We start from the raw sequence: 44726 nt of genomic DNA on the forward strand, positions 1-44726 counted from the left end.
CTTCTCTTAAATGAAGCGTACGCAGAGCCCTGGCTTTAGCCAGACCACGAAGTGCGCCCTTCAGGCGATCATGCCAAAGAGATGCCCCTTCGCGATCGCATTTATTTTGACTTTTCAGACATCCTCTAAGTTTTTCAATAATCTGACCGCCGCGTACTGAAGAAAAATCAATGTAATACTTGCGATCATCCTCATTGTCCACAGCTAAGGTTTTACTGGGGTTGGTAGCTCGGTAAAACGTTTGTAAATCGGTCATATTACTTTTCTATTGGTAGAGTTTTTTCCCTATTCTGTACCAAGCTGCGGTTGGAACATCGAACCCTTCATCCGAGCTGGCATTCTGCACCCACTCTATTTTATATCATTTTCGGTTGAACACTTATAAATAGTAGGGAACAGGGAATAGGGAATAGGGAACAGGGAATAGGTAAGAGTAGGAAAGAAATCCGATAAATTTTTGGGGTGATGCGAAATAAGTATTGATTTTTATGGTCAGTTTTTAAAAACTTATTACAGTTTTTTGCTGTATTTTTTTGGAATCACAAATTCCTAATTATCGGTTATAATAATTATGAGTTAAAGATAATTTTCTCCTACTCCCTACTCCCTACTCCCTACTCCCTACTCCCTACTCCCTACTCCCTACTCCCTACTCCCTATTCCCTATTCCCTACTCCCTTTCCGATAGTCTTTAAAGTGTTCCATGACCAGAAACGTCCATGACCAATTTGCCAAACAATGTCTTAAAGAACTCCTCGACCCCCTGGGGAAAGTGGAAACAAGCTGGAAAGTGCCTGGGGAAGTTCAAGAAATTGATGTTTACTTTTTGCCATCCCAGCCACTAACCACCAATGGACAAAGCCTAGGATTACTCGGACAACTGGCCACAACCCCTGCTATTTTTGAACCCTTCCGCAACCCAGTCAGTAAATTTGAAGTGCTCACTTGTATCGGTAAACTGATTCAGGTTCATGGTCAAGTTTTCCGTCAGGCTAAGCGAACTAATGCCCAAGTTAGGGTGATAGAACTGCCTCGTTTATGGATTCTCTCCCCAACCGCTTCCGAAGAGTTTTTAGAAAGCTTCAATTTCCAAGCAGATCTAGTTAATTATCCCAGGGGGATGTACTTTCTGGGTAAATCCTTGTATACGGCAATTGTGGCGATTCACCAACTGCCAGTTACCTCAGAAACCTTATGGTTGAGAATTCTTGGTAGAGGTAGAGTGCAACAGCAAGCAATTGAGGAGTTGAAATCCCTACCGAACGGGAGTCAGCACAAAGACAATATCCTAGAATTAGTATATGACATGCTGGCGATATTAGACGCACGTATCAAACAAAATCAAAACCTTGAGGAAGATGACCGGGAGTTAATCATGCAATTATCTCAGATATATCAACAACGACTGGAATTGGCTACCGAGCTTGGCAGACAAGAGGGAATAGTGCAAGGTAAACAAGAAGGACTAGTCGAGGGCAAACAAGAAGGACTAGTCGAGGGCAAACAAGAAGGACTAGTCGAGGGCAAACAAGAAGGACTAGTCCAAGGCAAGCAAAACGAACGTCGTAGTATGGTCACTTACTTATTGCGTAGCCGTTTTGGTGAACTAGACCAGGAACTGCTGGGAATCATTGAGCCATTGATGGCACTCTCTCCAGAAGAATTTATCCCCCTACTCTTACAATTGTCTCGACTAGAATTATTGACTCGATTTGGAGAGCGAAATTAGGTGATTAATCCCCAATGTCGTGCCGGTTGACTAGCTCGATCATCCGCTTATTACTTAACTCGTAATTAAATACTAATTAAATCAATAGTCCTGAGGGTGTTCCATGACCAGAAACGTCCATGACCAAAAGCCCATCCAATGTCTTAAAAAACTCCTCGACCCCCTGGGGAAGGTAGAAACGAACTGGGAAGTGCCTGGGGAAGTTCAAGAAATTGATGTTTACTTTTTGCCATCCCAGGCACTAGCCACCAATGGACAAAGCCTGGGATTACTCGGAAAACTGGTGACAACCCCTGTAATGTTTGAACCGTTCCGCAACCCAGTTACTCAATTTGAAGTCCTCAGTTGTATCGGTAAACTGGCCCAGGTTCATGATCAAGTTTTCCGTGAGGCTAAGCGGGCTAATGCCCAAGTTAGGGTGACAGAACTGCCTCGTTTATGGATTCTTTCCCCAACCGCTTCGGAAGAGTTTTTAGAAAGCTTTAATTTTCAACCAGATCTAGTTAATTATCCCAAGGGGATGTACTTTCTGGGGAAATCCTTGTATACGGCGATTGTGGCGATTCACCAACTACCAGTGACCCCGGAAACCTTATGGTTGAGAATTCTCGGTAGAGGTAGAGTGCAACAGCAAGCAATTGAGGAGTTGAAATCCCTACCGAACGGGAGTCAGCACAAAGACAATATCCTAGAATTAGTATATGACATGCTGGCGATATTAGACGCACGTATCAAACAAAATCAAAACCTTGAGGAAGATGACCGGGAGTTAATCATGCAATTATCTCAGATATATCAACAACGACTGGAATTGGCTACCGAGCTTGGCAGACAAGAGGGAATAGTGCAAGGTAAACAAGAAGGAATAGTGCAAGGCAAACAAGAGGGACTAGTCGAGGGCAAACAAGAAGGACTAGTCCAAGGTAGGCAAAACGAACGCCGTAGTATGGTCACCTACTTATTGCGTAGCCGTTTTGGTGAACTAGACCAGGAACTGCTGGGAATTATTGAGCCATTGATGGCACTCTCTCCAGAAGAATTTACCCCCCTACTCTTACATTTGTCTCGACTAGAATTATTGAATCGATTTGGAGAGCGAACATAGTCGCTAGGGAGTATGTTCACAAATCAAATGGAAATGCTATAGAAGCGCTATAGCTTTAATAACTTGTAGTAATTTAATCGATGACTCCGATTCCATCAGGTTTAATACTGGCATCAACTGATAAATCGGAGGATTGCCAGCTTGGAGATAAATAAACTGATAAATGTATCCGTTAGTCGATAGTCCCCAAACTGAGTCTTGATGGTCTAAACTCTTATAGGCATAGGTCAGTAATTGAGGTAACCCGACGGATACGTCAGCACTACTGTTTTTAGTTTCGATAACTAAGACCCAAAACGATACTTTATCTACTGTCTGTTGAGCTTTGTTAATTGCTAGAATATCTAGTCTGCCAGTAATTTTGGTATCCTGCTCTTGAATATCAATATCAGCAATCTCTTCTTCCAAGGAAATCTTTATTGGAGAGCGATAGAAGCCAGCTAATCGCAGTAAGGGAAAAACAGTTAGGGCTTTTACCAGTCCTTCAGATACTTTACCCGCGATTAAGTAATTATCAAAATCAGTCCGAATTTGTTCCAATTCCCGTTGCTCAAATTCAGTAATAGTGTCTAGGGATAACCGGGAAGTTAATGAACTATTGTATTGCCGTTGAAAGCCAAAGGTATGATGCACATCTTCTAGAGATAGGTGACTAGCTTGTATAATTGTCATAAGTTTATAGGATTATGATAGGTTGATAGGGATCCGTGTAGGAATTCTAAAAATTCTTGATCCCATATTCCCTACTCCCTACTCCCTACTCCCTATTCCCTGTTCCCTGTTCCCTACTCCCTTTCCTATAGTTATATCAGTTATCAATACTAACGGCGTTGCCACCATACCAACCCAGCTGTGGTAAACCCGACTAAGGGCATAAGTAACAGGGCAGTCCAACCCAGTAACTCAGCCTGGATTGCTGTTAGGTTAATCCGTCGATTGTTTTGTTCTTTAGGGCGGATAGATAGGACTTGATCATCTTGCTTGCTTAACCAGCTGATGGTGTTGAGAAAAACATCACCATTTAATTGCTGATCAAACCAACCATTGGTGGCAAAAGTAGAGTTACCATAGACTACTAGACGAGATGAAGAGGTCTTTTTGTTACCATCCTCTTGAGGAGTAGCTTGATCAATCCCTTCCGCTTGGCGGCTTAATGCTACACCTAGGATTAACGGACCAGGGCGATCGCTTTCTGGATTCAATTCCAGTGGCTGCTGTTTAGGATTGCTCTCAGCCCAAGTTCTGTCATTGGTAATTAGCAGAGGAGTTTCCTGGATACCATCTACTGGGGTAATTAAGAGCGATCGCGCCCAGGGATAAAAGGAAAATCCGTCGGCAAATTCCGTGGTAATGGGATGATTCCCGTAGCTGGTGACCATGGGAGTTGCTGCACCAAGCACTAAGGAACGTTCTGGAGCAGACGGGTCAATCACTAACCTACTGTCTAGCTTAATTCCCCAGTCTTTGAGAAAGCTATCCAATTCAGGATTAGTATCAGGGTCGAGCATCAATAGTAAGCTACCACCCTTAGATAGATAGTTACGTAACCCTTTGACTTCTTTTTCTAATAATGGTCGCATCGGACCTGCACTAACCACGATTGATGCATCGGCTGGAACCTCTGAGCGTTCAGCTAGGTTAAGGGGTTGAACCGTAAAATTTTTATCCTCTAGAACACGTACTGCCTCAGATAATCCCCCTTCTACTTCTGCTAAGGATTTTTCTCCGTGACCTTGGAGGAAGTAAACCCTAACCGAAATTTCCCGAGTCAGGGTTTCGATACCACTAGTAAGACTAGCTTCTGACAGAGGTTGGGTATCATTAACAGCTTGCAATAATTGTTGCTTGTCTTTATATTGTAGATAAACTTCTCCGATAGACTGAACACCAAATTTCTGAGCTAGTGCTGGTTTTAGCTGAGGGTCAACAAACTGAAATTCAAAGTTTGACCCATACCGACGAAAGTTCTCTAACAACTCTCGGTCATCTGGATTGGGTTGTGGATTAAAGATCCAAACCTTAAGGGGCTGTCGTAAATTTTGCACCACTTGCTGGGACTGGGGTGACAGAGTATATAACTTATTTTCTGTGAAATCGATCCGTTGGGTATAGCGCACCCCTAAAAAGTTAATCAGCCCCAAAATCACTAACATAGCTAAGGTAGAAATAATAGCATTGGTTCCGACTTGGGTAGAACGGCTTTGCCAGAATTTCGGAGCCAACTGGGCTAAAAATACTAGCCCCACAAGACTAATGACAATACCAGCAATCAGTAACCCTAATGCGTCTGGGGACCATTTTTCAGTCATAATCCTGACAGTGATTCCCGCCATGGTCAGTAGTGGCCCGAGCCAGAAAAGGTAAAGGAGATACTTCTTGGTTTTGCTTGTCTTCATCTCAAACCTCACGGCAGCTGCAACTATCATTACTGATTGTAAGCATTCAGCTTAACCCCCTAGGTATTAGGCATTAGGCTTAGGCGTTAGGCATTAGGGGGTTTGACAGGGTAATCCTGGGTTCCCCTAGCGGCTGTTTGAGAGCATCCCATGGAACTTGACCGGGTAATCCTGGGTTCCCGTAGCGGCTGTTTGAGAGCATCCGATGGAACTTAAGACGGTAGTAATGCGATCGCGTAGCAGCGCTGAGCATCCCGTAGCGGCTGTTTGAGAGCATCCGATGGAACTTAAGACGGTAGTAATGCGATCGCTATAGAGTCGAAAATTAAAATAACTAATTTTCATAAGTCCTAATTATTTAGCTATCAGCTATCAGCTATCAGCTATCAGCACTCAGCACTCAGTCTAGGGAGCCGTGTAGGAATTGTGATAATTTTTGATGCCATATTCCGTACTCCCTACTCCCTGTTCCCTATTCCCTATTTCCTTTGCTATAGTCATTCCACACATCCAGCCACACTATTAGTTGGGTGTATTAGTTGGGTGTATAAATTGGTAAATAAGTTTACACTATTTTTATCCATAAAAAGATTATCCTTCATAGTTTTTTTGTAAACTTTGTATAAAGGCTTTGCTTGAATATAAGGTTTGTATAAAATTTATGGGGACTACAATTGCTCCACAATACTTACCAGCTCTAGCTTTCAGGTCACTATCACCCCAAACTCTAAATAGACTTGGGGTGTCAATTACTTAAAATTCAATCCGTTATTATTTTGTTTAAGTTGGAGTAATATAAAGCGTATACATTTTATAACTGATGCACAAACCTACATTCAATGAGCGAATTTCCTGATTTTTCTAACTATGGCTACCAAGTCAAAAAACGATTAGGTCAGAACTATCACAGTGGTCGAGTAACTTATCAAGCCATCCATCTTCAAACTAAGCAAAAAGTTGTAATTAAGCTATTTCAATTTGCTCAATCTAACAGTAGCTGGCATGGTTACCAATCTATTGAAAGTGAGATTAAGGTACTAAAACAGTTACACCATCCTAGGATTCCTCGGTATCTTGACTCCTTTGCTCCTGAGGGTGGTGTTTGTTTGGTACAGGAGTACAAAAACGCTCAACCTTTGTCTGCATACCCAAGCTTTACACCAGAGCAAATTCAGCAAATTGCAGTTCAAATTCTCGAAATTTTGGATTATATCCAACATTTTTATAATCCGATAATTCACCGAGACATTAAACCAGAAAATGTTTTGTTAGATTACAAAATGCGGGTTTACTTAATTGATTTTGGTTTAGCTAAAATTGCCTATGGTTCAATTTATGGAAGTACTACGATGGCTGGCACAGCTGGATTTATGCCACCAGAAAAATTATATAATCAACCCCTCAATAAAGCATCAGATATTTATAGTTTAGGAGTGACACTTATTTGTTTGGTTACGGGAATTAAAACGGCTGAAATTAGTAATTTAATTGATTTAAGCAATCATCGTCTAAAATTCAGGCATTTAGCTTCAGGTTATAGCAAAGAATTTCTTGACTACCTAGACAAGATGGTAGAACCTGACCCTAAAAAGCGTCTTGCCAATCTAGAACGTATTTTTAAATCGGTTCCATCCCCACAGCCAATTCAAAGAAAAGTACTAGCCGAGTTTAGCAACAATCTCAAAGTAAATAACCTGAATAAACGACTAAGTTATGCTATAGTTACTGTAATCACTTTAGGGTTAGGTCTTACCTATGGATTAAACCAAATTGAGCAACTAGTAGTAAGTAAAATCCAACAGCATTTGATAAATGGAGACTATGAAAAATGTATTAACTTAGCTCAAGACGTTCCGGAGTTTTTGAGCATCAATGAAAAATCGATATGCCTCTTAAATGACTGTTCTGTAGCACAACTAAATAAAGCAACTAAACTAGTAGATAACTCTCGACTTATATATAAAGCAATTACTGAAGCAAAAAAAATACCTGCTGAGAGTAATAGTTACGAAGAAGCACAAACGTTAATTACTCAATGGAAAGAATGGCAAAGTGATCAAAATTTAATTAAAAAAGCTCAACAAGACCTAAAAAAACGTAAATGGCAACAAGCCAAAGCAATGGCAGCACAGGTTAAGGCTGAACGTTTCCAGCACCAAGCAATCCAAATTATTAAAACTGCTGAAACAAAACTAAAATATGCTGAATTAGAAAGACTAGCTGCTGAATTAGAAATACAAGGATAAAAGCTGATCATCAAGGCAAATCACTATGCTAATCAGCGACAGTATAGTCAAGCAATATCCATCGCCAAACGGATTCATAACGCTACGCCATCTTATCAAGAAGCACAACGATTAATTGCTGAATGGCAAAACGAAATACCTCAAGTTTTTATAAATTATTGGTCATCCCCAAAAGTTAATGGCGCTCGCTTCGTTGTCGAGAAACTAGAAAAGTGGAAAAATGGCCAATTAAAAATTTATTTTAAAGCTTATAATTACACTAATAAAGATAGCAGATTTTCCGATTTTATCGCCGTTGATAATTTAGGAAATACTTATAGAGGTTATTCAGGCTCTAGTTGGGATGGAACAGTGATGCCTTCTAGGATACCAACTAAAGGTTCTATCACCTTAAAACAACCACTAGATCCTAATGCCTCAGTGATTACACTTAGTTTTCGTCGTGTTTATACTTATAATCCACTAATTAGACTAATCACTCTCAAAACAAAAGGAATCAGAGTTAAGTAGTAAGACTCTCCTTCTTAACAGCAGGATTAGCGGGAGAATACTCTCCAAAGCGCCAGCGTATAGGGCTAGCATTAGTTGTCTCTAAGACCTGCTCAATATGAAACTCCACTAACCGTTGCGCTCCTGGAACGGTAGTGAATTGTGACTGATCCCAAATCACCTCGGCTGTTCCGGTCAGTTGTAAGGTATTGCCTCGCTCAAAATCGATGAACAGCAGACCAGCACGGGGATTCACTGTCAGGTTACCTAGGGTTTGAAACATATTATTGCCAGCATAATCGGGAAACACTAGCTGATGATCACTGATCACCTGGATAAATCCCGGATATCCACCCCGATGAGAGGCATCTGCGCCAGTTTCTGGATTGAAACTGGCAATGAAAAAGGTATCAGATTGGGTAATCCAGTCTTGCTCGGTTGTGGTCAAAGCCTCAAAGCTGCGAATTTCAGGCTGCGTTGACTCAGGGATATCAGTCTCTAGATGACGCAGCTGGATGTATTTGGGACAGTTGAAAAATACCTCAGTGGTCTGCATCACAATCTGCCCTTTGCCTTCTACTCTACCCAAGCCATTCATCCGCAAGCGTTTACGGGTAGTTAGGTCAATCACCAGAAGTCCCAGTACTCCATTTTTCGCCAAGTTTTCGTACAACGGATCCCCATCGATAGGGATACAGTTAATCTCGACAGTTTGATTATCTAAAACTCGGACAAAACCAGGTTTACCAGTCAGCAGTGATGCCCAAACCAAGCCATTGGTATCCACACTACTAGCGATCGCTAATTGTTGGGTTGTCAGGAGCATCTGAGCAGCAGTTTTGATCACGGGAGTAATCATCGAGCTGAGTTTCTCAGCTTCTTCGGTTACCCCAGCCCGAGTTTGAACAGCAATCTCTCCAGTGTGAAAGCTCATAATCTACTCCTTTGGGGATCGTGACACAGAAAACAGCAGTTTTCTTATACACAGAATTTCTGTATATGTCTGTATCTAAAATATAAAACTGTCCAGATTTGGGCTAAAGAAGACTATCACCGAGCACCGGACAGGATACAACCAGTCAGGGGTGTTAGGTCAATAGTTGCCTATCCCTGAAGTTTCTATAATTTCAGACTACTGGGAAGACAAGAGCAAAATGTCTCAGTTTTTGTCTCAGTTTTTTCTGGTGTTGTTTAACTGACAATGACTAGCCTCAGTTCGATGTCATAAATTGCTGTAAAAAATTGTCAGGTTTTGAGGAAAGCATTCAGCTATCAGCTATCAGCTATCAGTTATCAGATATCAGCATATGCTTACATACTAAGAACGCTCAAATCTCAATGCATCAATAGACTGAGCAGTTAGAAAAATACCGATAAAGATATAACTCAAAAACAGAATTATACTACTAGTATCCAAAACACCCTGAATCAGATTTTTATAATTTTCCAGCAACGATAAATGACCTAAGGCTTCCCCAAGGGGTCCACTAACATTTTTAGCAATCAAATCAATCACCCAAAGTCCTAAAACCAGAGCAAAGGTGAGGATTGCTGACAAAATTGAGCTATCAGTTAGGGAAGAAATGAACATCCCCAGAGAAAGCACCGATGCTGCCAGTAAAATTAATCCGACGTGGGCTAGTAACGGTAGCACAGGTTGAACCGGGGGGTCTGTAGCACTAAATGCGATCGCTTCATAGGCAAGTAAGGGTAGCACCATAAAGCTATAAAATGTTACCACTCCCAAGAGTTTACCTACGGCTACAGCCCAATTCGTTAGTGGAGAAGTGGCCAAAAGCTCCAAAGTCCTGCGTTTGCGTTCCTCAGCATAGAGTCCCATGGACAGAATTGGTAACACAAATAACGACAGTGAACCCATCACTTCCAAGAATTGACGCAAAAATACATAGGCAACATCCACTGGTGGTATCGGTAAACCCAATTGTTCTGCCGTTGCAACTTGGTTAATAATACCCTCTTGATCCAAAAGAATTTCTACAAAAAAGGAGCCAGACAGCCACCAAAATACACCGGCGATAACATAAGCGAATGGTGAAGCAAAATAGCCCTGTAATTCTTTCCTAAAAATTGCTAATATATTCCAAATTATAATCATTATTTATTTTATGAAAAAGGGTGATTTTTGGGGTTTAAGGTTTAAAATTGAAGGTTTAAGGTTTAAGGTTTAAGGTTAGTTAGTTGAAGGTTTAAGGTTAACTCTTAGTTAGTTTGAAGGTTGAATGTTAGTTAGGTAAGGATTAGTTATTCAGGATTAGTTATTTTAAGGTTACTTAGTTAAAGGTTGTCAAAATAACTTTCATCCTTGATGGTTAATCCTTCATCGTTAATCCTTCATCAGATTCCTGAGACTCCTGTAAATCATAATCCTGTAAATCAGGATCGGGTTCAGGCAGTGGTTTTTCGGTCGTAGTCAGTTTCAAAAAGACATCTTCCAGGGTAGCGCGAGTCCGTCGCATTTCGTATATCCCTACACCAGCTCCCACAGTCACAGCTGCAATATCCCGTGCGGGTTCTGCTCCCGGTGCTGATACGATGTGGAATAAAGAGCGTCCGCCAGGTAAATTTTGATCATTAACCAGTTCCACCAGGCAAACTCCTGGTATAACTTGTAATAATTTCTGTAACTCCTGTGCATCACCATCTATTTCTAACTCATAACCTGATCCCCCGGTTAACTCCGCCAGTAACTTGTCTGGACTATCTGTTGCTACAATTTTGCCTTCATTGATAATGGCTACCCGGCTACAGGTCATACTCACTTCTGGTAGAATGTGGGTTGAGAGGATAATAGTATGGTCACCAGCAAGGCTCTTAATTAAGTTACGGACATCAATGATTTGCCGAGGATCAAGACCAACTGTAGGTTCATCTAGAATGATGGCCGGTGGGTCATGTACAATTGCCTGAGCGATACCCACCCGTTGACGGAAGCCCTTAGAAAGCTTGCGGATCAGTAGCTTGGCCTTGCTCGTTATGTTACAGCGCTCCATGGCAGTTTTGACCTTAGTAGTGCGATCGCCTGCAGCAACACCTTTAATACGGGCAACAAAGTGCAAAAATCCTTCAACGGTCATGTCCGGATACAGTGGCGGAAATTCCGGTAAATAACCAATTCGGCGTCGTACTGCCATAGAATTTTCATGAACATCATAATTAGCAATTCGGGCAGTACCATGGGTTGCTGGTAAATAGCCTGCCAAAATTCGCATGGTAGTGGTTTTCCCTGCACCATTCGGTCCAAGGAACCCTAGGATTTCTCCTGGTTCAACCCTGAAAGTAACATTCTCTATCGCTGGGGTGGTGCCATAGATTTTGCTTAGATGCTCTACTTCTATCATATTTTTAAGTATTACGTGTTAAGTATTAGCTGTTAAGTATTAGGTATTAAATCTTAAGTATTAAATCTTAAGTGTTAAATCTTACGTGTTAAATCTTACGTGTTAAGTATTATGTGTTAATTGCCATTTACTGACTAATATGGTTAAATCTACTATTTACGTTAACCCAGTCACTGGTAAGGATAGCGATACTGGTGATAGTGTTCCGTTTAAAACCTTGACTAAGGCACTTTCTATTGCCACTGCTGGAACTACCATTCACTTAGCAGCTGGTACCTATAATGCTGCTAGGGTCTAAGTTTTTCCCCTCGTTATTCCTAAGGGAGTGATGGTTCTTGGCAATGAACCGACCAAGGGTAAGAATATTGTGATTTCCGGCAGTGGGAACTATGTCAGCCCGACGTTTAATCGTCAAAATATTACCATCCGTTTAGATTCCAAGGCTCAATTAAGAGGAGTAACGGTTACTAATCCGGGCAAATTGGGGACAGCGGTCTGGATTGAATCTACCTCACCGATTATTGCCAATAATACCTTTACTCGCTGTGGTCGTGAAGGGATATTTGTTACTGGCACAGCCAAACCCATGATTCTGGATAATGTATTGTACGCTAACGCTTCCAGTGGCATCTTTCTGGTGCGTAATGCCAAAGGGGAAGTGCGAGGCAATGTTTGTCAAAAGACTGGTTATGGGATTGCCATCAGCGACTTGCCCCCAGCAAAATCTGACCAGAGTTCAAGGTCTGGTATCCCTAGTCAAGGGTTTGGGGTTAACAGGTGGTGAGTCTAGGGAACTCGGGTTTTATCGCGATCGCGTTCAGATTCCCAGCTATGCTACCCAAGCGGTAGCGACAGCAACTCAAAGACGAATGGTAGTGAATTATCCCCAACCCAATCAGCTCAATCCCATGAGGCCGATTACCCGTGGTGAGGTGGTAGCATTGATTTACCAGGCATTGGTAGCAACAGGCTCTGCAGATGCGATTGGCCGTAGGCCACGCGGGGCGCGATCGCATCTCCTTATATTGTTAACCCTAACCCTTACATTACCTCCTTCAGCGATATACCTGGACACTGGGCAGAAGATTTTATTCGCCGCCTCGGTAGTCTAAACCTGATTAGTGGCTTTGCCGATGGCAGCTTTCAAGCAGATGCCCCTCTAACTCGGGCTGAGTACGCTGCCCTACTGGTGAAAGTGTTTGACCCCAATCCGATCCGTCCAGCTACCCAATTTATTGATGTCCCCCTGAATTTCTGGGCATTACCAGCTATCAACCAATCCTATCGTGGTGGCTTTCTCTCGGGATACCCCGACCAAACCTTCCATCCTCAGCAGACCTTGCGGCGTGTTGATTTGATTGCCTCTCTAGTCAATGGGCTGTCTTTAGCCAAAACTGTAGACAAGTCAGTGAAAGAGTCTTCTGACATTTCCAAAATTTACGAAGATTGGAAGGATATTCCTGCTTATGCTACCGAAGCAGTTGCGTACGCTACCATCGCCAAAATTGTCGTTAACCACCCCAACCCGACCCTGTTGCATCCCAAGCGGGAAGCAAAGCGAGCTGATGCGATTGGCCGTAGGCCACGCGGGGCGCGTTCGCATTTATCTATCAGGCCTTGGTGAAAACAGGACGTGTCACTGAGTTCAACTCACCGTATAGTGTTGTCATGAGTCCTGAGTCCTGATTTCAGTGACCAACCAACTCACTACCAAAACTAGTTGCAGGTTGTAGGTTACAGGTTGCAGGTTGCAGGTTGCAGGTTACAGGTTACAGGTTGCAGGTTGCAGGTTACAGGTTGCAGGTTGCAGGTTGCAGGTTGTAGGTTGCAGGTTGCAGGATATAGGTTATATTACCAAGCGACGTTGCCAGAAGCCGCTGTGGCTCCATAATTTGCCACATGTGCGACCTTTCCACCTGGAATCGTACCACCTTCCCACCTTGAACCCTTTTACCCATGACCAATGACTCAGATTTAGCCATTGCCTATGCCCTTGCCTTGCTCAGTCACTATGGGTTTGAGCTCAGGGGTTACACTGTAGAAGAATTAGTCAATCTATGGCTTGAGAACTATCCTGCCAATTGGGTGCGTCTAGCGGTGATTGAGGCACTTTATCAAGGGCGTTACAAAGCGATATCTGTAGAGCAAATTTTGGCAGTCTGGTTACGACGAGGACAGCCTATATATCGCTTTAATCATGAGTTTGAGCGGATGGTTTGTCGTAAATTTCCCCAAAATTTAACCGCTCCGGTCGATAGTAGATCCACAACCGAGAGCTTAGAACTAAGTTTACAGTGGGTAGACAATGTTGCTGAAACCTCTCTAGGTACTAGTTCCGATGAAATTACACCAGAGCAAGGGATGCTTGAGTCAAAGACACTCCAAGCACCACCAACAGGCCAACAGGAAACTTCCCCCCCAGCCAATACCATATCATCCAAAATACCTGAAAAATCAGTCAAGCCCAGAGAAAGCTTCCCAAAGCCTCTGAGCAAAGCCCGTGCTAGTCCTAGCTACAATGTAGATTGGTCAAGTTATGAGCTTAACAAAAAGCCAATTCACCAATTTCATCCACCACCAGACTCTTCAGATGTCTACCTTAAGCTGAAGGCAGTTGTCCAGCACCAAGACTCTGGTACAGTCACAGCTACCGTAGTCGATAAGCAGGTCAGTGATTCAGCTTCGAGTGCCTTGGAAGATCAGGAGGTCGAAAGTAGCTCAGAGGTAGAGAGTCCTTACCAGGCCACTGTTAACCTGGATCAAAGTTAACCATCCCACGATTAATCCCCGTGGGATGATTGGCCGTAGGCCACGCTACGCGAACGGATCTAATCATACCAAATCCTCCCTGATCCCCCTATGGCATACCCCATTGTGATTCAATTATTTTTTATAAACTTTCATCAAACTATCAAGTAATATTCATTAAAATTTCATATATTAGGTAGATATCTAGCAATTAATTTATATAATTAATTCCAATATAAAGTCCTTTATTCACAAAAAAAAAATTATATATTATTATCTAGCTATTAATTTATATAATTAATTCCGATATAAAGTTCTTTATTCACAGTAAATCTAGGTAAATTGGATGCATGAAAAAAGTTTTTGTTTTCCCCTATTTTCTGGTTTAATAGCCGGACTAATTTTTGGAATACAGCTGACTTTATTTGTACAAATAATTTTTGAAAACTACTCTGCCCGAGCCTGTGCCAAAATTCCCGATGGCAAATTTGCTGTTTTTGTACCAACAAGTTATTTATTGAATAAAATAAATCTTAAACGAGTCGTTATATCTAACAAATGGGCTTACAATTACAATTGTAAGCTATTTAAATCCAAGCATGATTATATTAAAAATTCTAAGGTCATTAAGTCGGATTCATTTATAAAAGATAACTATGCCCCAACCGGTTATATACAGGTGCCATCAGAGAGATATATGCTCAGGAAAGTGTGGCGAGGTACCCTGATTGGCTATTTTTCTGAATATGAGGCAAATTTAGTCAGGAACAAAGTCCTGGAAAGTGCTTACAGTAAAGAACCAAAACCTATCGATAAGCCTTTTGTAGTCAATAACATAAATACTAATAATTGAGACTGTAAGCATTCAGCGGTCAGCGGTCAGCGGTCAGCGGTCAGCGGTCAGCCGTCAGCGGTCAGCCGTCAGCCCTGAGACATTCGCGTAGCCTGGCCAACGGCCAAGGCTAACGCTACTGTTCGCGCAGCGTGCGCGTAGCGCAATCGGTGCTTATTTTATTCAAAAGTATCTCAAGTAGCCTGGCCACAGGCCCAAAGCTGATAGCACCTCAAGTAGCGCATTAGCTGATACGCGACACGCTGATACGCGACACGCTGATAGCTGACTCAATGCTTAACTTTCACGTAACACCAAGACGAATTTCTGTGGCCAGAGAAGCCATGGTTAATTGCCCCCCCTGCTGGAGAACGTTAGTGCGTAACCGAAAGTTAGGGCTAGCAAACCAAAAACGTTCTTCAGCATATAGAGTTTTCCCCTCTGTAATCATTGTTAAAACATCATCCTGGCCGATACTGTAACGACATTTTAAGGAAGTTCCTTCAACATCACCATTAGTTCGCAATAGTTTGCCAATGTCAGGATTTTCTGGGTTGGGAACAGGTACAACAACAGTGGAACCAGTTTGCTTTTTCTGCTCTCCTACTACTGTACCGTCCCAAATCACTTTTACACCAAATATAGCCATACCAGGCTCGATTTGGTATTGTTTACAGAGTTTGATCACCTCTGGGGCATCACCAGATAGCATTTCCATAATGATGTTGGACTTACCATTTTTTATGGGTTGAGAGGTAATATGATTACTAGTACGTTGAGAAAACCATCTGCCAGCACTCTGCTCAAAAAACTCTTTAATATCCATTGGCTAAGATTGTAAAAATTTGTGGTAGATCGTGGTGGATCAGTGATGTTGGTAATTTCAATCAAGTGGTTCACTATTGATTCTATCGTGCTATGGTTAGCCGAATTACCAGGATGCTACGCTAGCTTGAGGCTTCAGACAAACGCAATAGAGCCATTTGAGCGGCTTCAGATACTTGAGGATGGCTGTCTTTTGCCAAATAGTTTAATGCCGAGATACTTTTGTCCTGACCAAGTTGACCGAGGGCTTCTGCTAAACGTTGACGCACTATCCAATCCTCTGACTGGGCAAAGCGTAGAATATCGTCTATAGCTTCTGTAGCTTTAATTTCCCCTAAAGCAGCAATAGCAGCTTGTTGGACTAGTACTTCCTGACTATCTAAGGCCTTGGTCAGCACATCACGAGCACGGGGATCTTGGAGATTACCTAGGGACACAGCAGCACTAAAACGTACCAACCATTCAGTATCTTCGTAGAACGCCCTAACTAGAGGTTCAAAGGCTTTGGGGTCACCTAGATATCCCAAAGCCCCAGCAGCAGCAGCACGAATTCCGTAATCTGGGTCAGTTGCCATGAATTTGACCAAAATTGGGTAGCATTCTTCCGTAGGCTTCACTCCCAGGGCGAATATAGCCATAGAGCGAACTGGTAAATTGGGATCATCAAGTACCTTTTTAATTAGGGGCACGGCATCACTGGCTTGAACAGCCCGTAGTGATGCCAGAGCCATCAAGCGATCGCGCATGTTAGGGCTTTCCAGCTGAGCAGAAAGTTGTTCTAAATTAGGGGGCATCATAGTTTATTGGGGTTTGGTTGACAATTAACCTCAGGGGAGTATGAGCAACGGTTGTGATCCGTTGAGAATCTACCCAGCTGTCTGGTAAAGTAATCGCTCTGTAAGCATTCAGCTATCAGCGTGTCGCGTATCAGCGTGTCGCGTATCAGCGTGTCGCGTATCAGCCTTGGCCTTTGGCCACGCTACTTGAGGTGCTATCAGCGTGTCGCGTATCAGCTTATTGGTTAGGTCACAGCGTCGAAGCCTGTGCCACGCTACCTCAGGTGCTTTTGAATCAAATAAGCTGACTGCTGACTGCTGACTGCTGACTGCTGACTGCTTAAATCGCTCTGACCTGCTTGCTAGATCAATCTTTATACACAATTGTCGCTCTGAGTCATGGTTTTGGGAATGCTATGGCTGTATCTATGGAAATTTTTTAGTCAACTAGCTATGGCAAATCAATTCAACTTTCTGCATCTGAGTACAGGTAAGAATAGAAAACAGGCTGATGTGAGAAATACAACCACCCAAGTCACTACAGCCACAGTTGCTGATGGTAACTGTTGAATTGAGAGCTGATCGTTCGATTTCGAGACATCAATGATGAGATTAGAGCAGTTCCAGATTCTACGTGAGCTTACAGTCGATGAGGCAGCCTTTGAGCAGCTTCAAGAAATTTTATTAGCTCAGGAAACCAAATACCAAAAGGCACAAGAGCAAATTCACTTTAAGGCTTCTTTGTTAGATCACTTGCCTAGTGGGATTATTGCCATAGATATGGATGGAAAAATTATCCATTGGAATAGTTATGCCTGTAAGCTATATCAATGGCAAGCCCAAGATGTTATTGGGTCGCAGCTATCCGAGATCATGTTTCCCCCTAGAAGTGATGCTCCCATCAAAGAAATTTTTGCCCAATTGTCCCAGTTAGAGGTTTGGCAGGGTGAGTTGCTCATTCAACGCCAAGACGGTAGCCGATTGGCTAGCGATTTTACCATTAGTGTCCTGCAAGATCAGGTAGGGAAACAGATTGGTTTTGTAGCAACTGTCGTTGATGCTAAAGAGGGCAAACAGGCAGAGATTAACCGTAGGTCACGCTACGCGATTGGCCATAGGCCACGCTACGCGAACGCACTGTCTAACCAGGTGGCTCAAGATAAGCTGAGGCAGGCAATGGGTGATTCCCTTCGGGAAAACTTTGCAGCCCGCATTCGTAAGTCTTTAGATGTGGAGACAATTCTAAATACCACAGTTAATGAAGTTCGTCGATTGTTACAAGCAGATCGGGTAGCGGTTTATCGCTTCGAGTCGGATTGGAGAGGTAGATTTACAGTAGAGTCTGTAGAATCACCCTGGCAGCCGATTACAGGTAGGGAAATGTATAATCCCCACTTCTGGGAAACCCATGCTAATCAGTACCGGTATGGTCCAATCCAAGCCATTGAAGATATCTATTCTGATTCTGGGGGCTTGTCCTCCTATGAAGTTAATTGCCTAGCTCAGCTTCAAGTCGTTGCTAACTTGGTAGTTCCGATTATCTGTCACCCTCAACTAGACCAAAACCAACCTAAAGACTCACCTCTGTGGGGACTATTGGTTGCCCATCAGTGTAGTAGACCACGACAGTGGCAGCTTTGGGAAAGAAATTTGTGGAAATCAGTAGCAGACCATGTAGGAATTGCGATTCAGCAGGCTCAAATTTATCAGGAAAACCAACTCAAAGCTCAACGGGAAGCAACGCTCAATAAGTTTACTCAAAAGATTCGTAGCTCTCTTGATTTAGAGCAGATTTTTACCACAGCCACTCAAGAAATCAGTCAGCTGTTGGACGTTGACCTAGTAGAAATTCAAGAATATCTGCCACAGCGGCAGGTTTGGTTAACCGTATCTCAATCCAGTAAACAAGCTAACTTGAGTAGCCCTTTGGGTGCTGAAACTCCCGATGTGGACAATGAGATTAGTCGCAAGATCAAAAATCTGGAAGTGGTGCGTATTAACAATAGCTGCAACTTAAACCTTCAGGACAGTTGCCATCAGTTACTTGTACCACTAAGGTTTCAAAACCGCCTCTGGGGAAAATTGTGCCTGATCAATATTCATAGTGACTACCAATGGTCTGATGGCGCAGTGACTTTGGTGCAGTCGATGGCTGAGCAACTTGCGATCGCAATTCAGCAAGGCCAGCTTTATCAGCGGCTGGCTAACCTCAACACCGACTTAGAACGGCAAGTACTCGAGCGCACCCAACAACTACGAGAGAGAATCAAGGAACTACAGAGACTAAACATCCTCAAAGATGATTTCTTAAGTACCGTTTCTCATGAACTGCGCACACCTCTATCCAATATGAAAATGGCAATACAGATGCTCAAAATTGCTCCAGAGAGTCAACGACGACAGCGCTATACAGAGATTTTAGAATCTGAGTGTTACAGAGAAATTGAACTAATCAACGATTTACTCGACTTGCAGCGTTTAGAAACCGCCTCTTATCAGGTTTCGCGAACAGTAGTAGACTTGAAAATCTGGTTACGCCGAATCATTGATTCCTTTTGCTCCCGTATCCAGGCACAACAGCAAATTCTGAAGTTGACTCTGTCAGATAATTTGCCATCGGTTTTGATTGACAAGACCAGCTTCGGGCGAATTGTGACAGAACTGTTCAACAATGCTTGTAAATATACTCCAGGCAACAGGCAGATTATTCTTGAGTTTTTTTACCAAAACAATCGGGATCTGATCCCATCAGATACCGTACCCAAGGTAATATTTAAGATCAGCAATCAAGCCGAGATTGCTGATACGGAATTACCCCACATCTTCGATAAGTTCTATCGCATTCCTAATGCTGATCCTTGGAAGCGAGGTGGTACAGGATTAGGTCTGGCTTTGGTGAAGCAGCTAGTCAAGCAGCTCGACGGCATCATTCAGGTAGAAAGCTCTCAGAGATGGACTACATTTACCGTGCAAATTCCGGCTCCTCAAGGCTCCGAACTCAATGAACACGAAAACAGTTTGACGATCAAGTTTTAATCTACCTTCTATGCTTAAGGGACTGCTTTGTCTTTTGCCTAAGGGTAGCGGTTAACTGATAGTTGAGTTGTGCTACCCTAATCACTTGTGACTTTCCCGGTTTTAATGGAAAACTATTATATTAGTCTTCATGTTCTTCAAACTGATCGACTAATTCCGCTGAAGGGGGTCCAAAAGCGGTGTAAATGGATATACCAGTGATACCGATTACAAAAACAAGGATAACAATGCTAAGGACTATTGCGGGTTCCATGGCTCAAATCAAATATAAGTGTGTCTGTTGATGCAGTGGCTTGTGGGGGAAACCCCATTGAGGCTACTGCATCGTTATATGAGTCTGTTTTCTTTTTGACATTCTGCTCTCTAAAATCTCGACAAACCTATACATTTAGTTCTCTCTAGATCGAGAGCATGGCAGGGGATACCCCGACCTGTGCTTGGACGATCACGCCAAAGGCGAGCTAAACGGGATCTATTGTCAGAAGTAGATTCAGAGTCAATTGTAGCTTTTTTTGATGTTGTGTTAACAAATTTTAATTTTATTGCTTTTTTTTAAGAATACCACAGAATATTAATACTGTTAAGATACATTTCCAAAACTATAACTACTAGACAAACTTAGACAGTAGTTGACAAAATTTATTTTTTGTCAACTACTGTCTAAGTTTGTCAACTACTAATCTTCAAAAAGATTAGTTGTTGTGAACGGCAGGCTTGAAAAATATCAGGTACTGTGTTAACAGTGTGTTAATTTTCTTGGGAAAAGGTGAGTTGGCGCCTCATCACGGGGTATGTAGCCCAAAATCCGGAAAATTTTCACGACCTTTACCTCACCAGGTACTTAGGCAAAAACCACGCTTTGATAGTCCTGGCAGTTAATCATGTCTATTGGATGTGCCACTGCCGCAAACTCTCTCAAACAATTTCCGAGTCTGGATTGATTGAATTCAAGCGACTTGTGCAACATTTAACCTGTACAAACCTACTCACAAGCAGATAGGACGATGGTATAGCATTAGTTTTAACTAATGGTTGTTGCCGACAAAGCAATGCCAAAAGCATTGCGCTAATTTTATTAATGGAGGCTCTGCTGCCTACTCTCAAACCGCACTGTAACTTCACTCAGTCCATTATTTTACGTCGCTTAACTTACGACCAGCTGTCTTCGCTTTTAGTTCTTCGTTGGGCGGCAGTGTTCCGAAGTTAAACAAGTTACTAACTTATTTCATTATAAAACAGTGGATAATGTTTCACAAGGTTTAGATAGCTATAAGGCTAATAGTTGCACCTCGAGTATAAATGTCTTTGGTTTAGTGCCTCCTTAGTGTAAGCTGAAATCAAAACATCCGCTCGTCGTGATAGCCCCTTATTTCTAAGGAGGGGTTCAAACGCGAAGTGAACGCACCCCGCGTCTCCTATGGAGAACGGGTTTTGACCCGACGTGTCTATAATCTTAAGAAGGTATGGGAGCTTTGACACTCCCGCACCGGTAGGATTCTGTTTAAATTTCTAAGTAGATCCTATCTGACTTGAAGCGAAGTGGCACGGTTTCAAGCTGCAACTTCGGCACCTTGTAGAATCCCCCGTGCGAGCAATCCCTCGCACGGGGGAGATGTCAATAACATAAATCTCAATTAACATAAATCTCAATTTACCCATGGCACAAAAAACTCGGCTAGGAGATATTCTCAAACCCCTTAACTCGGAATATGGCAAAGTTGCCCCAGGTTGGGGCACTACCCCTGTAATGGGAGTCTTTATGGGGCTATTTTTCGTCTTTTTGCTGATTATTTTGCAGATTTACAACAAATCAATCATCATTCAAGGTTTCAATGTTGATTGGACAAGCCTAGGGCAGTAGTCTACTCCATGGCTTAACTGCTAATCATTAACATTTCAAATATTTCAGCTCCCTCCCGGCTTGTCCGGGTTTTTTAATGCTGTTGACAGCAATGGATAGGCTAGGAAGTCCCTGGGATGACTACCTAACTTAGTTAAACTGGCTGAGTTAAACTGGCTGAGTTAAACTGGCTGAGTTAAACTGGCTGAGTTAAACTGGCTGAGTTCAACGGAACAGCGGTCAATTTGGGTCAAATGTGGAATACTAAGAACAGCAAACTAGTAACAGCAAACCAGTAAAAGCAAACCAGCACTTGACAAATCCCAGGAGGTTATATAATAATGAACGTTTTTGGTATGGGTTTACCGGAAATGGTGTTGATTATGGTCATTGCCCTATTAGTATTTGGCCCTAAGAAGTTGCCAGAAATTGGTCGTAGTTTGGGTAAAGCCATTAGAGGCTTTCAAGATGCTTCCAAGGAGTTTGAAAATCAGTTTAAGCTAGAGGCACAACAAATAGAGCAAGGGCTGAACACCCCTACCCCAAGTGAATCTGAGAAAACTGCCACCAAAGAAGTTGCTACAGCAGAAGTTGCTACAGCAGAATCAAACAATCATGCTACGACGTCTTCTCAACAAAGCTAATCCCAGGGAAGTCGAGCCACTTCAGCAAGAGGCTAGACCAAAGCAGGCATGATCACTAGTACTGCTGCGCGGAATTAAAAATTATGGTATTAACAATTCTTGCATGCTTATTACATAAGCGTTTTGCTATTTTTGAATCGTATCTTTATTTCCGCCGTGCTGTGCTAGACGACTCTTGAACTCTAGTCCGGTAGCTCAGTAGTCGATTGCCTTGGCAACCATTGACCCTCCACGAGCAAGGGGTTTGAGTAGTCGTGGAGTGTCAACAATGAGTTAGCTACTGGATTTACCATTTTTCTCATTCTTCTTACTAGAAGGTGCCTCAAACTTGTAGCCAACACCTCGAACTGTCTGAATTAAGGAAGGGTCACTGGAATTAACCTCAATTTTACGGCGAATTTGACCGATATGGACATCAACTACTCGCTGATCTCCCACATAATCGTACTCCCAGACTTCCTGGATTAACTCAGAACGGCGCAAGACTCGACCTGGATGACAGGCCAGAAAATGGAGTAGATCAAATTCCAGAGCAGTTAGAGGGATAAGTATTTCGTTGATAGTTACCTCCCTGCGCCCTGGATCGATCACTAAATGGTCGAAGACGAGGCGTTCTGCTTCAGTAGCAGTAACAGCCCGCTTCCGTTTCAAAATTGCTCTAACTCGATTTTCCAGCTCTTGTAAATCAAAGGGCTTGGTGATGTAGTCATCAGCACCTTGTTGAAATCCTTGATTTTTGTCAGCAGCATCCGACCGACTGGTGAGCAAGAGGACAAAGACATCAGTGCGGGTCTGCATTTGCTGACACAGGTTGTAGCCAAGGGCGTCAGGCAAATTCACATCTAGAATGACTAAATCTGGATTAAATTGCTCAAATGTGGCAAGAGCCGTCTTGCCATCTTGAGCAGCCTGCATTTGAAAATTCTTTTGACTTAAGAAGCGTAGAATTAAATTTCGGATTGCCGGATCGTCATCTACGACAAGAATCTTGGCGGCGGTCATAACTTTCCACGGAAAACGGGATCACAAATTTAAGACGCAGAGTGTTTTGACACCAACGGTGCTGTTGGGCATTGTAGACAATTATCCTCAGATTATTAGGCAATGCCAATAGTTGGTAAATCGCATAGGCAGATCAGTTATTTTCAAAATTCCCCCACAGTAGGACTTCCCGAACCAAGGGAAAAAGTCTTTTTTTCTGGTTCTAAAGAGCAAAAAACCCATAGCCTTGATGGGTCTATATGGATTTACTAACGGTTCTAACATCATTCAGGAATTCTCCGGTGATTTGGTCACAAAACAGCAGATGCACCGGCATTGTGTTGACTTCACTTCGGGACTGCTGCTTGAAGATCAAGCTACACTAGCACCCAGGGGCATTGGCACCACCCTCAACCAAAACGACTCTGTGACCAGTGGTTAGCCAGAGCAAGGTTGAGAGTTTCTCGTGCCTAACCTTAACATATACATAACTAGTTTAAAGTTGCTGTCATACTAGTGAAAAGAAGGGATGTGAAAACAAGGGATGTCTCGGAGGTCTTGAATGAGTGATAACAATCCCTATGATCAGCTTGGGGTTACGGAAGAAGCGTCCTTTGATGAAATTCAGGATGCCAAAGGTCGCCTGATGCAAAAGCATCGTGGTAACCAAAAGCTTTTAGATACCGTAGAGGCGGCCTACGATGCCATTATTATGGATCGACTTAGGATGCGCCAGGAAGGAAAGATTAAAGTTCCTGATCGCATTCGTTTCCCAGAGAAGGTTTCTCAAGCTCCACCGAGTTTTCCCCAAACACCAGTTAATAACTCTCCTGAGTGGCTGAAACGGTTGTGGGATACTCCGACAAGAGAAGACATCATCTGGCCGAGTGCAGTGTTCTTAATCTTAAGCAGTGCTACTGTCCTTTACACCTCATCGGCAAACTCGATTTTGCCGTTGGTGATGGCTATAGGCTTCGGATTCACGATCTATTTCCTAAATCGGAAAGAACAACAATTTGGTCGTGCGGTGTTGCTAACCCTGGCAGGTCTGTTTTTAGGTGTGGGATTGGGTAGTTTGCTGGGGAATTCTCTGGGAAGCCAATTCACCAACCTAGACTTGACAACAGAAAAACTGGCTACATTGGTGACATTTGTATTGCTATGGCTGATTAGTTGTTTCTTACGTTGAAAATAGGCATGGGGGATTGGGGATCAGGACGTGCCTCCAAAAGCACGTTCCTTGTCTAGCTAGGGTGCTTTTCCCCTTGATGTGATATCTGCCAAACTTCTCTACCCTTGCTTGGGTTTGCCTGGTGGAAACCACGCCAGTCGCTCATGGGGAGCGACTGCATCATGGCCATAAAAAGCAATTTTTATGAAAATTGCTTTTTTAAATAACCACAAACCTTGTAAGCCAAGACTTTAGCGCGATTATTTTATAAAAATTTTTCATAGCCACAGGCTAGAGAGCCAATTTTTTTAACTATGTTAAGAAACTTAAAGTTGCTCAAACCCTTTTTGTGGCGTTTCGTCAGTCTTTGAATGAATAGGAGTAGAGTGGGCATCCTGCCCGCCCCAAAAGATCAAGAACAGGCAAGATGCCTATTCCACAGGTGCGACCCAAGGGCGATTTACTCGCCCTTGGAGGCGCGCACCTACTCTTAAAATCATTCCATTATTAAGCAACGCCCTTTTTGTTCCCTAATCCGAAGTTCCCTTGTCTGCACAGCTAGTTAGTGATATAATTACCTAAATTTCGAGACAATCTAACCAGGATAGCCATAGCTTTTTTGACATAAAAAATGACTTGAACTTTAACAGTTCATTTCATCCTACCCTGACCGAGGGTCAGGCGTAGGGCTCCCAAAGAGCGGGATTATCTAAAATGGCATAATCATACGGCTTGTAGCAGTGCTTTGTCTAGAACTAAATCTACCGCTTCAGTGAGATTATTGACGATAAAATCTGGTTCGTAGAGATTGAGCTGGGTGCGATCGCGTATTCCAGATAAAACTCCAATTGCTTTAATACCGTGGGTTTTGGCAGCCACTATATCCGCTTCTGTATCGCCAATCATCCAGACATCAGACTGAGCTGGGAGTTTTTTGAGGGCTTTTGCCATTAGCAAAGGTTTATCCTTAGTGTCACCGGTCTTAACATAGTCGTTGCTCAGGCAATACCGTCGGTTAGGGGGAAAAAATTTATCCAGGTCTAAGCGACTGAACGCTTCATCAAGCTCTCGCACCCGACGCATGGTCATGACGGCTAAATCTACACCTGCTTCTTGTAATTTTTCCAGGGCATCTATAGCTCCGGGAACCGGTTGATCATGGACTAAGTAGGGCAGAGTGTGTACAGTTTGACGGCGCAGCTGAGCAAATGCTTCAGCTTGGCTGGGATCGAGACCTGAACGAATACCAATAATTATCTCCGGAACACGCCCCCTCTTACACTGCCAAAACTCCGCCTTGGACATGGGCAGGATTGGCTGGTTAGGGCGTTGGATTTCTTTGAGACAAAACTGGTAAACCCGATAGTAACGCTCCGAGACATTCATGATCGGACCGTCAAAGTCTGTAAATACTCTAATCATTATCTAACAAAATGTAATATTTATTTACATTATTATCTCATCCGGTGAGTATTTATCACTAAAATTACGAATTTGTAACATTTCCAATGTCTTAGAACTTACCCATTACTCCTGACAATGGTAGGTTTTTGAGATTTGGGTCGGGAAATGGGGAAATGGGGAGATGGGGAGATGGGGAAATGGGGAAATGGGGAGATGGTGAGAATTCTCTGTCTGTTGCACCTTATGCCGTCACGAATCGGGGAAACGGGGCATCTTGCTGTGGAACGGGCATTTTGCTGTGGAACGGGCATCTTGCTGTGGAACGGGCATCTTGCTGTGGAACGGGCATCTTGCCCGTTATCAATATTTTCATCCCAGGCAGGATGCCCACCCCACTCATTCATATTGATCCAAAGATTCAGCAATGCCAGATTTTTTACCGATTCCCCACTCCCGATTCCCGATTCCCGATTCCCTGACAATTGCCGCGAATTCTACTGTTCAATCACGAGTGCATTCAACCCGTCTAACCTTAAAGCAACTTGATAAGCTTTACCAACTTTCTTCAGTTTAAACGCTCCCAAGGATTGCAAAAATTTGGGGAATGTACCTTTTAAATTTAAGTCTCTCATCAACTGAGTAATGGGTCGAGAGTATTGTTTTTTAAATTCAGTAGCTATATGAGCGATCGGAACATAAGGTTCTTTATAGTTTGTCTTCAAATCCTTGAGGAGTTTAACTAGTATCTCTTCCAAATCTGATTTAGATTCAATTTTAGATAAAGGCTTAACAGTAGGTTTTAACTGAATAGTCTTCAAAGAAGAGGTCTTTTTAATGAAAGAAATTGGCTTGTCAAATAGAGTTATATAAAAATTTGAAGTCCCTGGTATGTGATGAGTCACAAACTCCTTAGGGTAATCACTAAAAATATCGGTTGTTAGTTTTCCAGGCAAGCGCAGAGACACAACTTGATTGAGGGTAAGCTGATACTTAGCCTCAAATAGATAAGATAGTCTAGACAGGTTTATCCAAGCATTGGAAGTGCGTTTTTGTTCAGCTTTGAGGATGTCTTTGAGTTGATTAATAAATTCCTCAAGGGTGGGAATTTCTGGTACAGAAACCAGAGAATGGGCTTGAGTTTCACGAGTCTTGTTATTTAAAACAATGATCTTATCGTTTTGCTTACGCACCAAATAGACTGTTAGTCCATGGGTTTGTAGGGTGGTGCAAAGATGAGTCATTACCCCATCAGAGGAACAGACTAAGACTTCCTTGGCGGTTGGGTAATGGACAAAGATAGAAGACCCAACGCTAGCCATCTTGAAATCAGCGCTGTCCTTTCCTGGTGGGACGTGAATTAGCTCATAGCCACGAGTATGAAGTTCAGTGTCATACTTACCCATAGCACGCCAATTGGCAAAAGCAATCTTGATTTGAACCGGGTAGGAAGAAATTTGAGCTAGGAACTTTTCGGTTTCAGTATTGAGCCGTAAATTTTCGGCATCTAGGAGTAAGATGGCAATTCCTGTCTCTAGCTTTGGCAAAGGGGAAACCCATGTTGGGGTTTTATTATTAGTAGAGACAGCTAAGTTATGGGAATTATTCCCTGGCTTGGGTCCGATAGAGTGACGAAGTTTTTGGGTCAGTTCTCTAAAGCTGGGGGAGTTGAAATAACTAGGAATGAACAGAACTTGCAGTAATTTCCTGACTTTGATAATTCGTCGGGGCCAATCTTGCTCTTGGCTGAGTTCTGATTTCAAATTGGCCAGGAAAGCAGATTGATGACGGGGCTTATCCCAAGCGATTTTTCGGTATTTTTCCTTGAGTAATTCGGACTGCTGCTGCTGAAGCTCAAGGATGGCTTGGTAGAGGTAAAGGCTAATTTCGTTGATCGCGGCAGAGTCATTCACGAATGGTTTCTGGTAGAGAGGGTGAGTAATTTTGGGCAGAATACAAAAGCAGATCTATGAACCCAGTATATGTGAAATAGCAAAGAGAGTAGGGAGTAGGGAGTAGGGAGTAGGGAGTAGGGAGTACGGAACAAAAATTCCCACAATTCCTACACGGATCCCTCAAGGATCAGCAGTGGGTAGTGGAAAAACACGAGTTCCCTAGAACTCAAGTGCTGGTAGATTGAAGGAGCTTCGAGCCAGAAGCCAGGAGTCAGAATCCTTGATAACGGAAATATTTTCCGATCACTTGGTTTGTTGACGGGGTTAAATTTGCTATTATAGCGCTTCTGTTGAGTAATCAGGTATACAGAATTTTTCCCCTGTTCCCTATTCCCTGTTCCCTATTCCCTGTTCCCTACTCCCTACTCCCTACTCCCTACTCCCAATTAACCCAAGACTAAACTCCCTCAGCCAATTGTGAACTGGTATAGTAAGAGTAACTCAGCTTTACAAATTGTAATCATGGCCAGAGACCTAAGGGGATTTATCCAAGAGCTAGAACAGAAGGGACAATTGCGGCGGATTAAGGCTTTAGTTGACCCAGATTTGGAAATTGCTGAGATATCAAACCGGATGCTACAAGCGGGTGGACCTGGCTTGCTGTTTGAGAATGTAAAAGGGTCATCCTTTCCGGTTGCGATTAATTTAATGGGAACAGAAGAACGGGTTTGCTGGGCGATGAACCGGTCAAGCCCAGAAGATTTGGAAACTCTGGGCAAGAAGCTAGGGATGCTGCAACAACCAAAGCCACCTAAGAAAATTTCCCAGGCGGTGGATTTTGGCAAAATTTTGTTTGATGTGGTGAAAGCTAAACCAGGGCGAGACTTTTTCCCTCCTTGTCACCAGGTGGTGGTGCAGGAAAATGATTTGGATTTGAATAGATTACCCCTGATTCGCCCTTATCCCGGTGATGCTGGCAAGATTATTACCTTAGGATTGGTGATTACCAAAGATTGTGAGACTGGTATTCCTAATGTGGGGGTTTATCGGCTACAACTGCAGTCTAAGACTACGATGACGGTGCATTGGCTCTCGGTCAGGGGTGGAGCACGACATTTGCGCAAGGCGGTGGAGAGAGGACAGAAATTAGAAATAGCGATCGCACTCGGTGTTGACCCCCTGATTATTCTGGCCGCTGCTACTCCCATACCGGTTGACCTGTCGGAATGGCTCTTTGCTGGACTCTATGGTGGGTCTGGGGTGAACCTAGCTAAATGTAAAACCTTAGATTTAGAAGTACCAGCGGATTCTGAGTTTGTCCTGGAAGGCACGATTACTCCAGGGGAAATGTTGCCAGATGGTCCCTTTGGTGACCACATGGGGTATTACGGTGGAGTGGAGGATTCCCCCTTGATTCGCTTCCACTGTATGACTCACCGCAAGGATCCGATTTATTTAACTACCTTTAGTGGGCGTCCACCGAAAGAAGAAGCAATGATGGCGATCGCACTCAATCGGATTTATACCCCGATCCTGCGGCAACAAGTCTCAGAAATTGTGGATTTCTTCTTGCCCATGGAAGCTCTGAGTTATAAAGCGGCCATTATTTCGATTAAGAAAGCCTATCCAGGACAAGCGCGACGGGCTGCTTTGGCGTTTTGGAGTGCGTTGCCTCAATTTACCTACACCAAGTTTGTGATTGTGGTGGATGAGACTATTAATATTCGGGACCCCCGTCAAGTGGTGTGGGCGATTAGTTCTAAAGTTGACCCGGTGCGGGATGTCTTTATTTTGCCTAATACTCCCTTTGATAGTTTGGATTTTGCTAGTGAAAAGATTGGCTTAGGGGGACGGATGGGTATTGATGCTACTACTAAGATTCCACCGGAAACCGAACATGAATGGGGTGCAACGTTGGAGTCAGATGGGGATGTAGCAGCGATGGTAGATAGGCGTTGGGCTGAGTATGGGTTAGGAGATTTGGATTTGAAAGATGTTGATCCCAATTTGTTTGGTTACCAGATGTAATTTATAGGTCAGCGGTCAGTGGTCAGTGGTCAGCGGTCAGCTTCAAATAGATGACTAGAAAGCGTTGCTGAATCTTCGGATGAATAGCAGTAGAGTGGGCATCCTGCCCGCGCGAAAATAAGCATGAAAGTAGAGTGGGCATCCTGCCCGCGCGAAAATATCTTGAAACTGGCAAGATGCCAGTTCCACCAAGATGCCCATTCTACCTCACTCTTAAAATCATTCAATTATTAAGCAATGCCAGAGAGTTAGCTTCACCTTTGCAAGCCTATTTCTCGTTTGATAGCCAAACTATGCTGGTGGAAATCATTCGCTTTTGAGTAGTCCCCCAGAGAACGGTAAGCATTGCCGATATTGTTCAGAAATTTAGCTTCACCTTGTCGATCTCCTATTGCTCGTGCAATAGCCAAACTCTGCTGGTAGAAATCAATAGCCTTTTGGTAGTCCCCTTGGGAATTGTAAGCATTGCCAAGATTGTTCAGAGACTTAGCCTGGCTGCTTCGATTTCCTATTGCTCGGGCAATAGCTAAACTCTGCTGGTGGAAATCAATAGCTTTTGAGTAGTCCCCCATTAGATAATAAACCATACCGAGATTGCCCAGAGAGGATCCCTCAATAAAGCGATCGCGTTTTTCTCGTGCAATAGCCAAACCCTCATGGAAGTGTTCAATGGCCTTTTGGTAGTCCCCCACGGAACCGTAAGCAATACCGAGATTGTTCACAGAGTTAGCCTCACCTGTGCGATCGCCTATTTCTCGTTTGAGAACCAAACTCTGCTGGATAAAATCAATGGCCTTTTGGTAATCCCCCAGGGCACGGTAAGCATTCCCGATATCGTTGAGAGATCCAGCTTCACCTTTCCGGTCTCCTATTTTTCGTGCCATGGTTAAACTTTGCTGGAGGTTTTCAATAGCCTTTTGGTAGTCATCCAGGGCACGGTAAACATTGGTCAGACCATTCAGAGAATAAGCTTCACCTTGCCGGTCTCCTATTTCTCGATAAATAGTGAGTGCCTTCTGCCAAGACTCCAATGCTTCCTGAAATTGGTTTACTCGAAACTTATTAATACCTTGGTTAAAAAGTTGGTCAGCCTCAGCTTTACGGCTTTCTAAAGTTTGAGCTAATGCTGGATAAACTGGGAATATACTTAAAACATTACCTTGGAAGGGTGGGGATAAACTACCTAATAAAGCCAGAAGGATCATTAATCTCAATTCTGGTAATTTCATGGTTATAAAACAAGACTTATTTCAGAAGTCGAGAATAGCGGATTTGGCAACACGGAACAGTAGAGAATAATTCATAAAAATCGATTTATCGCTACTCCCGATTCCCTACTCCCTACTCCCTACTCCCTACTCCCTACTCCCTATTCCCTAATCCCTACTCCCCAGGAAGAGAGAACTCATTCAAGAACTCATTAACTACAAGATAGCTTTTTGTCCAGTTGGGGCGAGGTGGAAGCTTGCCAGTTTGGATATCTTTTTTCCACTCAGAATCTGATTTACGGGATACTTCTGGCATCTCAAATTCATAATGGCTTAGCACTGGTCCAGCAAAGACCATTTTGTCTTTACCATTGTCCACTGCAATCATCAACAAATCGATATTACCCACGCCCTGGTGAAGTACACTGCCTGGAGCTCCCACCACTGGGTCAGGTACATTTGTGTGTACATCCGCAACAATGGCATCCCACTTATCAGAATCCTCAGGTTTCTTATAGAAAAGGCTGGGATACCAACCGCTATAGAACGGACCCCCTGAAGCACGTTCAATCTCAACAATATTTTCTAGGAAATTGGTTTGGGCTTCGGTAAGTTCCTGTTGTGCTAATTCCTTGAGTGCTATCTCCTTCAGGATAGTTAACTGCTGGCTGAAATTTTTTAAGAAGTCAGTTTGTTTTTGCTGAATTCTTCTCAAGCGCTTCGGAAAGGGAGTGTTTTCAATTAGCTGCCCCGCCAGCACAGCCATTTTTTCAAAGCGTTCCCAGAATTCCGGTCTCGGCTCCACAAAACCCGCTGGATAGTAGCATCTGGTTGTAGCGGTGTAGGATTGTTTGGCATAAAGGATGGTGTCGTGACGCAGTTGTGTCCATGACGCTAGTTGTGTATTGAGTGTCTTCATCCCCCAGGCACGGGTACGCATGGCTTCCGGGTATTTGGAGTCCGTAGTGGGTTTGGAAAGTTCCCGCAAGGTTGCTAACCAATTCATGTAAAGGTTTTCTTCCCAGGCAGAAGGATTTAGCTGATCGACTACATTAAAGGCTGCCGCTAGGTTGTGTTGATAGTTGAGACCATCTCGGAACTTATGCCCATTCTGGTTTCTCATCCGATCAACCAGTTCTGGTACTACTTGAGTGTTTCCTAGGGTTGCGAATGCGACATCTAATCCAGTTGGTACACGGCGCTGAACTTTCTCGCCATTCCAAATAATATCATCGTAAACTACTTTGCTCAAAATCCAGCTATCCAAAATAAACTTTTGACCGATAACTGTAAACGAATGGGGTATTATATCTTTAGTCTGATCATCGTCTTCCGGCGAACTAACGTAAACATGACTCCTGATGTTTTGAAAACCTACGTGGTTAGCTAAAATTTCAGTTTGCAGCCACTCTAAGGTGGATAAATCTTTAATATCTGTAGGAGATTGAATCTTAGCTTGCTTTAATAGGTCAGCTAGTTGAGCAAACGTCATGGAATCAGTTGCACCGACAAAGGTCTGGAGCATTTGGTCAAACTGTTGCCATTGCTCGAACTTACCAGATTTTTTTAACAGATCATTGAGGATTATAGCTGTACCCAATTCCCGTGAAGAAGCTTCTTCTGGTTTACCTGCAATCCGTAGATCAACTCTACCGCACCACATTACTGCCTGGAAATATTTTTTAAGAGTCTCGGAGTTCTCATAATGCCCACGTACTTTGAATTGAGAAAAATCCATGTCGCGGTAACTCCCGAACAGCTTAAATTCCTCCTCGATTTGCTCTGCTTCTATGGCGTTGAGGGTTGCTGCCACACGGGCATCCTGATTTAATTTGGTCTTAACTGTTTCTCCTGCCAATAACGAACGAGCGACTGCTAGAAAGTAGTCGGCATCAATTAAACTTAGGTCAAGGACACCATTGCTATATTGATTACTGGCTTCAGGGATTTTATCTGCCATTCCTGTGAGAATTTCATCTAGTGATGTGGCAAGATAACTTTCTTCTAGTTCTTCCAAGATCGCGTCATAAGAACGATGCCAAGCATGAAGCAAGGCATCAGCGGAAACGAAAACTGGTAAATCGTTGCTATATATTCGGTAAAATAACTCAGCGAAACTATGTGCCCCCATGCGCTCACTGACAACAAAGCCTTGTTTCTTGAATACTGCCAGTTCATCTGAATTGAGGCGAAAGTTGTAGTGGGAATAATTTCCACGATTGGTCTTCTGATTATGCTTTTTCGGAGCAAGATTGAACAAGTTCCAAAATTTAGCCTTGGTCGGATTCCAACTAATTTTTTTTAGATACTTAACCTTGGCATCGTAGCGTTTAGCAAATTCCTGGGGTGAAATCTGTCCAATCTTCTCCAATTCCTGCTCGAAGGTAGGGGTGTAACCAAAGACATCAGTTGATCCTTCTGCTGAAGCTGGGTTGACCAAAACTTTGGAACTGTCAATCCCATCTGCGAGGAAAGTATGGTTGCTCATAATAATTAACAATACAATGCTCGGAGCAATAATTAGCTTGCTTAATTTATTGAAAAGCTTTATAATTGACTTGCTGAATTTAAAGGATAGCAATTCCTATACTCTTATTAATTGAAATTATACCAATGATCAACCTTGAAATTACCAATTAATCCTGCTTTTATCCTAAAGATATAGTTTTTAGCTATATATAGTCTTTTGTAGGTAGTTTTAAAAATAGGATTGATCTAAAAATGGAGCAGGAAGCAGTATGGAAAAGCTTGGAGGATTTTTTGGTATTATGAGAAATCAGCAAGATTGTTCATGACCTATTTAGAAATGCTATAGCGGTTCTCATACTAATTAGATACACAGGATTTTTCCCCAATCCCGAAATTCCCTCTTCTTTCTTCCCTATGGCCTATTCCCTATGGCCTACTCCCTACTCCCTACTCCCTACTCCCTACTCCCTACTCCCTACTCCCTATTGCCTATTCCCCTAAAGCGCCTCCCCAATCAACGTAAATGCCGCCCAATCTTTCGGATTACCTGACTTCGGGATCATAGTCAACATCCCTTGGCGCAATGCTTGAGCTTTATCCCCTGTTCTCTCAAGATTTTGATAAAACTCCGTCATCAACTCTGTGGTTTTATCATCAGGGATTGACCACAAGGAGACCATCACACTGGGAACACCCGCTCGAACTAAGGACCGAGATAAACCAATCACCCCCTCACTGTTGATGTGACCGACTCCGGTCTCGCAGGCACTGACTACTACTAGTTCGGCACTGAGTTTCATGTCAAAGATTTCTTCAGCAGTTAGTAGTCCGTTTTCTCCTAGAGAAGGAGCCAAGGCGATCGCACTGCCAATACCTCCAATACGCTTGGGAGCAAATAACCCGTGGGTAGCAAAATGAATATACCTGGCCTTGGGCATCTGGCGTTTAACTTTAGTTTCGGTAGCGTCTTGTCCCAATAGGGGTTGAGCGTTTAACTGGGAGGCAATGTATTTAGCTTCCTGTTCAGCACCCTTGAGAGCAGATAATTGCTCAGGTTCTTTTCCAAGAGCTGGTGGTACCTTGGGCATGGTAGGATTACCAACTACCAGGGCAGTTTGGCCTGAATTAGGAAGGTCTTTCCGTTTCTGATGGGTTAAGCCCAAGACTTCGATGGAGGGAGCAGTGAGGATGGTGTGTTTCTCAATTAAGTAGTTTCCCTCCTGGTCTTGCAGGGCTGGGAAGGGCACAGAAAACAATTCTCTGTGAGGGATGAAGACTACACGAGCATTTTCATCAAAGGGCAGTAAGTCTGCAATCGGCTCAATCAGTAGTTTATGAAGCTGTTGTAGGCGTGGTTTCTCAATATTAGGGGAATCGACAATCCTGGCAACATCAGTAATTGGGCGCTCGATTGTTACCCCTTCTTCCCATCCTGGTAACTTGAGTCGTAAATTACCTTGTTGAGGATTAACTTCAACTACTTGCCACGGTTCCTGGAACTGGTCATCCTTGAGTTTGACCCAATCACCCTGGGACGGTTGCCCGGAAGAGTCACTACTGCGACATTGACCATGGTCTGCAAGGCAATCATATCCATTTTTAAGCAGCTCTTTGAGAGAGGTATCTGGAGGCAGTTGAACCGAGCGCCATTCAATTTTGCCCGTAGGCTGGATCACCCAAACATAGATTCCTTCACTCGGAATAATAGAGTATGCTACGAGTGTGGCCTTCTGCTGCTGGGCAATCTGTTTGATTCTTTTGAGGCTAGGCTTAATTATTGGAGTATCTCGTTCTGGGGATAACCCCTTTGCCAGTAATTCCGCCAAAGCACGAGCACGTCCCCTCTCGGCAATTTCCAATGCAGCATCAGTTTTATTTCGAGCAATTAGAACTTGCTGCAAAATGCGATAGGTATTAGATTGCTTCTCGGATAGGGAAATTTTATGGTTATCTAGCAAGCCTGGTCGTAGAGATTCCCTAATCTCCATGGCTTTGGTGAGGGTAGTTTCAGCTTGTTTAAGATTACCTGATTTAAACAGAGCATATCCTAAGTTATTGAGCAAGTTTCCTTCCCCCTGCCGCTCTCCTATTTCTTGTGCAATGGTTAAACTCTGCTGGTAGAAATCAATAGCCTTTCGGTAGTCCCCCAGGTTTCCGTAACCATTACCGAGGTTGCCCAGAGAGTGAGCCTCACCTGAGCGATCGCCTATTTCTCGGTCAATAGCTAAACTCTGCTGGTGGTATTCAATGGCCTTTCGGTAGTCCCCCAGGTTTCCGTAACCATTACCGAGGTTGCCCAGAGAAGAAGCCTCACCTTTGCGATCGCCTATTTCTCGTTTGATAACTAAACTCTGCTGGTAGTATTCAATGGCCTTTGGGTAGTCCCCCAGGTTGTCGTAAGCAATACCGAGATTGTTCAGTGAGTTAGCCTCACCTGAGCGATCGCCTATTTCTCGTGCAATGGTTAAACTCTGCTGGTGGTATTCAATGGCCTTTGGGTAGTTCCCCAGGTTGTCGTAAGCAACACCGAGATTGTTCAGTGAGTTAGCCATACCTGAGCGATCGCCTATTTCTCGTTTGATAACTAAACTCTGCTGGTAGTATTCAATGGCCTTTGGGTAGTCCCCCAGGGAACGGTAAGCAATACCGAGATTGTTCAGTGAGTTAGCCACACCTGAGCGATCGCCTATTTCTCGTTTGATAACTAAACTCTGCTGGTAGTATTCAATGGCCTTTTGGTAGTCCCCCAGGTTGTAGTAAGCAGCGCCAAGATTGCCCAAAGAGTAAGCCTCACCTCTTCGATCTCCTATTTCTTGTTTGATAGCCAAACTCTGCTGGTGAAACTCAATGGCCTTTGGATAATCCCCCAGGTTTTGGTAAGCAAGACCGAGATTGCCCAGAGAGTTAGCCACACCTGAGCGATCGCCTATGTCTCGTGCAATCTTTAAACTCTGCTGGAAGTTTTCAATGGCCTTTGGGTAGTCCCCCAGGTTGTTGTAAGCAAGACCGAGATTGTTCAGTGAGTTAGCCACACCTTGCCTGTCTCCTATTTCTCGTTTGATAACTAAACTCTGCTGCTGGTATTCAATGGCCTTTGGGTAGTCCCCCAGGGAAAGGTAAGCATTACCGAGATTGCCCAGAGAAGAAGCCTGACCTGAGCGATTTCCTATTTCTCGTGCAATGGTTAAAGTTTGCTGGTAGTATTCAATGGCCTTTGGGTAGTTTCCCAGGTTGTAGTAAGCAACACCGAGATTGTTCAGTGAGTTAGCCACACCTTTGCGATCGCCTATTTCTCGTTTGATAACTAAACTCTGCTGGTAGTTTTCAATAGCCTTTCGGTAGTCCCCCAGGTTGTCGTAAACAATACCGAGATTTTCCAGAGAGTTAGCCTCACCTTGCTGGTCTCCTATTTCTCGATAAATAGTGAGTGCCTTCTGCCAAGACTCCAATGCTTTCTGAAATTGACTCACTTTAGCCTGTTCAAGACCTTGTTCAAAAAGTCGGTCAGCTTCAGTTTTACGGCTTTCTACAGTTTGAGCTAGTGCTGGAGAAACTGGGAATAGCGTTAAAACATTACCTAGTAACGGTGGGGATAGACTATTTAGTATACCGAGGAGTGCAATAGTGGCTATTCTAGAAGATTTCATGGTTATTACCCCTATATCAACTTGGAATCAACTCAAAGAACAGAATTCTATTGATTTAACGGTGGTAGAATAGCCAAATCATGCAAGTGCGATCGCAAAAACAAGAATATCCACTAATCTCAATCCATGAAAGTGCGATCGCCTCACCAAAAGTTGTTGCCTCAATTAGCTTCCCCAATCAACGTAAATGCCGCCCAATCTTTCGGGTTAGGGAACTTCGGAATCATGGTCAACATGGCTTGGCGCAACGCTTGCGCTTTATCCCCTGTGCTGTCAAGATTTTGATAAAACTCCTTCATCAAATCAGCCGTGGGAGCATCGGGAACTGACCACAAGGAAACAATAATACTGGGAACTCCGGCAGCAACTAATGAGCGAGATAGACCGATAACTCCATCACTGGTAATATCACCTTGTCCAGTTTTACAGGCACTCAGGACAACTAACTCAGCATTTAATTTCATCTGTAACAGTTCACCTGCGGTGAGCAAACCGTCATTGATCTCTCCTGTGCCGGAGGGGGCAAGGGCAATGGCTCCGGGTATACCGAGTCCTTTAAAATCACTTAATAGACCGTGAGTAGCCAGATGAATAATTCGAGCTTGGAGTAGTTTAGGCAAAATAGCAGCTTTAGTGGCACTCTTCCCAGTAAGAGCTTGGGTGTTAAGGAGTTCGGCAATCTTAATTGCTTCTTCCTGAGCATGAGGTAACTCAGGTAATTGTTCGGGTTTTTCTCCTGGTTTAGTGGTGACCCTGGGCATGGTGGGGTTGCCTACGACTACAGCACCTTGGACTGAATTGGGAAGCTGTTTCCGTTTTTTATGGGTTAAACCCAAGACTTCAATGGATGGAGCAGTTAGAATAGTGTGTCTCTGAATTAGGTAGTTGCCATCCTTGTCCTGTAGAGCGGGAAAGGGAACGAGAAATAGTTGTTGATGAGGGATGAAGATCACTCGGTCATTCTCATTTTTTGGTAGTAGGTCGGCGATGGGTTTAATGAGGAGTTCATGGAGTTGTTGTAGACTTTTTCGGTTGAAGGCTTTGACAATCGCTACTACATCAGTAATAGGACGTGGGATAGTAGTATCTTCTTCCCAATTCTCCAGTCTGAGTTTGAGAGTGTCTTGCTGAATATCGACTACTTGCCAGGGTTGGTCAAACTGGTCATCCTTTAATTTTACCCAATCACCCACAGTCGGTAGGGTTTGATTGGCACCGCTGCGACATTCGTCTTGAAGAATACAGAAATATCCGTTGCTTACCAATTTTTCTAGGGACGTTTCTTGAGGGAGGTCAACGGCACGAAACTCAATCTTACCTGTGGGCAGAATGACCCAACTATAGAGTTTAAATTCCTTACTATTGCTGGGAAGAATAGAATATTCAACTAGGGTCGAATTTTGTTCTACAGCAATCTGTCGAATTTGTTTAAGGGATATTGGCTTGAAATCAGCAATTTCTTCTGAGTTAACAGCTAACCGCTTCGCTAGTAATTCCACAAAAGCTCTTGTCCGGCCTCTTTCTGAAACTTCTAGAGCTTTTTCACGTTCATTTTGCTGAATGAGTACATATTGTAGAGCCTTGTAAGGAAATACTTTGTTTTCAAACATTGATATTTTATGGAGATCTTTGTTAGGTCTGATCACAGACTCTATTAAATCAATAGCTTGATAAAGCGTTGCTTTGGCTTTATTTAGCTTACCCATGCTCATAAAAGTACTGCCGATATGAGCAAGAGCATTAGCTTGATCATCAGAAAGTTTTAATTCTTGGAAAATTGCCAACGCCTGTTGATAGAAATGGAGAGCTTCTTGAAACTGTTCCATTCCACTATAAGCTTTGCCAATGTTCAACATAGTCTTCGCTTTATCACTGTAAAAACCATATTTTTCACAAAAATCCAAAGCTTTACGATATAACTCTAGTGCCTGTTGTTTATCCCCCAGTTCATAATAAATTAAGCCACTGTCATTAAGGCTAACTGCTATTCCTTCGCAATCGCCAATTTTTAAACTAATGTCGAAGACTTGGTTATACAATTTCAGTGCTTTTTGATACTCACCCTGATCGCCGTAAATTGAGGCTATATTGGTGAGGCTAAATATTTCTCCTCTTTTATCTCCAATTTTACGATTAATGTCCAAAGCTTGTTGGAAAAGTTCTAGTGCTTTTTGATGGTTACCCTCTAAAGAGCTTTGAATTGCTTGGATGCTGTTGATACTACGTCCTTGTGTAACACGATTGCCAATTTGTTGGCTGACGTCTGAAGATTTATCGAAAAACTCCAGAGCTTGGGAATACTGAGCCAGTTCTGCATGAATCCTTCCCATATTGCTCAGAATTATAGACTCAATAGTACGATCACCTATTTTTTGAGTAAGAGGTAAAGCTTGCTGATATAACTCTAATGCTTGTTGATATTGCTCTCGATTTGTGTATTCTACTGCCATTGAGTAGAGTATTTTGGCTTCCCATGCTGTATCCTTAAGTTCTCTGGTAAGGGATAATACTTGCTCGTAATTGCTCATGGCTGCTTGAAATTGACCTTGATCCAAATACTGCAAAGCTTCTTTCTGTAGCTGTAAAGCTTTGTAGCTTGGTTGTTGACCAATACTTGTCTGTACTGACAGAGGTGAGACGAGATAATCCTTTGTCCAATCAGGACGAGGGGGAATATTTTTGTTCTGTATGTCTTGCTTCCACTCAGAATCAGATTTCCGCATAACGCTAGGAACTTCAAATTCATAGTGACTCATAACCGGACCAGCAAAAACCATGCGGTCGTCACCATTTTCTACTGCAATCATCAGCATATCTACATTACCCACACCCTCATGAAGGACAATATCTGGTTCTCGTTCCCCTATACTTGTATGCACATCTGCAACCAAGGCATCCCATTTGTCAGAGTCTTTTGGATTGCTGTAGAAAAGCTTAGGATACCAGCCTTCGTATTTGGGAGAGCCCGATGCTCGTTGAATGATCTCAACAATATCTTTGAGAAATTTGGTTTCTACTTTTGTAAGGGGCTGCTGGGCAAGTTCTTTTGACGCAATCTCTTTGATAATCCCCAACTTTTGGGCAAATTGTTCAAGAAATTTAACCTGTTTGGTCTGAATTTCTTGGGATTCTAAGGGAGTCTTTTTAAGCTGTTGGGCTGTTAGCCTTACCATTTGCTCAAAACGTTCCCAGAATTCTGGTCTTGGCTCAACGAAACCAGCCGGATATTCGCATGCCAAAAAAATACCATAGCTTTGTTTGGCGTAGAGAATGGTATCGTGACGCAACTGCGTCCATGAAGCTAACTGGGTGTTGAGGGTTTTCATGGCCCAAGGCTGAGTTCGCATAGCTTCAGGATATTTGGAATTTGAGGTAGGTACTGAAAGTTCACGCAACGTTGCCAGCCAATTCATGTAAATGTTGTCTTTCCAAACAGATGGGTCTTGTTGATCGATTACATTTTTGGCTGCTGCTAAGTTATTTTGGTAGTTAAGACCAACTTTTGGCTGCTGCTTCTCAAGATTGGTAATACGCTCAACGAGATTGGGAGTAACCTGATTGTTATCCAATGCAGCAAAGGCTACATCCAAAGCTGTTGGTCTATTCTGTTTAATAAAAGTACCATCCCAAATTTTTGAAACATCGACTACCTGAGACATTACCCAACTATCCAAAACAAACTTTTGACCCAATATTGTGAATGATCTGGGTAATTGTGGTTTTTCTTCCTTGAAGAGTAAGTGGTAATGACCTCGGATATTTTGAATACCAAATTTTCCATCCAAGATAGTATTTTGCAGTTGCTCTAGGCTTGACCGACTGTTGACATTTGCTGGAGAGTTAATCTGTGCTTGTACCAAAAGTTTATCCAGTTGAGCAAAAGTCATAGAATCTGTCCAACCAACAAAAGTTTGGATAATTTCATCAAATTGCTGCCATAACTCAAAATTTCCGGATTTTTTAAGAAGGTCATGAAAAATAATCGCTGCCCCCAGTTCTCGTGGAGAGGCTTCTTCAGGTTTACCAGCAATACGGAAGTCAATTCTGCCACACCACATCATTGCCTGGAAATACTTCCTAAGTCTTTCAGAATTTTCATAATGACCCCTTGGTTTAAATTGAGAAAAATCTACCCGGCGCTCTCGTCCAAACAACTTAAATCCCTGTAATTGTTGAGCTTTAACAAAGTTGAGAGTTTCAGCAACACGCTCATCTTGATTTAAGTAAGTCTTGACGGGTTCATCAGCTAGATCAGATTCTGGAGATGCTTCGTTGTTAGATTTCCCTACAATTATTTGTAGTCTTTTATTTTTAGACTGTTTAGCAGAATTGGGTTTAAGCAAGGAACGAGCTACAGCTAGGAAATAATCAACATCCTTTAAACTTGATTCTAGTTCTCCATTACCATATTCTTTTGCTGCCACAGGGATAGTTTCTGCCATACCCTGAAGTATTTTTTCTAGAGATGGAGCTAAAACCTTTTCTTCTAGTTCTTTGAGCATGGCATCGTAGGACATATGCCAGGCATGGAGAATGGAGTCAGCGGAAACAAAAACAGGTAAGTCGTTACTATAGATGCGATAGAACATCCTAGCAAAACTCTTTGTCCCGAGGCGCTCACTGACTACAAATCCATTTTTATTGAAAACGCTAAGTTCATCTTGGTTCAGTCGAAAATCGTAGTAGAGTTGCTCGTGCTTTTTTGGATCTCGATTGAATAAATCCCAGTATTTAGCTGTGGTTGGATCCCAACTAATTCCTTGAATATAATCAGCATTGGCATCATACCTTTGGGCAAATTTTTCCGTTGACATCTGCCCAATTTTATTCCATTCTTCTTCAAAGGCAGCATTGTAACCGAAAGTATCACTTGTTGTTTGAGCAAAAGCTCTTTTGGCAAAAAAGTCAGAGCCATTAATGGAATTGATCAGGAAGGGCTGATTACTGACAATAATAAACAGTGCCACCAAAAAACTAAGAATCAGCTTTTTTGATTTCTTGAAATGTTTCATCACAAACCTGCTTAAATGCTAGTGAATAGTGAACAAAAAAAATCAGGTTAATAATCAAAAATATTACTCAACTGTGCAACAATCAACTAAAGGCTGTGAGTCAATTTCCTTCAAACCCACCTGCTCTAATAAATCTGCCCAATCCTGAGCCAGAGTTTTATCCTGAGGATTAGCTAAACGCAGTTCAGCTAGACTAGTTAGGGCATCAAACCACAACCCTTGTTTGGCATAAACAACAATACGCTCCCGGGGATTCTTGCCTTCTAACTGCTGCTCCAAATCATCAGTGATAGAGATTCTTTCAACACCACCACTAACGAAATCATTATCTAATGGGTCTGTGGGATTGCAAATCACAGAGAAACGCCAATGATATAAATCTTCCACAACAAGTCCTGAGACCGTTTCCGGTAGAGTTATCTTGACTATTCCGGGTGTATTTTGGAGCGTAAACGTTTCTTTGTAGATCTCCTTAAGTTCCTTATTCCGCAACCGAAATTCTGCTTGGAGTTTCCGGTTATCGGAATAGGGCACATAAAACCAAAAGGTAGGACGTTCACTAGTCGTTAAGCCGAAATTAGTACCAGGTACTAAAGCAATAAATTCCTCAAAGGGACAGTCGTTCCGACTTCCTGCACCTTTACGTTTACCAGGTGCTCCTTTAGGAGGTAGAGTAAGCTCTAATTTAACTGGAACTGGCAATTCAGCTATAGGGGTTAAGGTGTTTTCCCCTTGCTTGAGCAAGTTAGTTAGGGGTTCAATTGCCTCTATAGCTTTAACTATGTGAGATTCGAAACTAAATAACCAACTCAGAGTCAGAGCAATAATTACCTTTTGTAGACGAAATTTATTACGATTCATGATACAAAACATCCCTAATTTACTTAAGAGATTACCTATCTAATCAAGCTCTTAATCAAGATGCCCTGAAACTAAGGAACCAGCCATCTAAACCACCTGCCATTTTGAGGCTGGAAAAAATTAACCTATTTATATAACAGTGTTAGTTTTGAAAATTATGCAAAACACTGGAATTATTTTTTTCAGCGTTGCTGTGACAACTGTAAGCGCACCGGGGATACTTTTAGAGTTTTGTATCCCCCAAAATAGGGAGCTATGGAGGAAAATTATACCCAAAATCAGCAAATACATTTTGTCAATTACCCAAAACCGAGCAACTAACCGATACAGCCCTTTGGTAACCAACAATCATCCCTGTAGCCACAAAAGCCAAACCCGAAGGGATTAATGGTATCCACCAACCTTGAATAAAGACAACAAAGCAAACACCAGATAAAATTACCAGATTGGCGATACCCACTCCCACCCAATGAAAGAGTCGTTTACAGACCAACACCAAGAAACCCCCTAGACTCCCCCAAGCCCAAATCCACAAAAACTCTCCCCACTCGGACCATATCCACAACGGTTGTTGTCCATCTTTCACCGCACTCAGAATCTGACTAACCATCTGAGCATGAATAAATACACCACGCATCTCTATAGTCTGGTTTGAATTCCGAGTAAAAGGAGTGGAAAAATCATCTTGAACGCTAGGGGCAGTAACACCAATCAAAACTACCCGGTCTTTAACCCAACTCGGTTCAAATTGATCCGTTAGAATCTGTTTTAGGGTAACCCTTTGGGCGATATCACCAGGAGTGCGATAATCCAGTAGCATCTGATAGCCAGCATTACTGGTTCCGGAGTAATTACCAGCATAACCAGGCAACGACCTTAACGTGGTTTCCCCTAATTGCACCTCATCCTCTAGTGTGGGCTTCGGGTCAATCCCCTCTGCAGCTAAGTAATGTAGTGCTAACTGCAAACTTAGAGACATCTCAGTCTGACAAGGGGAATCACGGTTAAAGCTAGCATACCAAAGATAACGGCGCAGTACCCCATCGGAGTCAATCACCACATCGGTAAAGCCCAAACGTTCCGGTGGCACTTCTGGGGGTGGGGCAATACCACCATAGTTACGAGTGGGGTTACTAGCTTGACAGACAGCAAAAAAGTTATCCATCCTTGCCAAGGGATTCGCCAAATCCTGATACTCCTCACTGACCGGAAAATCCCGATAGATATCCAAGCCAATGGCACGAGGGTGATGAGCCTGTAATTTATCCAACAGTTGAGCCAAAGCCGCATCAGACAGGGACCACTTACGCTTCATACCCTGGTCATCCTGATACTGAAAATCCTCCTCAGTTATTTCAACCACTAACAGCCTCGGGTCAACCCCTTGGTCGGGTCGCCAGCGCATAAATTGGTCATAAGCCTGTAACTCCCAGGGTTGGATTACCCCCCATGGCCGCACCACCATCAGGGCAAGGGTAACCAGAAAACTGGCAATCACAGCCGTGCGGGGTAACTGCCAAGGAGACTGGTTGATCGGACCATAGCGTAATTCTTTCCAAGTGGGGGGTTGAACGGTAGGGTTTTGGCAAACCACCGGTAACCAACTGGCACAGGGATACTCTTGTTCCCAGCCATGTAATTTTTCCCGTGCTTCTGCCACCGAGCTATACAGAGACTCACCCCGGATGTAAGCGTCTAGAAAATACCGCAAAAACTTGGGTGATACTGGGTCTGGCACTTTCTCGGCCATCACAATCACCTGGGGCAAATACAAATCCTGCTGTGCTGCCAACTGGTAGGCTAAGCCGAGACCATCACAGGAATTAAAGATAGCTAACTGCAACCCTCGTGCGATCGCTTTTTTCAAGGCAAACCGCAGATCATCGATAGTCAACCGTTCGGTCTGATTGAGTTGAATTTCCCCCCGCTGCCCCTCTTGGGAAGTGCCACTGTGACCAGCAAAAAACAGAATATCCCACCCCTGCTCCCATAACTGCTGATTCAACTCCGATGCCTGGGGTTCCTGCC

Annotated in this window: 34 protein-coding genes and 2 pseudogenes; 17 read left to right on the forward strand and 19 right to left on the reverse strand. The window is 43.1% G+C overall.

Annotated elements, in window-relative coordinates; all coding sequences use genetic code 11:
- Positions 1 to 256, reverse strand: a pseudogene (locus F6K57_RS18030) (hypothetical protein); the annotation flags it as partial.
- 447 nt (positions 257 to 703) lie between these two features.
- On the opposite strand from F6K57_RS18030, the gene F6K57_RS18035 reads away from it, so the two are divergent.
- The gene (locus F6K57_RS18035; protein ID WP_293020221.1) at positions 704 to 1729 is read left to right on the forward strand and encodes a Yae1 family protein; all 1026 of its coding nucleotides are present in this window, start codon (positions 704 to 706) and stop codon (positions 1727 to 1729) included.
- A 103-nt stretch (positions 1730 to 1832) separates the two neighbouring features.
- Positions 1833 to 2834, forward strand: coding sequence for a hypothetical protein (locus F6K57_RS18040; RefSeq protein WP_293020223.1), 1002 nt, complete (start codon positions 1833 to 1835; stop codon positions 2832 to 2834).
- Between the two features lie 36 nt (positions 2835 to 2870).
- Here the strand turns inward: F6K57_RS18040 and F6K57_RS18045 are convergent, their stop codons facing one another.
- Positions 2871 to 3506 carry a restriction endonuclease subunit R gene (locus F6K57_RS18045; protein WP_293020225.1) on the reverse strand — a complete coding sequence of 212 codons (636 nt, stop codon included), beginning with the start codon at positions 3504 to 3506 and terminating at the stop codon, positions 2871 to 2873.
- Positions 3507 to 3528: 22 nt separating this feature from the next.
- On the opposite strand from F6K57_RS18045, the gene F6K57_RS18050 reads away from it, so the two are divergent.
- Positions 3529 to 3693 (forward strand): hypothetical protein, encoded by a 165-nt coding sequence (locus F6K57_RS18050; protein ID WP_293020227.1) that lies wholly within the window; start codon positions 3529 to 3531, stop codon positions 3691 to 3693.
- Here the strand turns inward: F6K57_RS18050 and F6K57_RS18055 are convergent.
- Positions 3656 to 5143: a Gldg family protein gene (locus F6K57_RS18055; protein WP_293069697.1), complete on the reverse strand. Its 1488-nt coding sequence runs from the start codon at positions 5141 to 5143 to the stop codon at positions 3656 to 3658. The genes F6K57_RS18050 and F6K57_RS18055 overlap by 38 nt on opposite strands.
- Positions 5144 to 5356: 213 nt before the next feature.
- Complete coding sequence (locus F6K57_RS18060; protein ID WP_293020231.1) at positions 5357 to 5575, reverse strand: hypothetical protein; 219 nt, start codon at positions 5573 to 5575, stop codon at positions 5357 to 5359.
- 494 nt (positions 5576 to 6069) lie between these two features.
- Between F6K57_RS18060 and F6K57_RS18065 the strand changes: the two genes are divergently transcribed.
- Positions 6070 to 7476, forward strand: a complete 1407-nt coding sequence (locus tag F6K57_RS18065; RefSeq protein WP_293069699.1) for a serine/threonine-protein kinase — start codon at positions 6070 to 6072, stop codon at positions 7474 to 7476.
- A gap of 502 nt (positions 7477 to 7978) precedes the next feature.
- Here the strand turns inward: F6K57_RS18065 and F6K57_RS18070 are convergent.
- The 3 genes from F6K57_RS18070 to F6K57_RS18080 form a co-directional block, all read right to left on the reverse strand.
- Positions 7979 to 8899, reverse strand: a complete 921-nt coding sequence (locus F6K57_RS18070; RefSeq protein WP_293020235.1) for a pyridoxamine 5'-phosphate oxidase family protein — start codon at positions 8897 to 8899, stop codon at positions 7979 to 7981.
- A 384-nt stretch (positions 8900 to 9283) separates the two neighbouring features.
- Positions 9284 to 10084, reverse strand: a complete 801-nt coding sequence (locus F6K57_RS18075) for an ABC transporter permease (RefSeq protein ID WP_293020297.1) — start codon at positions 10082 to 10084, stop codon at positions 9284 to 9286.
- A 211-nt stretch (positions 10085 to 10295) separates the two neighbouring features.
- Complete coding sequence (locus F6K57_RS18080; protein ID WP_293069700.1) at positions 10296 to 11324, reverse strand: ABC transporter ATP-binding protein; 1029 nt, start codon at positions 11322 to 11324, stop codon at positions 10296 to 10298.
- A gap of 139 nt (positions 11325 to 11463) precedes the next feature.
- On the opposite strand from F6K57_RS18080, the pseudogene F6K57_RS18085 reads away from it, so the two are divergent.
- The 5 genes and pseudogenes from F6K57_RS18085 (at position 11464) to F6K57_RS18105 (ending at position 14925) form a co-directional block, all read left to right on the forward strand.
- Positions 11464 to 12108: pseudogene (locus tag F6K57_RS18085) on the forward strand (DUF1565 domain-containing protein).
- Positions 12089 to 12436 (forward strand): hypothetical protein, encoded by a 348-nt coding sequence (locus F6K57_RS18090; protein WP_293020238.1) that lies wholly within the window; start codon positions 12089 to 12091, stop codon positions 12434 to 12436. Before F6K57_RS18085 ends, F6K57_RS18090 begins: the two are co-directional and overlap by 20 nt.
- A gap of 77 nt (positions 12437 to 12513) precedes the next feature.
- The gene (locus tag F6K57_RS18095; protein ID WP_293020240.1) at positions 12514 to 12948 is read left to right on the forward strand and encodes an S-layer homology domain-containing protein; all 435 of its coding nucleotides are present in this window, start codon (positions 12514 to 12516) and stop codon (positions 12946 to 12948) included.
- A gap of 332 nt (positions 12949 to 13280) precedes the next feature.
- On the forward strand, positions 13281 to 14093 hold the full coding sequence (locus F6K57_RS18100) for a hypothetical protein (RefSeq protein WP_293020242.1): 813 nt from the start codon (positions 13281 to 13283) through the stop codon (positions 14091 to 14093).
- A gap of 325 nt (positions 14094 to 14418) precedes the next feature.
- On the forward strand, positions 14419 to 14925 hold the full coding sequence (locus F6K57_RS18105; RefSeq protein ID WP_293020244.1) for a hypothetical protein: 507 nt from the start codon (positions 14419 to 14421) through the stop codon (positions 14923 to 14925).
- A gap of 283 nt (positions 14926 to 15208) precedes the next feature.
- On the opposite strand, the gene F6K57_RS18110 is transcribed toward F6K57_RS18105, so the two are convergent.
- A complete protein-coding gene (locus F6K57_RS18110; protein WP_293069702.1) occupies positions 15209 to 15730 on the reverse strand; it encodes a phycobiliprotein lyase in 522 nt (173 codons plus the stop codon).
- Between the two features lie 121 nt (positions 15731 to 15851).
- Positions 15852 to 16526: a HEAT repeat domain-containing protein gene (locus F6K57_RS18115; protein ID WP_293046315.1), complete on the reverse strand. Its 675-nt coding sequence runs from the start codon at positions 16524 to 16526 to the stop codon at positions 15852 to 15854.
- A 582-nt stretch (positions 16527 to 17108) separates the two neighbouring features.
- Here F6K57_RS18115 and F6K57_RS18120 point away from each other — a divergent pair.
- Positions 17109 to 19541 carry a GAF domain-containing protein gene (locus tag F6K57_RS18120; RefSeq protein ID WP_293069704.1) on the forward strand — a complete coding sequence of 811 codons (2433 nt, stop codon included), beginning with the start codon at positions 17109 to 17111 and terminating at the stop codon, positions 19539 to 19541.
- A 121-nt stretch (positions 19542 to 19662) separates the two neighbouring features.
- Here the strand turns inward: F6K57_RS18120 and psbN are convergent, their stop codons facing one another.
- Positions 19663 to 19794 (reverse strand): photosystem II reaction center protein PsbN, encoded by a 132-nt coding sequence (gene psbN, locus F6K57_RS18125; RefSeq protein ID WP_008180512.1) that lies wholly within the window; start codon positions 19792 to 19794, stop codon positions 19663 to 19665.
- Between the two features lie 1404 nt (positions 19795 to 21198).
- On the opposite strand from psbN, the gene psbH reads away from it, so the two are divergent.
- Both psbH and F6K57_RS18135 read left to right on the forward strand, forming a co-directional pair.
- Positions 21199 to 21402, forward strand: coding sequence for a photosystem II reaction center protein PsbH (gene psbH, locus F6K57_RS18130; protein ID WP_293020251.1), 204 nt, complete (start codon positions 21199 to 21201; stop codon positions 21400 to 21402).
- A 320-nt stretch (positions 21403 to 21722) separates the two neighbouring features.
- On the forward strand, positions 21723 to 22025 hold the full coding sequence (locus F6K57_RS18135; RefSeq protein ID WP_075899160.1) for a TatA/E family twin arginine-targeting protein translocase: 303 nt from the start codon (positions 21723 to 21725) through the stop codon (positions 22023 to 22025).
- Between the two features lie 273 nt (positions 22026 to 22298).
- Here F6K57_RS18135 and F6K57_RS18140 read toward each other — a convergent pair whose 3' ends face one another.
- Positions 22299 to 23027, reverse strand: a complete 729-nt coding sequence (locus F6K57_RS18140) for a response regulator transcription factor (RefSeq protein WP_075899162.1) — start codon at positions 23025 to 23027, stop codon at positions 22299 to 22301.
- Between the two features lie 226 nt (positions 23028 to 23253).
- On the opposite strand from F6K57_RS18140, the gene F6K57_RS18145 reads away from it, so the two are divergent.
- Positions 23254 to 23448, forward strand: a complete 195-nt coding sequence (locus F6K57_RS18145) for a hypothetical protein (RefSeq protein ID WP_293020254.1) — start codon at positions 23254 to 23256, stop codon at positions 23446 to 23448.
- Positions 23449 to 23568: 120 nt separating this feature from the next.
- Positions 23569 to 24195 carry a CPP1-like family protein gene (locus F6K57_RS18150; RefSeq protein WP_293020256.1) on the forward strand — a complete coding sequence of 209 codons (627 nt, stop codon included), beginning with the start codon at positions 23569 to 23571 and terminating at the stop codon, positions 24193 to 24195.
- 705 nt (positions 24196 to 24900) lie between these two features.
- Here the strand turns inward: F6K57_RS18150 and F6K57_RS18155 are convergent.
- Positions 24901 to 25599, reverse strand: coding sequence for an HAD family hydrolase (locus tag F6K57_RS18155; RefSeq protein WP_293069708.1), 699 nt, complete (start codon positions 25597 to 25599; stop codon positions 24901 to 24903).
- Positions 25600 to 25754: 155 nt separating this feature from the next.
- On the opposite strand from F6K57_RS18155, the gene F6K57_RS18160 reads away from it, so the two are divergent.
- A complete protein-coding gene (locus tag F6K57_RS18160) occupies positions 25755 to 26060 on the forward strand; it encodes a hypothetical protein (RefSeq protein ID WP_293069710.1) in 306 nt (101 codons plus the stop codon).
- A 15-nt stretch (positions 26061 to 26075) separates the two neighbouring features.
- Here F6K57_RS18160 and F6K57_RS18165 read toward each other — a convergent pair whose 3' ends face one another.
- A complete protein-coding gene (locus F6K57_RS18165; RefSeq protein ID WP_075899168.1) occupies positions 26076 to 27491 on the reverse strand; it encodes an NYN domain-containing protein in 1416 nt (471 codons plus the stop codon).
- 504 nt (positions 27492 to 27995) lie between these two features.
- Between F6K57_RS18165 and F6K57_RS18170 the strand changes: the two genes are divergently transcribed.
- Positions 27996 to 29501 carry a UbiD family decarboxylase gene (locus F6K57_RS18170; protein WP_293020264.1) on the forward strand — a complete coding sequence of 502 codons (1506 nt, stop codon included), beginning with the start codon at positions 27996 to 27998 and terminating at the stop codon, positions 29499 to 29501.
- A 254-nt stretch (positions 29502 to 29755) separates the two neighbouring features.
- On the opposite strand, the gene F6K57_RS18175 is transcribed toward F6K57_RS18170, so the two are convergent.
- Positions 29756 to 30730 (reverse strand): tetratricopeptide repeat protein, encoded by a 975-nt coding sequence (locus F6K57_RS18175; RefSeq protein WP_293069713.1) that lies wholly within the window; start codon positions 30728 to 30730, stop codon positions 29756 to 29758.
- 154 nt (positions 30731 to 30884) lie between these two features.
- Entirely contained in the window at positions 30885 to 33197 is a 2313-nt protein-coding gene (locus F6K57_RS18180) for a DUF3160 domain-containing protein (RefSeq protein ID WP_293069715.1), read from the reverse strand.
- Positions 33198 to 33606: 409 nt separating this feature from the next.
- Between F6K57_RS18180 and F6K57_RS18185 the strand changes: the two genes are divergently transcribed.
- Entirely contained in the window at positions 33607 to 33729 is a 123-nt protein-coding gene (locus F6K57_RS18185; protein ID WP_293069717.1) for a hypothetical protein, read from the forward strand.
- Here the strand turns inward: F6K57_RS18185 and F6K57_RS18190 are convergent.
- From F6K57_RS18190 to F6K57_RS18205, 4 genes are all read right to left on the reverse strand, one after another.
- Positions 33676 to 36825, reverse strand: a complete 3150-nt coding sequence (locus F6K57_RS18190) for a CHAT domain-containing tetratricopeptide repeat protein (protein ID WP_293069719.1) — start codon at positions 36823 to 36825, stop codon at positions 33676 to 33678. The genes F6K57_RS18185 and F6K57_RS18190 overlap by 54 nt on opposite strands.
- A 161-nt stretch (positions 36826 to 36986) precedes the next feature.
- Entirely contained in the window at positions 36987 to 41837 is a 4851-nt protein-coding gene (locus tag F6K57_RS18195; RefSeq protein WP_293069721.1) for a DUF3160 domain-containing protein, read from the reverse strand.
- A 63-nt stretch (positions 41838 to 41900) separates the two neighbouring features.
- A complete protein-coding gene (locus F6K57_RS18200; protein ID WP_075899184.1) occupies positions 41901 to 42698 on the reverse strand; it encodes a DUF928 domain-containing protein in 798 nt (265 codons plus the stop codon).
- 295 nt (positions 42699 to 42993) lie between these two features.
- A partial coding sequence (locus F6K57_RS18205) for a CHASE2 domain-containing protein (RefSeq protein ID WP_293069723.1) occupies positions 42994 to 44726 on the reverse strand: 1733 nt, incomplete at its 5' end.

Source organism: Moorena sp. SIO4A5 (assembly GCF_010672005.1).
Lineage (GTDB): Bacteria > Cyanobacteriota > Cyanobacteriia > Cyanobacteriales > Coleofasciculaceae > Moorena.

Coding starts and splice junctions, on each gene's coding strand:
- F6K57_RS18035 (WP_293020221.1), top strand. CDS start 704: ATGACCAGAAACGTCCATGACCAATTTGCCAAACAATGTCTTAAAGAA.
- F6K57_RS18040 (WP_293020223.1), top strand. CDS start 1,833: ATGACCAGAAACGTCCATGACCAAAAGCCCATCCAATGTCTTAAAAAA.
- F6K57_RS18045 (WP_293020225.1), bottom strand. CDS start 3,506: ATGACAATTATACAAGCTAGTCACCTATCTCTAGAAGATGTGCATCAT.
- F6K57_RS18055 (WP_293069697.1), bottom strand. CDS start 5,143: ATGACTGAAAAATGGTCCCCAGACGCATTAGGGTTACTGATTGCTGGT.
- F6K57_RS18060 (WP_293020231.1), bottom strand. CDS start 5,575: ATGAAAATTAGTTATTTTAATTTTCGACTCTATAGCGATCGCATTACT.
- F6K57_RS18065 (WP_293069699.1), top strand. CDS start 6,070: ATGAGCGAATTTCCTGATTTTTCTAACTATGGCTACCAAGTCAAAAAA.
- F6K57_RS18070 (WP_293020235.1), bottom strand. CDS start 8,899: ATGAGCTTTCACACTGGAGAGATTGCTGTTCAAACTCGGGCTGGGGTA.
- F6K57_RS18080 (WP_293069700.1), bottom strand. CDS start 11,324: ATGATAGAAGTAGAGCATCTAAGCAAAATCTATGGCACCACCCCAGCG.
- F6K57_RS18100 (WP_293020242.1), top strand. CDS start 13,281: ATGACCAATGACTCAGATTTAGCCATTGCCTATGCCCTTGCCTTGCTC.
- F6K57_RS18105 (WP_293020244.1), top strand. CDS start 14,419: ATGCATGAAAAAAGTTTTTGTTTTCCCCTATTTTCTGGTTTAATAGCC.
- F6K57_RS18110 (WP_293069702.1), bottom strand. CDS start 15,730: ATGGATATTAAAGAGTTTTTTGAGCAGAGTGCTGGCAGATGGTTTTCT.
- F6K57_RS18115 (WP_293046315.1), bottom strand. CDS start 16,526: ATGATGCCCCCTAATTTAGAACAACTTTCTGCTCAGCTGGAAAGCCCT.
- F6K57_RS18120 (WP_293069704.1), top strand. CDS start 17,109: ATGATGAGATTAGAGCAGTTCCAGATTCTACGTGAGCTTACAGTCGAT.
- psbN (WP_008180512.1), bottom strand. CDS start 19,794: ATGGAACCCGCAATAGTCCTTAGCATTGTTATCCTTGTTTTTGTAATC.
- psbH (WP_293020251.1), top strand. CDS start 21,199: ATGGCACAAAAAACTCGGCTAGGAGATATTCTCAAACCCCTTAACTCG.
- F6K57_RS18135 (WP_075899160.1), top strand. CDS start 21,723: ATGAACGTTTTTGGTATGGGTTTACCGGAAATGGTGTTGATTATGGTC.
- F6K57_RS18140 (WP_075899162.1), bottom strand. CDS start 23,027: ATGACCGCCGCCAAGATTCTTGTCGTAGATGACGATCCGGCAATCCGA.
- F6K57_RS18150 (WP_293020256.1), top strand. CDS start 23,569: ATGAGTGATAACAATCCCTATGATCAGCTTGGGGTTACGGAAGAAGCG.
- F6K57_RS18155 (WP_293069708.1), bottom strand. CDS start 25,599: ATGATTAGAGTATTTACAGACTTTGACGGTCCGATCATGAATGTCTCG.
- F6K57_RS18160 (WP_293069710.1), top strand. CDS start 25,755: ATGGGGAGATGGGGAGATGGGGAAATGGGGAAATGGGGAGATGGTGAG.
- F6K57_RS18170 (WP_293020264.1), top strand. CDS start 27,996: ATGGCCAGAGACCTAAGGGGATTTATCCAAGAGCTAGAACAGAAGGGA.
- F6K57_RS18175 (WP_293069713.1), bottom strand. CDS start 30,730: ATGAAATTACCAGAATTGAGATTAATGATCCTTCTGGCTTTATTAGGT.
- F6K57_RS18180 (WP_293069715.1), bottom strand. CDS start 33,197: ATGAGCAACCATACTTTCCTCGCAGATGGGATTGACAGTTCCAAAGTT.
- F6K57_RS18185 (WP_293069717.1), top strand. CDS start 33,607: ATGGCCTACTCCCTACTCCCTACTCCCTACTCCCTACTCCCTACTCCC.
- F6K57_RS18190 (WP_293069719.1), bottom strand. CDS start 36,825: ATGAAATCTTCTAGAATAGCCACTATTGCACTCCTCGGTATACTAAAT.
- F6K57_RS18195 (WP_293069721.1), bottom strand. CDS start 41,837: ATGAAACATTTCAAGAAATCAAAAAAGCTGATTCTTAGTTTTTTGGTG.
- F6K57_RS18200 (WP_075899184.1), bottom strand. CDS start 42,698: ATGAATCGTAATAAATTTCGTCTACAAAAGGTAATTATTGCTCTGACT.